Source organism: Vibrio gelatinilyticus (assembly GCF_022836845.1).
Classification (GTDB): Bacteria; Pseudomonadota; Gammaproteobacteria; order Enterobacterales; family Vibrionaceae; genus Vibrio; species Vibrio gelatinilyticus.
The window spans coordinates 115,344-173,014 of the sequence record NZ_JAJNNZ010000005.1 but is presented as its reverse complement, the minus strand read 5'-3'; the positions used below and the strand labels follow the sequence as shown (position 1 = coordinate 173,014).

Here is a 57,671-nt window from a genome sequence, read left to right as displayed (position 1 = left end):
TGAGGATTCACGTCCTTCATTGTTTTCCCGAAGGCGTCATGTCCAGCAATAGGTTGTTCTCCAGAATTAATACGGCGAACCAATTCTTCGCGCATCTCAATCACTTCCGTTTCATTAAAGCCTTTACTCGGATACGGTTTTGCTGACTTTGCATCAAACTTAAGCTGAGATTGACGTTTCTTGGTATCTTCATAATCACCGTTATCACGAGTGCGAGCTAATAGATAAACAAAGTCACCGTTAATATCATCAGAATCTACATACATCGACTCGCCATTCTTCACAACTTGGTGAAATAAGTGATGCTCATCGATGATATGAATTATCTGAAACTCATCACTAGCGGGCACAGTAAATGTAGCGCCTTCAGATACATCTATAATAGCGATGGAATACACCACATCGCGATTCGAACGAATGACTTGTTGATTATCAAATGACACCGGATCGTCATGCATCCAAGTATTAACACCTACTTTGCTTTGAACCCCAGAGAAATACCAGTCAGACTCTGAAATAACATAATTCCTTTCAGTAACTGAAATATCATTTGCCATTGAAGTTAATGAGAATGTAGATACCGCAATCGCTAATAACGTTCTTTTCATGTGAATAACCTTCTACTCGTATATTTAAACGTTCTGTATATGCAAAACAACTTGAGCCATTAACAACCTTAAAATGACAAACGGTATATAAGTTATCAGCTCAATTAGTTGATGCGAGAATTCTATATATTTTCGTTTTGCTAAACGATAACGCGGTCCCTATACTAGTTATAAGCACAACTTATGGATTAAAAGATGGACTACAACTTGCTCCAGGCTTTTATGAAAGTCTATGAATACATGAGCTTTACTAAAGCATCAGAAGAGCTCGATATCAGCCAAGCGGCGGTGTCTCAAAAGATCAAAAAGTTAGAGACACAGCTGGATAAGCAGTTGTTTGTAAAGAAAGGACGAGGCATTAAAGCGACAAGTTATGCTGAACATATGATGTCAAAACTAGAGCCAGCTGCACGTTTGGTTAAAGAGGCATTGGAAAAAGAACAGTTCAAAGTGTATGTCAATGAAACACTAGTCTATGACCTAAATGTCGATGCGCTTTTAGTGGATTCACCAAAAAGCGAGGAGCAAATTATCGAAGATTTGCGCTCCCGAAGAGCTGACATCGCTGTTGACTTCATCACGGCACAAGATGCATCAATGGTCTACGAAGTCATATCTGAAGAGCCCGTTCTCGTCATTGCTTCTGGTGCACATCCAAGGGTAAAAGGGGGGATTTCCCATAAGGACTACTACGAAGAACAACATATCGCATTGCAAACCAAAAGAAACAATTCCGATTTGATCAACCTAATTACAGTAGATCCTAAACCCAGAAACGTCGTTTATCGTAGCAACTCTATCGCTTCCCAAATGGTGTACACCATGAACAGCGATTGCCTTTCTCTAATACCAGAAAGAATGAAAAGCGTCGCAGAAAAAATGGGGTTGCAGGTATTTGAAGCACCATTTCCAATTCAAAAGATACCTTTTAGCATGGTTTACCACCGGAACTTCTTAAAGGATGAATCTCATAAAATGCTTAGAGAAAAAATCAAAGCCCAGCTAGAAAGATAGTCTCAGTTATCAGTTAGTTAAGTTAATTAAAGGGACACACACCTTAAGCGTACTCCATGTTTGAGCCAGCAATCGATCTGACTTACAGTGATTTAATCCACGAAATCTAAAGTTAATGGGTGAAATAACTCCTCGACACTAAGCTTACGGCTTGATAGCCCTTGTTCATAGGAGTATCTGAATAGCGTTTCTAATGTCTTAACGTTGTTTTCGTCTAAACCATAAGTGAAGAAATTATCGCCCATAAATGCACGAGTAGACTCTAGTTCTTGTACATACCAGGGCAGCATATCGGCAGCCCAGCCAAATGTGTTCATTTTTGAGTAAGCTATGTCTTTTGCTTCAATGTACGCATTGTAAACGGCCTCTGCTAACCAAGGATGTTGCTCAATGAGTTCGGTCTTGATCGCTACAGCATGCATTATTGGAAACACGCCGGTTTTTTCATAATAGGCTTGCTCAGCGGCCTTAGAGTTGGCGAATAGTCTCGCCACTTTTTTGTTGCCTTCAACATAAGCTTTGGGCTCGGCTGCATGAAACAGAGCGTCGACTTCGCCTGTTACTAGCAACTCAGATTCGTCTTTGCCGGCTGAACCAATGCGGATTGTCACTCCGTTTGGCGTCGTCGCCTCTTGTGCAGATACCGCGCCTGTAACCCCTTTTGAGGAATCAACATCGGATGCCAACCAATTTACGTTCTGCGGCGTAATTCCATACTCATCTTGGAGCATTCCACGAATCCAAGTTAAAGAAGTTGAAGCATAACCAGGCGTACCGATGGTTTTGCCTTTTAAGTCTTCAGGGTTATTAATACCCGCGTCGGTATTAATAAATATACTTTTGTGTCGAAAAACACGAAGTGGATAGATAGGTAGCAATGTGTAATCTCGAAACTCCTCATTCGCGTAGGCCAACATGTATGGATGAAGGCCAATTTCAGTTATATCTAGAGTTTGATCTCCATTGAACACATCATTGTTCATTTCCCCAATGCCCATCTTTTTAAACTCAAGATCAACACCTTCAATGTCTACTTGGCCAGTGAGAATTGGCTCTAATCGGGGAAACTGATATCCAGAAATCGTTAATTGAAGATTTCCTTCAGCGATCACTTGAGATTGGGTGGTTGGTTTGGTGTCTGCAAAAACAGTTGTTGATGACACGATCAAAGAAAGGACGGTTAGTTTCATTTTCATATTAAAATCGCTCTATGTTAAAACCCTTACTTTTCCTCCTGATAAGTTTGGGTTGCAAATTTAGGGTTTGTATTAATACTTCACACTGAACACGTGGCGTTGTTCTTTGCCCATTAACTTGGCTAATCGAGTATCATTAAAGCGGCCAAATTTCACTGGGTAACCATACGTTCGTGCCAAGCGCGCCATGCTCTTATCAATATGGGCGAAGTACTTCTTCCAGCCAGCACACAAATAGTTATGATTTGATTCACCGTTTGCATTCTTGATGAAACGATTTTTCGGACACTCACCGTAACAAGCAAACACATACTCACAGTTTCGGCATTCAGTGGTTAGTGTCTCTACCTTTGCATAGCCAAATTGTTGTTGCTTCCCACCGTAGGAAACCTCATCGAGATCATCGTTATGAATATTTCCCACTTTGTGCTCGGGGTAAACGTAATGGTCGCAAGAATAAAGGTCACCGTTTGGTTCCATTGCTAAGCCTTTACCACACACAGGGTTTAGAGTACAAAGCTGGCTGCTTTCACCAATCCAAGACGCTAAGTTTGCTTCAAAATACTGAATAAACACCGTGCCGATGTCTCTCTTTTCCCATTCATCGAACACCGCGATTAAGAAGTTCCCCCATGCGATATCTGAGACACTAAAAGATTCGACGATAGAGTCCTTATTACCCGGGATAAGACGTTTATCACCTTGTTTAATTTGGTTTTCCGCTTTCCAAGACTCGGTATTACTTTGCGGTGCATCTGTGCGAAAGGTTTTCTGTTCCACGATAGGGATAAACTGTATTTGTGTGGATTTCACAACATCACGCAAAAAGCGATAGACCTCGAGCGGGTTTTGGCTTGTGAGGTTATTAACGCAGGTTAGTGTTGCAAATGAGACTTTGTGTTTGTGGATCAACTCTACCGCCTTCATCACCTGTCTAAACGTTCCGCGACCGGAACGATTTTTGCGATGCGCATTGTGAAGCATTTCAGGGCCATCAATGCTAAGTCCCACCAGAAAATCATGTTCAGCTAGAAACTCACACCACTCATCATTGAGCAAGATTCCATTGGTTTGAAGATCGTTTTTGATCACTACTTCTTCGGGACAATACTTTTGTTGCAAGTCCACGACAGTTTTGAAATAACTCAACCCCAGCAGTGTCGGTTCACCGCCCTGCCAAGAGAAGATAATCTCTGCTGAGTTATGCGATTTGATATAGCGTTTAATATAGTTTTCAAGCGCATGCTCCTCTATTTTAGGTGTACAGCCTTTTTTGTATTCAAGTAGGTCTTGCTTGCTCAAGTAATAGCAGTAGGTGCAATCAATATTACAAGCAGGGCCAATCGGTTTGGCCATAATATGTGTGCGTTTAATTGGGTTGCCATTAAATGTATTTGGGTCTTGAATCGTTGTCATGGTGTCACCTGAGAAGCGTTGGTTTATCAGTAGATGTCGTCAATAGTTAAGAATTATCTTCTAACCTGGCTGCGGTCTGCGCGATGTCTTCAACTAAAGCTTCGAGCAACTCTGTGGAAGCATGGGGTGTGATGAGCATATTGTTGGTAAATAGATCAGTTATACCTTGAAGGACATAGTTCTCATCAACTTCAATACCAAGTTCAGCAGGAACCTCCAACTCCATTGACAGTCGAGCAGCCAACGTCATGCCTAACGCATAAGCTTGTTGTTGCTCTCGTGTTTGAGGAACAAGTCTTTCCTCTAAAACGGCTATTTCGTTCTCGGTACTTTTGACGATGCGTTCAGCAAGTGGTTCGTCTTTCTGGCAGCCTGCTAATAAAGCTGCAGACAGTGATAATAAAGTAACTTTTAGTTTTAAGTTCATATTAATCTCAAAGTTGTAAATATTATTAGTAGTAATCTTTGTTGGAGTGAACTATAGATTAAATTAGTTGTAGGTAAAATGAATATTTTTCATTTGATATTGTGTGGTGATTATTTTATCGATATATTCTTTATTGCATGGAGGTAAAAATACATAAAATACAATGACTTACAGTGCTTCTCTCGATGGTTGAAATCTCATATAAACAAAGGTGAGGTGATAACATAAGGATTCTTTATTGTTTGCTTCTTATATTTATCACAGTGTTAGAAACTGAGTGTGAATATTTTCATTTGGCTCTGATTGATATGAATTTTAAGTCGGTGTTACAGGATGACATTGTAAGATTGCTGTTCTAAAAGGTTTCCTAGTGAAAAAAACATTATAAACATTGCCGTTGTTAGTGTATTTCCCTTTTGCACGACTGCTCAATAACAAGAGTTGGCTGATATGTCCGACCCCTTAGCTGTCTATAACAGAGTTGGGGCTGGCGTAACCAACAACGGGCTTAACCTAAAGTTTGGCTTAGAATATGAAACACCTGATAACGACAAGCAATCAATGCATGTCATTGAAGTTAAGGGGATAGCGGGTGAATCCTTGGGTTGGAGTGATCACGACAAGCACGATAACTCAATTGATACGTTTCGTTACCGAAACTTCTTATTGGACAAACAAGAAAATCGTGGAACACAAATCGGCATCGATTGGAATTTTGACACTGATATGGGCAGCGCATCTTATAGTTTTTTACAAGGCACTCCGAAAGTAGGTGCGTTCCAGTTCTATCCATTGGCGGGCGCTGGAGTGACTGTCTCAGATGATAAAGAAGATGGTATAAATGTCCCAGGTGGTTTTGCCCTGATCGGGGTTTATGCAAAAGCAACGCTCAGTGATAATGTTTGGATAAACTACAACCCCATGTACAAAATTGGTATTGGTGGGCAAATGAGTGGTTGGGATCAGATTGACCACGAAGTGTCGGTCTCCTACAAAATCGACGAAAGGCAAAACATCTGCTTCTATGCAAACTGGAGTGACGAAACCAGTTTTGAAGATGGCGACTTTAGAGTGGAGTTTAACTACCAATTCTAAACCAACACACAGCGCTGTTTTAAACTGAATGAGCCAAACCTAGAGTGATAGGTTTGGCTTTTTTATATAATATATTTATGTGAAACGGTCTAAAAGTTGTCTACACATAAACCAAAGTGAGGTTTAAAGCAAACGCCGCATTATTTATTTACTCCCTTCAATGACTGATGATACGTCTCGCACGGACAGCAAGCCTTACCTGCATGGTCGGGCAGAGCAGTCAGTATAAAGCTAGTTTTTCATTGCGGGATGGCAAATGTTGAAAACTAGTCAGTCTAAAAAACGAAATAGACAGCTGACAAATAATTCACCTACTTGTTGTGTACGTCTTGAGCCAACTACAAGAAACGCTCACAGAATCGTGCATAACATACGAGGACGATACTGTGTTAAAACTGAATAAATCAGTCGTAGCGGCTTCTATCGCTACAGCGACATTCGGCGCAGCTGCTGTAAACGCAAACGAAATCATTCACGATGCGGAACACTATATTCTGCATGCCCAAAGTGGCGAACGCTGGGCGGTTGAAGATAAAGATCTTGATGCCAAACTGGCTGAGCTGGAAAAGCAATTTGGTACCAAGCCAAACATCATTCACTATATGTGGGATGATACTCCTTTAGGTGATGTCGGCATCCCAGATATTCAAAAAACTCGTGGTTACGAGACTCCTGTATTCAATCAAATGGCTAAAGACGGCGCTAACTTTATGCGCATGTACACAGAGCCATCTTGTACTCCAACTCGTGCAGCTGCATTAACAGGCCGCTACGCTGTACGTAACGGTATGTATACCGTTGGTTTCCCTTACGAGTATGGTGGTTTACCTCGCACAGAAGTTACTATTGCTGAGATTCTAAGTGAAGCGGGTTATAAAACTGCCTTCCATGGTAAAGCTCACCAAGGTGATACCGCTGGCGGCAACATGAACGAACAAGGCTTTGATGAAGCGTTTTGGACACCCTACAACCAAGTACCAAGTTTGTATAACGCTCGTGGTCAGCATGGTGCGCTAGCTAAAGGTGTGCTATTGCCAGAAATGTTCCCTGAAGATCCGTATGATTTAGATCCTGAGTGGCGTCCAAACGGTTTTGTTTACGCACTCGAAGGCAATAAAGGCGGACCTGTAACCGAATGGGGTGAGCCAACAGAAGAGTATTACTACAACATTGATCGTGAAGCGACAGACCGTACTATGGACTTCATGCAGCGTAGTGTTGATGAAGGCAAGCCGTTTTATGTTGCTCATTGGCCAACTATGGCTTCGTTTTTAAACATCCACCCATCCGATGAGTTCAAGACAACCAATGGTTCACATTTAGCTGAAGGCCTAGTACGTATTGATGCAATGTTAGGTGAAATTCAAGATAAAGTGAAAGAACTTGGAATTGAAGAAAATACACTCATTATAGCAATGGCAGACAACGGTCCTATGGTGTCTGGTGGGCCGGTTGGCTTTAACGAGACATTACATACGGGTGGTAAAGGCATGTACACAGAAGGTGCAGTTCGTGTTCCTATGCTAGCAACTTGGCCTGGCATGATTGAAGAAGGAAGTACTGTTGGTGACTTGCTTCATGTGACCGACCTATTTACTACCTTTGCTCGCATGGGTGGCGCATTAGACTACGTGCCAACAGATCGCATTATTGATGGTGTCGACCAAACCTCATTATTCATTAACGGTGACACCTTCAGCCGTCGCGACTATGTATATATCTATACTGGTGATGAACTAGGTGCAATTGTAAAAGGTCGTTACAAATGGCATGTGGCAGGCGCAGCAAAAGGTCTATCCGGAGCAGAATTCTACGACCTATATGCTGATCCACGTGAGCGTGTTGGAATGATGCTACAAATGTTCCCAGCAAAAGGTATGTTTACAACGATGAAAGCACGTCACAACATGATGATTGATGCGTTCCCAAATGTTGAACAAGAACGCGCAATGCCATTCGTGACTGTCGAAGACGCTCGTGAAGATGTTCGCAAAGCAGGTGAGCTACGAGTAGACGAAGAAACATTCCCAATCGACATTCGTGAGCACATGAAAAATGTTAAAGGTTACGAAAACTTTCAGGAAGGTACTTGGAAGCGTGAAAAATAATTAATCACGGCGAACCGGTATTTTGAGCCCTTACGACTTGTTGTAAGGGCTTTATTTTGTCTTATCTGCCCTGGTTTCAAAGGTTCACTTCGTGAGCAGTAGCCAGAAGAAACCTGAACATTATCTGTATGTACATCTATCGTGAACCGGTGATTGCCTTCCGTAGTTCGTCTCGCTTCGCTTTATGGAAAGGATCATTGGCAAAACGACGATGATAAATCATGTTGAACTTTATCTTTTGGAGTTCTAGCGGGATACTGTGGACACGCAACCCTATGGTAGGGGCAAACTCTTCCGCTACTGATCTGGTCGATGAAGCAATGAAGTCCGAACGAGCAGCGAGCGAAAGCATACTTGCGATTGAGCTTGTTTCAATTCTCACCTTTCGCGATTTAACGGGCTTATCGCTAAGATACTCAATGGTATTTAAGTTGTTTCTACGCACCCTTAACGCAATATGTTCTTCTTCATAATACTGATCAAACGAGAGTTGCTCTTTTATTCTGGGGTGGTCGACTCTGGTAAGACACACGGCATCTTCCTCATGAAACTCTTCGACAATCAAGCTATGTTGCTTACTCGACATGACATCGATAACCAAGTCGATCTTTTGAGTATAGAGATCGTCGATGATACTGGCTTCGTCAAGCGGCGTTTCACCTAAGGTAATGTTTTCTATATGCGCGACCTTAAAAAGTACCGCTTCGCTGCAGTAGACATTGAGATGATCTTGCTGACCATTGACGGTTTCAAGCACAGACATAGGAGATTCAATTTTGTTGGCAAGCGCTACAGCGGCACCAGTAGGCACAATTCCTCGTCCCTCTCTGACAAACATAGGCTTGCCGATCGAAGCTTCAAGACGTTTTAATGCTGCACTTACCGCGGGTTGCGATAAATCCAGTTCTTCAGCCGCTATGGTTATTGATTTATGTTTGTATACTGAAAGAAACGTAGTAAATAGATTTAAGTCCATGATTATCCGCTCGCCGAGTCTTTTGGCTACCGTATTCAAAGAATTATGTATAAGCAAGTGATTGTTATTGGGAATGCTTGCTATAGCACGAACTTGATGACCGCAGTACCTTAAGACATGACGATAAAATAAAAGGGTTAGCTTATAGAAAACTAACCCTCGTTTCGAAGTATTGTCGATTATTTGTGCCAAGTGAACTTTTCAAACACTTTATCTACAGGTGTATCCGCTATATGGTTTACGTAGTTGCTGATTACTTTTTGTGACAAACCCAAGATGACTTCAAGTACTTGCTGTGGACCATATCCAGTGTTAGGTAAACATAAAAGGACATACACTTCAAATGCAAAAGGACACACACTTCAAATGCACCCCAATAAGCCGATTTGAGCGCTCTACAGGGTTAACCCCACGACTCAGCAGAACGAAAGTCTTTGAGCTATCAAAGTGAAGTGTGGGGTCTGAGAAAAAATCGGCAGCATAACGCTACCGAAGCTCAGTGAACCCGAAAAGCGTTTTTCTGGGTTGTTCACAATATATAGTATGAAAAGCGTGCGACTGGATGGTTCACAGAGGTTTGGCTAGCAGAGCTGCTCCTCTCACCCCACTTGAGTCACCATATCGAGCCTTGACCAGATAAGGTGTCTTGTCTCTACTTAAAGTGAACGAATCGATTCGTTCGTTTAGAAGTGGATAAATAGCGTCAAAGTTAGATAACCCTCCGCCAAATACAACAACGTCGGGATCGAACGCATTGATAAAAGGGGCAATTGAGCAAGATAATAGGTTGGCAAATCTATCAACAAAAGTCACCGCATTATGTTGATTATTATGATAAGCCTCGATAATTTCCGGAGCAGAGAAGCGCTCCTTGTAATAATACTCATACAAGTCTTCAAACCCGGTACCAGATAGGTAACGATCTAGGCAGCCCACAGCACCACATTCACATTGCAATAAAGGGGCTTCTTTGTCTTTTGACAATACTTCAAAAGCCGAAATATTAAGCGGAGTATGACCAAGCTCTAGTGCCATATTGTTAGCCCCGTGATAACAACTCTCCTTGATCGCAAGCCCTGCTCCAAAGCCAGTCCCCAAAATTAGACCTAAAACATGATCAGAGGATGATAACTCATCATTTTTAGATTCGGAGAGTGCGAAGCAATTAGCGTCATTATCAATGTAGATCGGCCTTTCTATGCGACTTTCAATGAGGTCTCGTATTACTCGACCATCAATTGCCGGAACATTTGGAGCAAAGATCGTTTTATCGCGTTGCGATTCTGAACCTGGAATACCAATACCCACCCGCCCCTTACACTTAAGCGTAACGTCAGCTTTGTTGATAATGTTCACAACGGCATCGATAAAATTGTCAAAGCTATCTTTTGGTGTGGGAATGCGCATACGTAAGCACTCCGTCATGTCGGCATCGTAGGCTCTAAGCTCGATTTTTGTCCCGCCAATATCTAAGCCAAATAAAAACATACTGTTACAACTCCATCTTCTAATGCTAATTCATGTTCTTGTTAAAAATTACTCTTTGTGACGCTCTATTTTTGAGAGATGTCCTTTACCGAACCCCTTTCGACAACGGAGGTAGCGATAGAAACCCTAACACTGTTTGAGTTGGGTCTATTTGATATTTGTAATAAGGTACTGAGAGTGATCGCACAGAGATCATCCAGATCGCTAGATACTGTTGTCAGAGGCGGAGAGTTAAAGCGACTCGCATCTATGTTGTCAAATCCAACAATGGACAAATCGTCGGGTATTAGAACCCCTTTATCGTCGAGAACATCTGTCAGGCTAATTGCTATCATGTCGCACATACATACGACACCAGTACAATCCGAAAGGATTCCTTGGTCTATGAGTCCGGGTAGTAATTCGCCAGCACCAAAGTCAGTAGAAAACTCGCCTAACTCGGGGGAATAAAGTGCCAGATCAACGATAGCATCATTTGTGCTAATATTGTGCTCAGAGCAGGCTTTTATAAAACCGTCCTGACGTAGTAGGGTAGTATGATTAACATTACTCGTTATTAGTTTTATTTTACGGTGGCCATTTCTAATTAATAGTTTGGCTGCATTATATGAGCCCCAGTAATAATCTGGAGCTATACTTGAAATTTGTTGCTTTACATCAATACCATTTATAATAACACAGGGGACCGATTGCTTTCTTATTATGTCTAAAATTTCAATTCTATCTACTCCCAAAACAATAATAGCTTTAGAGTTAGAGACTTTTCTCTTTAGTTGAATTAAATTTTTGCCGACTTTAACCAATCGGATAGTCACTCCCATCTCCCTAGCATGCTCTTCCACTAAAGAGAAGATCCCACCAAAGAAGTTAGCAGATGTGGTGATATTTTTCTCAGCAACAATGGTAATCTCATCGTAGTTTAACGACCATTTCACGTTCGCACTTGGTCGTTTGTAATCTAGGTCGTTTATTGCCTTTTCTACCTTGCCTCTGGTGCCCTCTGCAACGTAAGCACTGTTATTAAGAACCCTTGAAACCGTTGCTTTGGATACTCCACTAACACTTGCTATATCATCTAGGGTTACCCCTTCATTTTTCTTCACAGACTCACCAATGAAATAGTTTCAATCAATCTGAGGTGAATCATAGCGTCAAAATCATCACTTTTCTCCATATCAATACGATTCACTTGCTTCGGTGTGACAAAAAACACATGAAACGTTTCATGAAATTGTGAATGTTGCAGTCGTTGTGTTGGATCACATTTTTCTACAACTTAAATAGATATAAATAGCGTCAAGAAATGACGATAAAGAAGTAAGAGTTATGTCTATAGAAAAATTAAATACCGATATTATTTCAAGTATTGAGCGAAACATGCCTCGTATTGGAATTAGAAACCCAATGGTCGGATATAGCCCCACTGAATATAAATGGCGCTATCCATCTAATATATTTTGGACTGACTCATTCTGGACCGGTGAGTTATGGTTAGCCTATTTACAAACAGGTGAGCAGAAATTCAAAAATCAAGCAAGAATGCGAATGGCCCACCTTGGTAAAATACTAGAGAACCCATTGCTAATGAATCATGATTTAGGCTTCCAATTCTCTTTGAGTGCCGTTGCTGACTACAAATTGACTGGAAATAAAGAAGCTCGCGCTCTTGCTCTTCGTGCTGCGGAAGCTCTACGTAATCGATTCAACTGGAATGGTAATTATCTGGTTGCTTGGACAGCTGGGTGTGAAGGTAAAGAGCACGCAGAAAAGATCCAAGGAAAGATCATTATTGACTGTATGGAGAACCTACCGCTTTTACTTTGGGCTTATCGTGAAACCAATGCTGAGTCGTTTAAAACCGTAGCTTTGGCACAAGCAGAAACCACTCTAAAACACATTGTCAGAGATGATTGGAGTACGTTCCATACATTTGACTTCGACACCACCACCAATGAGCCGGTTCGCGGCTGTACCTACCAGGGTTATGCTGACGATTCTTGTTGGAGTCGAGGTCAGGCATGGGCTATTCATGGCTTCGCTCATTTGGCCGATGTTGAGGATTCCGAGCGTTATGCGGAGGTAAGTTCAAAGCTGCTCGATTACGTCATTGACAACATAACTGACGACTTGGTTCCCATTTGGGACTACCGTTTACCTGCACATGAGCCTCAATACAAGGACTCTTCAGCAGGCTCTGTGACCGCTGCTGGAGCACTCCTTCTGGCATCAGTGTATGAGCGCATGGGTAACGATGGCAAGGCAACAAAGTACCGAGAATTTGGTTTAGCAATGTTAAACGCACTTCGTGAACATTGTGATATCACTCATATAGACGAAGCTCAAGGCTTGCTTAGTAAGGCTGCATCATTTGTGCACTTTGCTCATGAACACGACCTTGACTATCAAGCTAACTCAATGCTGCCTTACGGTGATTATTTTTACTATGAGGCAACACTGCGTGCGCAAGGGCACACAGAGCTATTTTGGTAATAACAATTAGGACAAACCAGACTGTCCAATAACCCCTACACATTGAAAAGGAAACATCATGAAACTAAAAAAACTCGCAGCACTGATGCTAACAGGTGCAGTGGCATTTACGTCTGCAAGCGCGATGGCGAAAACTTACAAACTGGCGACTAACGTTCCGGCAGATGGTCCTCCGGGTCGTCTTCTACAAGAGTTTTCACAACGTGTGGCTGAGGACACAGATGGGCGAGTAAAGATCAAAATCTTTGCCAATGGCACTTTAGGCGGCCAGGCACAGTATTTACAACAAGTTCAAAGTGGTGTTGTTCATATGGGCCTGATTAACTCTGCGATGATGGAAAACGTGCAGCCTGAGTTTGGTGTACTTAACTTACCTTACGTATTCCGTTCGAACGAAGAGTTCCAGTCAGTGATGGCAAGCGACCTTATCAATGAAGAGCTTTTCCAGACGACTCAAGACAAAGGGTTCGAAGTCGTGGGTTTCCTAGATAGTGGTTCTCGTAGCATTTATTCCACTAAGCCAGTGAATTCTATTGACGATCTTAAAGGGCTCAAATTACGTGTTATGTCTAGCCCGACCTACATTGAGATGTTGAAGCTTATGGGCACAGCACCAACTCCGCTCGATTTCTCTGAAATCTACTCTGCACTACAGCAAGGTATGATTGATGGCGCAGAAGGCGGTCTAGCCGGCCTTTACGAGCTTAAATTTGGTCAGTACGCCCAATACGCGATTAAATCAGAACAAACTCGGCTGGTCGACCTCATCATCATGAATAATAAGGCTCTGGCCAAAATGAAACCTGAAGATATTGCTACGATGAACGATATCATGTTGGACCTGTCGGAGAAGTCTTATCAAGTCGTTGCAGATAACGAAAGTTCTGCTTTAGAAAAAGCGCAAGCTGAGCTTGGTGTAAAAGTAATAGAAATTGATAAAGCGCCACTGGTTGCATCTATGGCGCCAATTTATGAAAGAACCATGCAAGATCCTGTAAAAGGGCCAATGTTGAAAAAGGTCTTTGATCTGCAAGGTCGCGAATACTAAGCAATATTAATATAGAGGGGGAGGCAACTTCCTCTCCATCGATTACAACTATAAAAATAAAAGGTAAGTTGTATGTCTGAAACCATCTCCGATCCGACTTTAGTACCCGAGCTTACAAACTGGCAGGAATCGGCTGTTCGTTTATACCAACGTATCGACAAGGTCATGTCTGTCATCCTGATGGGACTTATGGGAGCGATGAGTGTCCTAATAATCTATCAAGTATTTACTCGTTATGTATTGGGTAACGCTAGTGGCACGTCTCAAGAATTGCTTATCTATAGCATGATTTGGATGGCTTTCTTAGGCAGCGCGGTGTGCTTTGGCAAGGGGATGCATTTAAGCTTGCCACTGTTCTACGACAAATGTACAGAGAAAAATCAAAACTACATCACAGCCGTAAACTCGCTTTTGGTCATTATATTAGCCGTGATGATGATTGTCGGTGGTGTAGATGCAGTGGCCAAAAATGCGAGCTTTACAACACCGATGATGCAAGTATCTATGTCTGTGCTGCAATCAATTTTATGGCTCTCTGGCGGTTTTATCATCTTGCAGCAAGTAGGCCGTCTGATAGAGATCGTAGGTTTCAATACACATCTAGCCTTCAGCCTATTGAAAGCCGCAACAACCCTCTTTGTGATCGGGTTCGCCTATTCAACTTTTCAAGCTTCTGAAACCTACGAATATTTGGTTGATGAACATTTAGAAGTGTTCTCAACTATTGTACTGTTTGCAGTCTTTTTCTTATTGTTGGGTCTAAACCTTCCCATTGCTGTAGGTCTAGCCTACTCCGGTCTGATTGCCATGTCCTTGCAAATTGATGCCGACATGCTTGTCATGACCTCAAGTGAAAAGCTATTCAGCGGGTTAGAGAGTTTTGGCTTCTTAGCGCTGCCATTCTTTATTCTTGCAGGCAATTTGATGAACCAAGGTGGAATTGCCCGCCGATTGATTGACCTAGCTTTGCTCTTGGGTCGACGAATTCCTGGTGCATTATGGCAATCGAACGTAGTAGCGAACATGCTGTTTGGCTGCCTATCAGGGTCTGGCATTGCTGCTTCAACTGCAATTGGTGGAGTAATTAGTCCCATGGCAAAAGAGAAGGGCTACGACATGTCTGTCTCTACAGCTATTAACGCAGCATCAGCGCCAACTGGGATGATGATCCCTCCTACCGGTGTGTTCATTATTTATTCAATGATCACTAGCGGTGCAGCTTCAATAGCAGCGCTATTTCTCGCAGGTTATATTCCGGGCCTCATGATGGGTCTATCGGTAATGGTCGCCGCATACTTCTATGCTAAGAGGCTTGGTTACACCAGCGATGCAGAACCACAGCCAAGAAATGTCATTTTGAACACTATTTGGAAAACTGTTCCTAGCCTGACCATGATCGTTGTGATTATTGGTGGAATATTAACAGGAGTGTTTACAGCTATAGAAGCTGGTGGTATCGCTGTACTTTATAGTTTAATTCTATCGATTTGTTATAAGAGTCTCACATGGTCATCGCTGGCTAAAACACTACGTGACTCAGCTTTAACGTCTGCAGTTATCTTGTTCCTGATTTCTTGCTCTGGGTTGATGAGTTGGAGTATGACCTTCGCGAGCATTCCAGATACGATTGGTGAATTACTTATCACCGTGTCTGAGAATAAAATCGTCATTCTTTTGCTGATGAATATTACATTGCTGATTGTGGGTATTTTTATGGATATGGCGCCTGCACTGCTTATATTTACTCCAATTTTCTACCCAGTGGCGATTTCGCTTGGTGTGGACCCTGTGCAGTTTGGCGTGATCATCGTTTATAATTTATGTATGGGCCTTATTACTCCGCCGGTAGGCACGGTACTGTTTGTCTCTTGCAGTGTTACGGGGCAAAAAATAACCAGTATTATCAAGCCGTTATTACCAATATTCTTGCTACAATTTATAGGGTTAATGCTTATCACGTACTTCCCAATATTCACCATGGGGCTACCAACGCTTTTTGGTATCAATTAACCCATCCCTTAACGTTATTGATTTCGTTACTTTCCTTGACAGCCTGACGCGAAGGCGCCGTGCTGTCGAGGTGGGCTCCGGAACTCTAAATGGATAGTTAAGCGGAAATCGACCAAGGTATAGGTTAAATAAAAGGCTCTAAAGAGCCAAATCAGACTTTATTAGTACGTTAGGTGTGTGTCTTTTAGTGGTGATTAAAAAACGTGATTCCAAGCGCAATGTTAACAATGTTATCGAGCTAATCACTGTATTTTCTAAAGTATTGAGTGCATTTGTCGCAACTTAATACATAAGCAAGCATTAGCTGGAAATATACATTGAGGGAACATATGAAGAAAGCAGCAATATTATTAACCGCGCTAACATTAACTGGATGTCTGTCTGAAGATATGCAAGACATCTTAAACGGAGAAACCACAGTATTTACTGTCTCTGGAGCACGGTTCGATGGCACTGGTACAATGACAGCCGGATATTATAGTCTTGAGCATGTTATAGCCAATTCAGACGTCACCCTTCCGAACGATATGCCTCAGGCAGGAAAAGAGGCGTTGACCGCAGCAGGAGTTGAAACCACCTCAGATAAAATGTGTGGCACCTTAGATACCAGCGGCAACGTCTGTTTTAAAGAGAACGACAGCACCAGTTGTCTACCTGATGATATATCAATGCTTGGCTTGGAAATGTACAAAATCAGTCTGACTGATATTGAAGCAGCCTCAGAGGCCGGCTTTTATCCAAAAGTTGCGTCAGACTTAGGTGGCGCTTACATAGACCTAGGCAGTGGTATTGAGACAGTAAACTGTGATGACTTAAACTAGCTGCACAAAGAAACAAGAACAAAGTCAGAAAGTTAAAGCAGAAGTTAAAGGGACACACACCTTATCAAGGTGAAGTTCAAGGCGGTGAGGGGCGTTACCTTTCAAGCGTTTTTAAATGGTCTAGAAGACACTTTAGGGGTATGTCCTTTAACCGCTTTTACCGCTATGTTCATCGCATAAAAAAAGGCAGCACACCAGGCTGCCTTTTTACTTTAACGACTTCGACCTTTTACTTTCTCGCGCATGGATTGCAGCATCACATAGAATACGGGTACCAAGCAGGTGCCCACAATGGTCGCTGCAATCATTCCCCCCATCACGGCATAACCTAACGAAACTCGACTTGCCGCTCCTGCACCTGTCGCGATCACCAATGGAATAACCCCAAGGATGAAAGAGAAGGCTGTCATCAATACGGCCCGAAAGCGCAGTCTCGCCGCTTTAACAGCAGCATCGGTGATGCTCATACCACCTTCTCTTAATTGCTTAGCGAACTCGACAATTAAGATAGCGTTCTTACACGCCAACCCAATAAGTAACACCAGACCAATTTGGGTATACAAGTTAACATCAGAACCCATGAGCCAGATATAGAGAAAGGCACCCAGTATGGCCACTGGTACCGCGAGCATAACGGAGACCGGTACGGTCCAACTTTCATATTGAGCCACCAGAAAAAGGTAGGTGAAGATGAGTGCAAGAGAGAAAATGAACGGTGCTAAGTTACCCGCTTTCAGCTCCTGATACGTTTGCCCTGACCATTCATAGGTATACCCATTTGGGAATGTGGTATCGGCAATACGTTTTACCGCGTCAATGGCTTGCCCGGTACTGTAACCCGGAGCTGGAAAGGCATTGACTTTCACGGCACCGTACAAGTTGAATTGGTTAATGTACTCTGGGCCTAATTTGGGCTCGATCGATACTAAGGTGTTAAGGGGTACCATTGAGTTGTATTTATTGCGAATATAAAAGCGAGCGATATCTCGTTCAGAGTCCCTGAACTCGGTTTCAGCCTGCATGTTGACTCTAAAGACTTTGCCAAAGCGGTTGAAGTCATTGACATACATTGAACCCAGCATAGTTTGCAAAGTGGTAAAGATGCTGTTGAGCTCGACTCCCTGTACTTTGGCTTTGTTGCGATCAACGTCTACAAACAGTTGGGGTACATCAGCCTGGAAGGTACTAAATGCTGTGGTGAGCTCAGGTTCAGAAGTGGCCTGAATCGACACCGCCCTCATTACACCAGCCAGCTCTGCGGGAGTGCGGCCTAACGTGTCCTGGATAAAGAACTCGACACCGGAAACGGTTCCCACTCCAGGAAGTGCTGGTAGAGAAAAGCCAGCCGCTGTCGCTTCGCTGTATCGTGACAGAGCCGCGTTCGCACGGCGAACGATTTGTTCTTCGACCAGTGATGGGTCTTGTCGTTCATCCCAGTGAGATAGGATCACAACCATTAAACCTGCATTGGAGGAAACCGCACTGGAAATAATGGAGTAACCACTGGCCGAAATGACATTGGTCACACCATCCAGTGAATTAAGTTCAGTCACCATGTCCGCAATAACTTCTTTGGTCCGGTTGATAGAAGAACCATTAGGCAGCTGAACATCAACAAAGAAAGCCTTCTTATCCTCAGTCGGAACGAATCCCGATGGCAGGGATGTGGCGAGGAAACCTGTGGCCCCAATCAGGGCGATATAGACGATGCCGACAAGCAAGAGTTTTCGTACCATACCTGAGACAAAGTCGGTGTACTTTTCTGTTGCGTTGTCGAACATAGTATTGAACTTAGCGTGGAATCCTGCGTCGTGGTTCTTCGGCGGTTTAAGCAGTGATGCACACAGCGCGGGACTTAACGTCAGCGCGTTGACAGAGGAGATCAATACTGCAATACAGATGGTAATGGAGAACTGCGCATACATTTGTCCGGTAATGCCGGGCATCACAGCTGTTGGTGCAAACACGGCCAGTAGCACCAGCGTTGTGGCGACAACAGGACCAGTGACTTCTTCCATCGATTTCGTGGTAGCTTCAACCGCATTCAGCCCTTCGTCAGCCATCAGGCGTGTTGTGTTTTCAACCACAACGATGGCGTCATCGACCACGATACCGATAGCTAGGATCAAAGCGAACAAGGAAACGGTATTGATGCTCATCCCCGTCGCGAGCAGAAAGGCGAACGTACCAACCAGAGAAACAGGGATGGCAATGGCGGGCACCAGCGTTTGTCGTACGTCCTGCAGGAAAATGTAGACAACAAAAATAACCAGGCCTACCGCAATGAGCAGTGTTTCTATCATTTCATCTATAGAGGTTTCGACGAATTCAGTGGTGTCGTAGAGAACTTTGTAGTCCATATCTTCGGGGAACTGCTCGCGCAGTCTGGAAAGCTCCTCATGAACCCCTTTGGCGACTTCAAGAGCATTAGCGCCACTAGATTGATAGATGAACAACAGCGCCGAAGGTTTATTGTCCAACATGGCTTCTGCATCATAACTGGCGGCACCTAACTCAATTCGAGAAATATCACTTAAATATACGGCGCTGCCATCTGGATTCGAGCGAATAATGATTTGCTCAAATTCTTCAGGGTGACTCAGTCGTCCTTTGGTTGATAAGGTGTACTGGAACTGTTGATCACGAGGAACCGGTGCGGCACCAATTCGACCAGCAGCGACCTGAATGTTTTGCTCTTGAACCGAAGCAATTGCTTCTTCAACAGTAACACCAAGACTGGCCATTCGATCTGGGTTTAACCAGACACGCATGGAATAATCCATACCCCCAATAATGCTGACTTTAGAAACACCATTTACACGGGCGAGGTTGTCTTTGATGTTAATTCCCATGTAGTTGTTAAGAAAGAGGTTATCGAGAGTATCTGCGGGGGACACAAGATTGAGCATCATCAGGATATTGGGATCTTGTTTCTCGACCTTAACGCCGTTGCGCTGTACTTCCTGAGGAAGCCTAGGCATGGCTTGCTGCACACGGTTCTGTACATTGACTTGTGCCATATCGACATTGGTGCCGACTTCAAAGGTTACATTGAGTGAGTAACTGCCGTCGTTTGCCCCTTTTGACTCCATGTAGATCATATTTTCTACACCGTTAACCTCAGCCTCTACGACTTTAGCAACCGTGTCTGCAACAACTTCAGCGCTAGCTCCTGGGTAGGATGTTGTGACAGAGACCATAGGTGGCGAAATGTTAGGGAATTCCGCAACGGGAAGAACGGGAATCGACAGCATTCCAGAGAGCGTGAGAACAATGGAGATGACGAAGGCAAATTTCGGCCTGTGTATAAAGAATTTACTGATCATCACTGGTCCTCAAGAGTCGTTTTCGTTGAATGGTTGTACGGTGTCCATTTCGTACTCGACTTCTGCACCGACCCGCGCTTTCTGCAGCCCTTCGGTGATGACAAGTTCTCCTATTTCAAGCCCTTGCTCTAATTCCCAATCAATGCCATAACGTTTACCAAGGACGACATTTTTTCGTTTGACCACTTTATTGCCGTCAACCGTGAGCACGTAGCGGCCTTGTTGATCCTCTTGCACCGCGCGTTGTGGGATCAGTATGACTTCTTGAACGCTTGGAGCCTCGATGATAGCGGTTACGTAGAGCCCGGGAACCACAAGGTGCTCGGTATTGTCAAATTTGGCGCGTACGGCCAAGGTACCCGTTGTGGCATCGACCCGGTTATCAATGAAATCAATGCTGCCTATTTCATCGAACACTGAACCATTCGGAAACCTGAGTTTCACAGGAAGATCTTCAATAGTAATATCTTGATCATCCATTTTCGCGGCCTTCTTAGTATTTGTGATGACTTTTTCTGGTAACTGGAAGTTCACCCACATAGGTTCTACCTTAACCAGGTTCACAAGCTCAGTTTGGTCTGGAATGATCAAATCACCTACAAATACTTCGGCACGACCAATTCGACCGGAAAACGGCGCATGGATCTTAGTGTAACCGAGCTCCAGTTTGGCATTATCGAGTTCTGCGTTTGCACTTTGCAACGCTGCGGCGTTCTGGAGTTTGTTCGATAAAAGGTTGTCGTAGTCAGCTTGACTGATGTAATTATCTTCGATGAGCCCTTCACCACGTTTGAAGTTTCGCACTGATGTGTCATAGGCTGCTGTCGATTGAGCAACCAGGGCTTTTGAGGCTTTTAGTGCCGCGTCATACTGTTCAGGATCGATTTCAAACAGCAAGTCACCTTTGCTTACCATACTGCCTTCTTCAAAGTAGGTTTTAAGAAGATTTCCACGCACCTTAGATTTGATCTGAATATCCTGAGTGGCTTCCGTTCTACCTACAAACTCCTCATTGGGAGTAATCGATTTAACGGTCACCTCCAACACTTTAACGCTGGGTATAACTTGAGCAATGGCCTGTGGCTCAGAATCGCAACCTGCAAGTAGTGCTAATGGCATTGCTGCAATAAGAGCTTTACGCAGGCCCTTAATTGCATATGGAATGTAAGACATAGACAATCCTTTATTCTAATAATTTGATAAAGAAGTAATCGTTTGAGTCTAGTACATACTTGGTAGGGTGTGAGGGGCTGTACGGTATAATTAGCTGAACACTCTCAGTAAGTTGACATTAGCTGACTAGCATCACAGAAAACGGCGATAATAGAACAAGATGACAGGCTTAAAAGCGTCATAAACTGATGACGTTAGGCGTGTGACTTTCAATGTCCTATATCACTTGACTCAGAACCGCACTGCTCACTAAATTTCACATCCCAGCTCAGTCGCTTTTTTTAAGATACGGTCATGTGACTAATACTTTAAGAAATGAAATATTCTGCCTGACCATATAAGGGGAGCTCTCTTCCATAAGTCGCGGATGAGTGGGTGCGTAGCCTAATGACGAATGCATTTGGGACAGTGAACGATATACGGAATTAAGCCTCAAACATTGAACTGATCGTGAAATACTATCGATGTGTGTCCTTACATCGCTTGCAGTAAGATCCGAGATGGCAAAAACGTAAATGATCAGACAGTTTACCAAGTTGATCTCGATAGAGTTATGCTGTTGAGTCTAGTGGAAAGTCATCTTTAGGCTCATCCAGCTTTAGATAAGAGCACACTTGATTTCTGCCACTGCTTTTCGCTTTATAAAGCGCCTTATCGGCTCGTTCAACATTCAATGTAAGCGGAAGGGAATAATCAATATCGGTAATACCAACAGAGCAGGTGACTTTTGTGTATTGGCTAAGTTTGGCAGCGGCAATGGTTAAGCGTATTTGCTCCGCCAACATAACAGCCGTATGGCGGCTTTGTTCGTGACACAATATGATGAATTCTTCCCCTCCCCAACGAGCAAAGCACGTCCCATTTGCAAGGTTGTTGCCTACCGTTGCTGAGAGGTTGACCAATATGTTATCGCCTTCGTTATGACCATATACGTCGTTAACTTTCTTAAAGTGGTCTACGTCAAAAAGAATGATAAACATGGCTTTGCTGGTCTGCCTAGATGATTGGAAGTACTCGTGAACGCCTTGTCTATTACTAATACCAGTTAATGGATCTCTTACTGCTAATCTCTGATATTTATCACGTTCTTTATGTGCAACCAAAATACTATTTTGTGCGGATCGGTGTGACTTCACTATTCGCATTAGTATGTCGATCAATATAACAGTAGACCATAGGGTAAATAAACAAGCCTGTATGGTTTCGAGGTTAATCCATTTCCCCTTTATCTTAAGTTGATGAATTTCTATATTGGTGTTTTTTAGACGATGACTGTCACCCGTCGCAACTTGAATATGGGTAATGTTATTTATTTTGGCTGCAATGTCGGCTACGTTAGGGTTATTTAGTAGCCACCATGACGGTACATGCAGTGCTTTTAAATCAATGCTATAAGTGTTTTTGTCACTATTAGAAGGGACAATGGTTTTCAGGTTAGTTCGTGAAATTGACTCACCAGAACTGCTCGTTTCTTGATTGTGTAAGTAGACGAGTACTGAGTCTCGTATGCCAGCGACTTCAGTGTATGAGAGAGTGACCTCCAAATGAGATAGGGAACTTAAATCAACACCTTGGTTTTCATGACTAGTGATTGGAATCATGACACTGCAGAACTGAAATGTATTAGAGCGTACAGTTTTGCAGGTAAAACTAACCGTGCTGGTGTTAGGCACAATTCTACCCAGTGATCGCCCGCCGTTTATGGTGTCATTCACCATCGAGACATTAGAATGATCCAGAGTAAAAGATTGTTCTATGTTCATGCCCCATTTGTGCCAACTTAATATAGATAGGCTAATGATGGCTAATAAAATATAGCGATTGTCTTTATTAAATATCACTATCCATGACATTACGATACACCAAAGGTAAGCGCTTACAATTTCAAGCGAAATAATAGATAACAGGTAAGACAAACAATAGAGTAAATTAGCATATGCTGGTAGAGGTGCGAGTCACAAATTTATAAATAGGCCTGGGATTGATTAGCGATTTGACGGATGAGACAGTGAATAGCTGAGTTTATTAGGTGCAATAAGTGACTTGAAATACAAGGTATACACTAAGAACTCAGAGGTTAAAATCATGGCAAAATTTGACGTTCATGCTGCTAAAATATTCTTGCTTCTATTGAACGCTTAGTGTCGATATCGGGATGTGCGTTTGAGTTTAATTTAAGAAACGCTTACCAAAAAAACTAAAGAAAAACCCCAAGAAGCAGTACAATACTCGTGTTGCTGGAGCGCAGCATGAAAACACCCTCATTCACAGAGAACGTTGAAGTAGCTATCTATGTCTAATGATTTTAGTTTTACCACCGAATACACTCTCGACAAGGCCTTTTTCGCGGAGTGCTATGATCAAACGAGTAGCCCTGTTACATTTCCCAAATCCTACCTAAAGGGGATCCTTTTCCTTCTTTTTGGTCTGGGTTTATTGGAATTCGAGCTGTTACCCAACGGTTATGTGGGTTGGTTTTTTATTGTCTTAAGTATTGTTGAGGCGTTCAGTGTGTACTTTAAGCGCACCTGGTGGCTATGGCGACAAACATTCGGTACGAGCTCTGCTCGCCGGGTAGCTTTACAGATTGATTCACAAGGCATGAGTTATAAAAGTGGTAAAAACACCCGCAACATCGCCTGGAGTGATATTGACCAACTTGAGCAAAGTGGTTCGGGGTTTATCCTCCACCTGGGTAAGCAGCGCCAGTATGTCAGTAAGTCTTGCTTAAATGATGAAGTGATCGCGTTCATTGTAGAACAGCATGCAGCGGAAAAAAACACTAACATCAATACACCGTAGTCGCGTAACAAAATAAAAAGGACACATACTTTGTTGAAGTGTGTGTCCTTGAAGACTCTTACTTATAGCTTGTTATTTACTGCTGTATATTTTTGTGTAGGCGCCTGCTTTACTTACTCTTTTTATTCTTTTTCTTTCCGCTACCCTCAGGCTTTGCCATCGGCTTTGCTAGAGAAAAGTACTCTTCTTTGAAATCTTCATCCACCTTAAAACCTTCGACTTCCTCACGTTCAAGTTTGATTTTGTTCTTTTTCTCGATGACTCGGAAATGATGATAATCTTCGTAGTCGATGAGCGAAAGCGCCAAGCCGACTTCTCCAGCACGGCCACTTCGGCCAATACGGTGCATATAGTCTGCTGGGCTTCTTGGTAAATCAAAATTGATCACGACAGGCAGTTTCTCTATATCTAAACCACGAGCGGCGATATCCGTTGCGATCAAAACGTGTATTTCACCGGCTTTAAACGCATCAAGTACGCGACTACGAGCACCTTGGCCTTTGTCACCGTGAAACACTTCTGCGCTAATGCCGCGCTTTGCCAGTTTTTGAGCTAAGTGATTACAGCTGTTTTTAGCATTGACAAAAATAAGTGATTGGCGCCATTGATGCTGCTTAATCAAATGCGCTAACAAAGCGGTTTTCTCACCTCGGTTGACGGTGAAAACACGTTGAACCAATGTACTTGCATCAGCACTTTGCACCTGTATCTCGATAGGATCGCGGAGGAGTTCTTTCGTTAGCGTTTGAACCTTTTCGGGGAAGGTGGCGGAAAACAGTAACGTTTGTTTCGCTTTGGGTACCAACGCCAATAGTTGTTCCAGTTCGTCAGTAAAGCCCAGACTGAGCATACGATCGGCTTCGTCGAGCACTAAGGTTTTGACCTCATCGAGCTTGATGGCATTGCTTGAAATCAAATCAAGTAGGCGGCCAGGCGTCGCCACCAAAATATCAGTACCGCCACGTAATGCGAGCATTTGAGTGTTGGCGGATACACCACCAAAAACCGCTACGGTTTTTAGCGCACCATTAAAATGGACCGAATAAGATTTGATGCTGTCGGCCACCTGTTTAGCCAGCTCACGAGTCGGCACCAAAACAAGCCCGCTTACGTAGTTCCCTTTGCGGCTATGTCGATTAGCTGGTTTATCAGCGTGCAATTGCTGCAGCATAGGCAGTGCAAAAGTGGCTGTTTTACCAGAGCCTGTATTTGCCCCTGCAATTAAATCACGTCCCGCTAATACACTTGGAATTGCTTGTGCTTGAATAGGCGTTGGCTGTTGGTATTCCAGCTCTGTTAATCGAGCCAATAAAGGTGGAACTAGGCCAAGTTCTGCAAAGTTGGCAGGCAATGTGTTGGAGGTCATTAATAAAAAGGGCTCAAAGCTAAGATAATGGGCGGGCATTTTAATCTATTTGTGACCGTGAGGTTAGTAAAATCGCTAAAATAGAGCAGATTGCGACGTTTTCTTGTTAAATTAGAAGGTATGGTATGCAGTGGCAAAAGGTAGCCTAAGCTTGCTGTGCTAGACTCTCAAATTATCGAACAGCTATGCCGATGAGTGTGTTATTTACGTAACTATCTATTTTGTCGATATATTTGCTTCGATTTTTTCTTCAGCAGTACGACGCTGTGCCAACCAATTTAGCAATGTACCAACTGGCATTGGCTTCGCGTAATGATACCCTTGAGCAAAGGCGATCGAACAGTTTTGGGCCAATAGGTGTTGGTGTTCTGTTTCTACGCCTTCGATTACGATTTCAAAGTTCAATGCCTTAGACATGGCGACAATAGCTTTAATGATAGGGAGATCGCGCCCGAATTTAGTAGATTCTTGAGTAAAACTCTTGTCAATTTTAACTACGTCAAAGCGGAGTTTCTTTAGTGTATTTAACGAGGCATTCCCAGTGCCAAAATCATCGAGTTGTATTTGAAATCCTTTTTTTTGTAATCGTCTCAAACTATAAAGTATTTGGCTCTCATTGTGGATGATTGCAGTTTCTGTAAGCTCTATAGGAAAGTTTCTAGCAGATAATTCAAGCTTGTCTATTTCTTTGCAGAGATAATCGACAAAGTCTGAGCGCTCAAGTTGTATCGCTGATACATTGATAGAGACTTTATAGTTCATATTCTTCGCGATAAGTTGCTGATAAAAGCTGAAAGCTTGCTCAAAAACGAACTTACCCAGTTCGACAATATCGCCGGATTCTTCCAAGATAGGTATAAATGAATCGGGGCTAACAAATTCACCAGATGCCTTTTTCCAGCGTAGTAAAGCTTCGAATCCATGGATATGTCCATTGTCTACGATGATTTGAGGTTGAAACCAGACTTCAAATTCTTTGTCCGCGATGGCTTTCTTTAAAGCATGGACCAATGTGAAGTGATTGTGGCTTAAATCACCTAAGGCCCGATGATAAACAGCAACACCGCCGGTTTTCACAGGGTTATGCTTGGCAAAGTACATCGCTGTATCTGAATGTGATAGTAACTGCTTTATATCGCTGCCGTGTTCGGGATAGTGTGCAATTCCAACCGAGCATGTAACGCGCAGTTGAATATCATCGATATCGATAGGTTGGCCGATATGGTGCCTTATTCGTTTTGCCAGTTCTAATGCTTCCGTTTCATTTTCAGAAAAATGAATGATGGCAAATTCATCACCTCCAAGCCTTACTATTATACTGTCTCCTTTTATGTTTTCTTTCAGAACCTTACTGACATGAATAATGATGTGGTCTCCCGTTGTGTGTCCTAAGTTATCATTGACACCTTTAAGGTTATCCAAGTCCAGAAAAAAGAGATAAAACAGCTTGCCGTTTTCTGACATTGAATTATGCAGTAGTTGCATGAAATGACGCCGATTAGGGAGGCCTGTAAGAGAATCTTGTTGAGACAATATCAGGGCGTTATTTTCTGCCTGCTTACGAAGCTCAACCTCAGCCACCAACTCATCTTTGCTGACAACAGTGTTTTTCAGTCTATTATGGAGAGTTTCAACCTCATCAGTGAGATCTTGCCACTCTTTGATTCTTGGCTTTATTAGATTTTTGTAACGACCAAGATTGATAGAACGTAGCTGTGAATATATAGAATGCAAAGGGTTTACCAGAGAATAATAAAGAAAGGCTAAAAGAGAGATAGTTAAAATGATTGCGGTAATATAAGCGAGATTCTCTGCTTTGTGCAGTAATTCTATATCGGCATGTATTTTTTCTCGAGATTGATCCGTAATGTTAACAATATGGGTCATCAAGTTTTGAGTATAAGTGGTTAAATTTAGTGTAACCCATCCAATATCGCTACGGTTAGACGCTTTTTGAAGCATTTCAAATTGCTGCTGAATACGTTGGATATCAATACTAATCCGTTTGAAATCGTTTTTGTTGTTTTTCGCGAGAGTGTTAGCGAGCCTTTGGTAATTTAGTTTGAGTAAAGATGTGCTACTAGCCCATTTGTCAACCAGAGCCTTGTCGCGTGACTTGTTGAACTCGATTGCGATCAAATTGAGGCGATTGATATTCTGACTTAGTGAAATAGCCAATGAGTCAACTTTCCTTTCTAGGTGGTGAAGTTGTGACTGACGATGCCATGTTGTTACAGCTGCGCTTATCGAAATAAGAACAATAATCCAGAACAGAATAAGAATGTGAGAAATCCTAATCTTCATAAACGATGACCGTGACTCGATGTGGGGAGATGTTTTCAAGCGGGGCAGTTCGGACTAAAGGATAACTGTTGGTGTGGTGTGTCGAGTGTTCATGCAATATCGAAAGTGGAGCGCTTTCGTGCAAGTGTTCTATCCATTCTAATTCCCTGTCAAATAGAGGTATCAGTGTCTGGTGTAAGCTAACTTCTATTATACTCTCTGGGTATTGGCTATTTGCTGTCGCATGCTCTTCGGCAAACATCAATCCTTTTAACAGGCGCTCAGCTAACTTGTCGGATATGCGATTGTGCAGCAATATAAGTTCATACTGTAAGTAAACACCGGGGAATTGAATGATTTCAAGTTCGTTGCTATTCGTTTGTCTTTTTAGTTCGCTAATGAACGGCTCTCTGCTGGTGATAGCATCGCACTCACCTGAAAGCAATTTTTCGTTTAATTCATTTACCTTGTAGTATTTATAACTTGTTCCGGTGACATTATTTCGTTCTACCAACACTTGTCCAAAAAAGTGTAAGGCGGATAATTTCTGAGTACAAAGCGTTCGATTCTCTAGGCATCTCAAATTGTTAGCTGAACTCAATAAACTAGAGTCGTGGGCACCTTTAGGTTCGTGCAAACTGACAATTACATTGATGTTGTCTGATTCATATGCTGTTGCAATGATTTTGTATTCAGGTAATAGCTCATGATTAGCAAGAAAGGCTATATCCGACGCGACAATAACATCTGGGGACACTTTACCTTCAATGCTCGCCTCAATAGCCATTTTCCCACTTGGATATACAATCGGGTCAATATCGAGATTCACGAGCTGAAAAGCCTTGCTTTCAATGGCTGAAGAGATTAAAACGGCACTGGGCTGGTCACCATAGGCTATCGATATCTTTTCGCGCGTCTGAATCTCTTTCGGCTTATCGCTGTAATCAGTGCATCCCAGCAGAGCAATGCATATCAATAAGCTCGAAGTGAGTCTTTTCATGTGGCACCTAGCACGAACATTCGCAATTATATAATACTGCGAGTGTAAAAATTTCTTTAATGGATGAGTTGAGTATAGTGCAGATCTTAAAGAGCCAAAGTATTTTGATACTTTGGCTCTATTTAACAACATAATGGACTGAATCAATATAATAGTATCTGTGCTCAATTCGGCTCTTTGCGAGCGCGGATACTACCCCATCACACACCAAGTCTTTTTATCGCGGAGCGATATTCCGCTTCAATCTGATCAACAATAAATTGCTTAGGCGCTCTGTCAGACACGTAGCGCGCGCGTTGATCAATATGCTTGAGCTCATTTTGTTTCCAATTATCGAGTACAACACGGACTTGTTCTGGAGTGAGAGTTCGATTGACGGCTTCGGCCTGAACGGCACTTAACGCACTTCCGGCATGCGCGCCTACTGACAATGCAGCGGCGGCGATCATGAGTGCGGTTGTTAGTTTTCTCATAACATTACCTATACAACAATAATAGCTATCAAAGAAGGATAGCGAACGTATGTTGCCCCTAAGGACATATCAACATAATTTTAGGCGTTAATTATGACGGTTGCCCATGAAACTGCCATGAAACAACGTAGGCAGGATAAGGGCTGCGGCGTTTTGTTGTGGGTTTAATGTTGGTTATAGGTACAGTGCTTTGATTTAATGAGTGTTTGCGGCAGAATATCGTTTCTGCTCGCCAACACAGTTCTTAGGTTAAACGGTTTTTAGGTTACTTTAACGGATCGTTATCCGGTAGGGCGTGGTGAATCCACAAAGCGAGCCTTTTTTTAATGTTCTGCCCATCGGTTTTGTCTTCTGGAAGCGGAACGATTTGATTCACTTTTACCAAAAACAAGTAAAGTGCGCGTGCTTTTATCGATTGAGAGGCTCCTTTAGTGGTCAGTTCGTACCCCTGCATAGCCGCCATCTTCGTGCCAATTTCTAGCGCTTTTTTGAACAGTTTGTCTTCGTTTTCAATCTTATGTACTTTTGACATTTGAACACCATAGCTTCACTAAATCATAGAGTTAGTATATACAGACCTGACCAAGCTTGCTGTCGGATGGCGGGCAAATTTGATGAATGACGAGATTATTGAACAAAAAAGCCGTCATATCGATGACGGCTTCTCGATTCTAGTTATTGGAGATTGGGTGCCTTATTGGCAGAGTTGGCACCAAATCGTTCGCGCATACGCTGAAGCATTACCCAGACTACAGGTACAGCAAGGCAACCCAATACTGTTGCGGCAAGCATGCCACCAAATGTACTGTAGCCAACCGCACGTCGTGCGCCATCACCAGCCCCTGTCGCGATCACTAGCGGTACCACCCCAAGAATAAACGAAAACGCGGTCATTAGTACGGCTCTGAAACGGAGCTTGGTAGCCGATACTGCCGAATCGATGACGCTTAGGCCTTTTGTTTCACGTAACTCTTTAGCAAACTCAACGATCAATACGGCGTTACGGCTCGCCATTCCCACCATTAAGACTAAGCCCACTTGGGTGTAAATGTTGATGTCACCACCCATAAGCCAGGTGTGAAATAGCGCGCCAAATACGGCAGTGGGTACACATAAAATGATCGCCAGTGGCGTGATCCATGATTCGTATTGAGCGACTAAAAACAGGAAAGTAAACAGCATCGCCATACCAAACATAATTGGTGCAGCATTACCTGCTTTTTGCTCTTGATAAGTCAAACCTGACCAATTGTATTTGTAGCCCGAAGGTAAAGTGTTATCGGCGATTTGCTCCATCGCTGCAACCGCCTGTCCCGAACTATATCCGGGGGCCGTGACACCATTTATCATTAATGAGCTATACAAGTTGAAGCGTTCAATCGCTTCTGCTCCTAGCACGTCTTTCACTTCAATCAGTGAATTCAGTGGCACCATTTTTCCGTCAAGCGAACGTACGTAGAAACTTGAGATATCGCTAGCATCAGAGCGGTTTTGTGCTTCAGATTGTAAGAACACTTTGTAATTACGACCAAATTCGGTGAAGTCATTGACGTATAAACCACCTAAGTAGGTTTGAAGAGTCATGTAGACCGCCTCAAGACTTACGTTGGTTGATTTGATTTTATCTCGTTTCAGCTTCACCTCTACCTGTGGCGTATTGGCTCTGAACATGGTGTAGGCAAAGTCAATCGCCGGGTGTTTCATGGCTTCTGCCATTAGAGTGTCGCCAACCTGAGCCAGCTCTTTTGGTGAGCGCCCTAAGGTATCTTCTAGGCGCATTTCAAAGCCGGAGTTCATACCAAGTGCAGGAATAGGCGGTGAGAAGAAGCTAATAATGTCGGCTTCTTTTATGGTGGACAATTTGTCTTGAACACGTCCCATGATGGCTTTCATGTGTAACGCTGCTTCTTTGCGTTGTGACCAATGTTCAAGGTTAACGATCATCATCGCTGAGTTAGAAGCGGCGGCATTACCGAGAAGGCTGAAACCCGGAGCCGAAACAACACTAGAGACGCCTTGTTCTTGAAGTACCATATCAATGGCATGACGGGTAATTTGCTCGGTACGAGCAAGCGATGCTGCTTGAGGCAGTTCAACATTGATAAAGAAGCTGCCAGAGTCTTCGTCAGGAAGAAATCCACCAGGCATTTGATAGCCCATCATAATGATGGCGATAATCATGACACCAAAGCCAATCACACTGAGTGTCAGGCGCTTAATCATCAACGTTACGGATAACCCTAAGCCATCGGTCGCGCGTTCAAGAACACGATTGAATTGCTGTAGAAACTTTCCAGGCCTTGGGCCTCCGGGGCGCATCAAAATAGCGGCAAGCGCTGGTGTTAAGGTTAACGCGTTTATGGTTGATATGGCGATTGACACCGACAAAGTGATACCAAACTGCTGATACAATTGGCCAGTTAGACCTGGCATCATAGTCACTGGTCCAAACACGGCAAATAGCACGACTGCAGAGGCAAGGATCGGTCCGGTGACTTCTCTCATGGCCTGCACAGTGGCGTCCATGGCACTCAGATTTTTCTCTTCCATCAAGCGTTCAACGTTTTCAACGACGATGATCGCAGCATCGACAACCGCGCCAATGGAAAGCACAAGACCAAGCAAGGTGAGCATGTTCATCGACATCCCCATCGCTTGCATCACAGCAAATGTAGAGATGACAGACACGGGGATAGCAATAACCGGAATAATGGTCGTGCGCCAGTCTTGTAAAAACAGGTAGGTGACCGCAGTAACAAGAACAATCGCAATCACGAGGGTTTCAATTACTTCGGCGATAGAGACTTTAACAAACTCGGTTTGGTTGTATGGGATCTGGTAATCAACCCCTTGTGGGAAGCGTGCTTTGAGCTCTTCCATTTTGGCATAAATGCCTTGTGAAATGTCTAGCGCGTTGGCTCCAGGCGCCTGATAGATAGCAAGCAATGCAGCGTCGGATTGATCGTACATTGCTTTAACGATGTATTGCTGAGAACCAAGCTCTACTCGACCAACATCGGAGATGCGAACCAATTTACCTTGCTTGTCCGCCTTGATGACAATCTCTTCAAAGTCACCTGTACTACGCAAGCGTCCTTCGGTACGAACCACCATTTGAAAGGGTGATTTTTGAGTCGCGTAGGGGGCGGCACCCACGCTACCAGCAGGGCGAATGACGTTCTGTTCACCAATCGCCGCCGCAACGTCTTCTGGTACTATACCCAAACTGGCCATTTTTAACGGATCTAACCAGATACGCATCGCGTATTCCATATCACCGATGTTGCGAACCTTAGACACACCGGTGACGCGCGCCAGTTCGTCTTTGATGTTCATGTTGGCGTAATTGTTAAGGAACAAGCCATCTTTGCTTTGAGCAGGAGAATGTACCATGACCGCCATCATGATGTTTGATGCGGTTTTTTCTACTTTAACGCCCGAGCTTTTGACTTCGTCGGGTAGTTTCGCCATTGCTCGGTTAACCCGGTTTTGAACTAAGATCTGAGCTTTGTCTGCATCGTAGCCAACTTCAAAGGCAACCGTCAGAATATAGTTGCCGTCGCTCGATGATTTTGAGCGCATGTAAATCATGCCTTCGACACCGTTCACTTCTTTTTCAATTTCCGTTGCTACGGTGTCGCGAAGCACCTCGGCATTGGCACCGGTAAACTCGGTAGTGACTTCTATTTCAGGTGGTGCAACGTTAGGATATTGTTCGACTGGTGCATTTAGTAAAGCCACCAGACCGATAATGGTCATGATGATACTAAGTACGATGGCGAACTTTGGACGCCTAATGAAATACTCGACCACGACTATTCCCCTTTGCTTAGTACAGTGGCTGCGACTGTGACGCCGGGTCTGACTTTTTGCAGTCCATCAACCACGATAAAATCGCCTAGACTTACCCCCGATTCAACCAGAAACACCCCATCGAGCTGCTGATACCATTGGATATAATTTTTTTCAATGCGTTGGCTTTTGCTGACGCTATAAACAAAGTGACCACCCTGATCGAATTGCACCGCCTTGCTAGGTACAGACAGCGGTTTTAGAGAGTCATCCACCACTTCTACAGTAACGTATTGTCCGGGTAAAAGTAGGCGTTCTGGGTTAGGGAAATTTAAGCGTACCGGGATGGTCCCCGTTTCGACATCGACACGATTATCGACAAATCCAACTTGGCCCAAGTAGGGGTATTCGGCACCATTGGATAACTTTAAGTGTACCTCGAAGTCTCGAGCATGAGCTTGATTGAGCAACATGGCCTCTTGAAATTCTGCCAATTCGGTGGTTTCGTTGACCGAAATATTAACCCATGTGGTATCGAGTTTGACAACAGTGGTAAGAGGGTCGCCATTCGGTGTCACAATGTCACCAATGCTGTAGTGCGAATTACTGACTCGCCCTTCGATTGGGCTATAGATTTTTGTCCAATCGAGGTCAAGTTGGGCTTTCTCAAATTCAGACAAAGCGATGTCGAAAGCCGCTGTTGAAGTGGTAAATTCCAGTTGGATTTCTTCGTACTCTAGTGGGCTTAATGAGCCTTCAGTATGTAACTTTTTGGCTCGCGTTAATGTACGTTTGGCCTGTGCTTTTTCGGCTGTGCTTCGCGCAAGCTGTGCTTTTGCCGCATTGACTCTTACCTGAAACGGCTTCGGGTCGAGTTCATAGAGAAGTTGCCCTTTTTGCACGTCAGCACCTTCTGCAACGGCTTTATTGATGAGACGTCCAGAGACGAGAGGACGGATTTTTACATCCTCAGGTGCGCGCGTTCGGCCGACAAACTCAGTGGTAGGTAACTGTTTGCTTAAATCGACACTCATAACGTTGACGGCGATAGGCGCAGAACTTTGAGAAGTTGAAGTGGGAGCGTCTGTATCGCAGCCAAAAAGGATTAAAAGAGAAAATGATAGCGCTGCGCATAAAGCGGATTTGGTCATGTAGGCCTCCGAAGTACAAAAAGTTAGCTTGTATCGCCTGGACTATGGCCAGACGATGAGGCTATTAGTCGATGCGTTGCCTTCAAATAACACAGCACTAAGCCCCACTTTTATGGCCAGCATGTTAATCGTGACGACCTAAATTGCGCAGTGAAATATTGCAAATATCAATTTACATCTAAAAGCGTGTTTTAATTAATGTTGCAAGATTGGTTCGCGTGTACAGCACTTGTTAAAGGTTTAGTGGGCGTAAAGTGGTGATTTGCTTACTGTTGGATGTTCAATGAGAGAGCTGGTTATTCGGTCTGTGAATGTTTTGGTGTTTGGTATTTTTTATGCATTGCATATAACCTTCTGATTTATATCATTTTACTTTTTATTTTTATGGTTTTCTTTGTTTGATGGGGCGTCAGTCGTGATGACCATTTTTTGAGTGCGATTTGAGCGCGTCTGTGACTATGAGAAGCGATTGTAAAAACATATGTGTGATCGACCAGCAGTACAGGGTGACATTCAGTACAAGAGAATGTCAGTGACTCTATGGTCTGAGTTTCGTAAAATACAACCTAATCTGTGACGAGTGTGATATGAGTTTAGCCGACATTCAAAAGACCATTGCGAGCTTCTCTACAATGGAAGAAGTACTCGATTATTTCGATGTTGAATTCGACAGTCGATTTGTCGATGAGTTTCGTATGCCCTTGGCAAAACGATTTAATGGCTACTTAATCATGGAAAAGCCCGAAGATTGGTTTGCTGCCAGGCGTGCGCTTCGTAACGCCTATTGTAAGATTCAGCATGGCCGCCTTGACCCTCATACACGTTCAGCGTGCCGTGGTTGTACTTCTTGTATTCGTCGCTAAAGAGCTTACGACAACAGAACTGTTCGACCGCATCTAGAAACCAAATTTACCCGATGGTACTCGCATAGAAGAAACAGAACGATTACCATTACTAGAAAGCCTACTCACCATCAAAGGATCCTATGTCTCTTCCTCCTTGTCCAAATTGTCACTCTGAATTTGTTTATCAAGACCTGGCTCAACTTATATGCCCAGAATGTGCACACGAGTGGAACCCGGCCGAAGCACTAGAAGAAGTGTTTACCGTGAACGATGCAAACGGCACACAACTTAAAGAAGGTGATAAAGTGACGCTGGCTAAAGATCTGAAAGTTAAAGGCAGTTCTCTGGTACTGAAAATTGGTACCAAAGCCGTGATTCGTCACATTGTTGAAGGAAAAGATCATCAGCTCGATTGCAAGCTTGATGGAGCTGGTGAAATGATGGTTACCGCTAAGTTTGTAAAAAAAGCCTAATTATTGTTTGTAAAAAAAGCCTAATTATTTCATTACTTTCCTTTGCACCATTTTAATATCACGACACTAATATGGTGCCCGGTATGTATAAAAATGGTGCAATTGCACCGTCTGTCGTTGCAGATTGATGTCCGTTTTTGCCAATCTTAGGGTGTTCTTGACGCAAATCGCAGTTTTTCCAGCTAGGTACATAAATTGCAGTGTAATCAATAAACTAGAATCATAGGGAATTGATTATGAACTTAACTCACGCAGAGAGACGTTGGCTACCGTGGTTTGGCAAAACAGGCAAATTTGCTATGAAATATGCCTGTTTTGCAAACCGTAAGCGAACACTAGAGCTGGAACAAACATTTGAAAGCATCGCACAGACTCGTGTTAAGTTGCTGACAACGTGGGCTGATAACCAATGGCGCTTTCTTGCTGATGCGGCTTTTTACCTATCCTCAAAGCCTCAAGAAGATTACCCAGAAGCACTAAACTTATTGCTAGAAAGAGGCAAAGACTTTTCTGAACTCTTTATTGTCGATGAGCAAAATCAAATCACTCATTCTACCTATTCCGCCCATATCGGAGCGAATGATTGCTCACAAAAAGCACTGCAACTTGGTCGGTCAAAGCCGTTTTTGCAAGGGCCATATGTTGACCCATTGACATTACAAATTGGCCCTTCCACCTCCAAGTTTCATGATGCTGTGACGTTAATGTTTTTCCAACCACTTGAAGGTCAGCTTGCCGATGGCAAAGTGCTTTGTGGGCGCGTGCCTAACGATGTACTTGGCGATCTTATTCAACGAGAAGCCGGTCATATTTACAGTGAATCTGGTGACAACTATCTATTTATGGTCGAGTCAAAATTCTCCCCTTCGGTTGCGCAAGGCGTGGCGTTATCGCGTTCTCGATTTGAAGATAATACCTTTTCTCATGGTGAGAACTTAAAACAAGGCATATCGACCGATTGGGGCACCGTAAAAATTCAAAATCATACAGAATTTGAGGTGATGTTTAATGATCCCGCCACGAACCAGCTTCACCCCGGGGTTCGTGAAACCATTAAAAATGGCAGCAATCTGTACGTTGAGTATCCTGGGTATTCAGATTATCGTCATATTCCCGTGATCGGCAAAGGGGTAACATTTACGTTGCCTGGTTCGGTTGACCGCTGGGGGATGATGTGCGAGTCAGACTTAGAAGAAGTACACCGACACCGCTCTTTGGTTCGAAGACTGACCAGCCGTTTTTTACTCTCGGCGGTAATGGTGACGGCTTTACCTCTGGTATTGCAGCACTTTTTTGCACTATCAGCCAATCTCAGCGCAGGTATTTCCCTTCTATTTGCGTTACTCATGACATTCCTATTTCGGGAAATCACCGCGAAGCCATTAGCTAGAAATCTTGTACAGATGACAGGAGTTATGAAGGTTCTCGCTGAAGGTGATGGCAACTTAAAACAGCGTTTGGATGAAACCAAATTTAAATCTGATGAAACTGGGGATTTGGGACGTTGGACAAACAGTTTTATTGATAACCTGGAAACCGTGGTCTCTGAGTTGGTATACGCCAGCCGAGAGGTGAACAAGGTGTCTGAATCCATGTTTCGTTGCAGCCAGCGCCTTTCCAGTTCGAGTGAGCAAACCTCTCAATCGATATCTCAATTGGTCGAGCTATCGGCAGAGCAAGGACAAGAAATTCAAACTGCGAATGACAGTGCTCACAACATGCATGAATTAATGAAAAACTCAGTTGAGAAAGCACACAGTGAATATGAGAAAGCACAAAGCAGTGCGAACTCAATCAAAGCAATTGTTCAATCCTCGTCAAGTAGCGTTAATGAAGTCAATAACGAGATGGAAAAAATAGGCGATATCGTTGCGTTAATTACAGATATCACCGCACAAACCAACTTATTGGCGTTGAATGCCGCTATTGAAGCGGCGAGGGCCGGCGAGCATGGTAGGGGGTTCTCAGTGGTAGCAGATGAAGTCAGAGTGCTTGCTGATAGAACGGCGACCGCTGCTAATAATATAGGCACCTTGATGGGGCAACTTCGTAGTCAGTCTGAAAAGGCGGTTGCGACGATGCGCATGGGGATAGAGAATGTGGAACACAACACCAATCTCATTGACTCATCCCATCAAAATGATCAACTCCAGGGTAGTGTTAATTCGTTGTTCGAGACCATTACGGATTTGGCTGATATGAGTAACAGTAATGCGTCAACTGCAGAGCAAGCGGGACGCTCAACCGATGTTTTGCAATATCAGTCAAAGCAATTGGCCAGACGTACAGCGCTAATGCAAAATGCCATTAACAGGCTTGATCAGTTGGTGGGCAGGTTTGAGATATAGCACGTGAAGAAGATGGCTGCCCAAAGAGACGCTAAAAGCGTTTTGTACGTTGTCGAATGCTAGTGGTTTAGAATGACTGGATGGCAGCTCTCTCTTCGTACCTAAAACGCTTTTGCTACGAACCACATCTGGCCATGACAGATGAACGAACCCTAAGCATGCAGGGTAAATCGCTTGTGACTATCAGGGTTGAGCAGGATCAGGAGTATAACGGCTCAACCTATTACCCTTTCAACTCTTACTCTTTTGTATTCTCATCCTGACCTGTATCCATTCGCTCTTGATGCTGTCGTAAATGCTACTCTTTACAGTGTGTTACACTTAGCTTTGTATGATTTTTATTCGGCCATCCAAAATTAGTCACCACAGGCACTGATTATTCCTCTATAATCAGCGACCGTATTTTTGGTCAGGCGCTGTTTTCGGCTTTTATAGACGTTTGCTGAGTAAGACAGCCATCTGCTTTTAGGAACAAAAAATGTCATTTTTATCACAAGGTTTTTCACCTGATATTGTGCGCGCACTTACCGAGTGCGGTTATGAAAAGCTTACACCTGTACAGCAACAAGCTATCCCTCACGCTCGTCGTGGACAAGATATCCTTGCGCACGCCCAAACAGGCACAGGTAAAACGGCCGCATTTTCGTTGCCTATTATTCAGCAGATCATCGATGAACCAAAACCACGCTCTCGCGCAAACGTACGTGCACTAATTTTGGCACCTACCCGTGAGCTTGTTGACCAGATTTCTAAGAATATTGAAAGCTATACCCAGTATATTGATGTCAATGTTGTCGCGGTTTTTGGTGGTGCAAAAATGTCCTCTCAAGAGCGTAAACTCGAAAAGGGAGTTGATGTTCTTGTCGCAACGCCGGGTCGCTTGATTGAACATATGGAATTGGGCAATGTCAGCTTTGCCAATCTCGACTTTTTAGTATTCGATGAAGCCGACCGTATGCTGGATATGGGCTTTATTGGCGCGATTCGCACCATCATGTCGGGCGTAGTGGGTCACCCACAAACGATGCTGTTTTCTGCAACATCGTCACCGCAAATGAATGCGTTGGCGCAAGATCTTTTACGCAAGCCAAAGCGCGTAATCGTTAATGCTGAAAACTCAACCGCAGAAACAGTGGCCCATGTCGTTTACCCTGTCGATGAAGATCGCAAGCGCGAGTTGCTATCGGAGTTGATTGGCCGTAAAAACTGGCAACAAGTGCTGGTGTTTGTAAACTACAAAGAAACGGCTAATGAAGTGGTAAAAGAGTTAAAGCTTGATGGTATCAATGCGGTATTGTGCCATGGTGATAAGGCTCAAAGTGCTCGTCGTCGTGCGCTTGAAGAGTTTAAATCTGGTAAAGCTCGCGTAATGGTCGCGACCGAAGTTGCTGCTCGAGGCTTGGATATCCAGGGCTTACCACATGTGGTGAACTATGACATGCCGTTTTTAGCGGAAGATTACGTTCACCGCATCGGCCGTACAGGGCGTGCTGGTCAGCAGGGTCACGCTGTGTCTTTTGTTAGCCGAGAGGAAGAGCTGACTTTGGTTCAGATAGAAAACCTGATACAGCAGCGAATCAAACGTGTGCAACTGGCCGGGTATGAACCTGCCAATCGTGACGCTTTGCTTGTTAAGATGCAAAGTAAACCAGCTTATAAAGATCGCCAAGGTCGAACCAATAATGCAGACGATCAGGGCAACGCAGAGCGCCGCTTACGCCTGATGCGTGCGATTAAAAATAAGTCGAGTAAAACGACACGCCTTAAAAAATAATGTGCAGCGGTGCCTATGCTACCGTCGCCGATGATAAAAATGCCCAAGCAAAATTGCTTGGGCATTTTTTTGGTCGTTATCCTATGAGGATACAAGCATGCAATGCCCTATTTTTAAAAGGCAAACTTAATCGTAAACTTTTGTGGCGCAAAATGGTAAGTCGATTTTTTTTACCCCTCTATAATGCACGCCATCGAGACATTTGAGCCAGAGATTAATGGTGAAATGTTGATTTGTTATGGACTATATCGCATTGGATGCCTTACTTACGAGGTTACTACATTGAAAAATATCTTTGGCAAAACGGCACTTCTAACAACAACAGCGTCATTGGCGATGTTAGGTTCAGCAGCCCATGCTTTTGAGCTTGGCGCTGATACCAAAAGAGGCGTTACTTTCCAGTTCGATAATTTAATTTTTGGTGTTAAAGATAATTATGTAAATGGTGGTATGGCAATCATTCAGCAGCCAATTTCTCCAGAGAACAATCTTAGTTGGTTTGTTGAAGGTGGTGTGGGTTACAACTGGAATAGTGAAGCCATTGATGTTCATGCCCCAGTGGGTTTGCGTTGGGAACCGGTTAAAAACCTAGACGTGGACTTATTTGCTACGCCTGAAGTAAAATTTAGAGATGGCGCTGACTTAGGGGTTGGGGTTGATCTCGGTGTCTCTTGGACATTCTAGTCCACTGAATCTATTGGCTAATAGGTAACGATACTTGCCTTTTAAGCCGGGTTATACGCGGTAAGGCCACTCCATTTTGGGGTGGCCTTTTCGTTGTTGTTTGAGACGATATTGGCAGTAAAACAAGCCCTAAGTCATCGAAGTGGCGTTAGATACATACCCAAAAATGAAGTATTATTGAAATAAAGCATAATTAGAGGCTATGTATAGTGACAGGAAAACTGGACCTCAATTTACTGACTATTTTTCTGGAAGTGTATCGACTTCGTTCAATTACTCTAGCAGCAGAGAGTCTTAACTTTACTCAGCCAGGCATTAGCGGAGCGCTAAAACGATTGCAGCAGCAACTAGGGTGTGAGCTATTTGTCAGGGAAGGGCGAGGAATCTCACCGACTTATGCCGCAACAGAGTTAGCCAATCAGTTACGGCCAGCATATACACAAGTAAACAATGCATTGGCTAACCTGACGGCGTTTGATGTGATGCAATCACGCACGTTTAATGTGTATATTTGTGAAACAATGATGTTGTTATTGCAGCCATTAGTTGAAACCGACGAGGAGATGGGTAATTGTCGCATTCAATTTACGATCACCCCCAGTGATGAAGAGAAAATGCTCAACGCGATGAGCTTACAGAAAGCCGATTTGGTGATCGATATTGGCACATTAAATAGCCCTTCTTACAAAGTCGAACCTTTGGCGCGCGAAGAGTTGTTGATAATCTGCAGTGAAAATCATCCTCGGATACAAGGGAGCATTACTGCAGAACAGTATTTTCAAGAAAAACACATTACTCTTCGCCTTCGCCGAGCGCAGCAAACCACCATTGACTATTTTACTGATATGCATATGCCAGATCGTCAAATCAGCAGCGTTTGCGACTCGGCAATGACGATAATGGGGTTGGTGGCAAACAGCGATAGTGTTGGGATATCCAGTACGAGTTTAACGTGTAATCATGCCAGAGCGTTTGGCTTGCAAGTATTCGATATACCATTTGAAACAAACCCTGTGACTTACAATATCATGTGGCACAAGCGAAATCAGAGCAATCCAGCGCATCGATGGCTAAGAAGTAAGCTCCAGCAATTGGTGCACAAAACACCGATTGGTATCCTGCCTGTTTAGAAGAATCGTTTTCCTTGAATAGGTTCAGGCAAGCTCTTCCATATGAATTTGAATGGCCAGGTAGGCATCGATAATGTGTTGCACGTTCTCTTTGCCACCAGAGTGGATACGTTGATAGTGATTAAGTACCTTGTCGCGATAGCGTATTAATACTCTTTGTTGCTCCTCATTGTGTTCTTGCCACATCTGGCGACCGACCGGGCCTACTGGATTTGCCTGACATGACGTTCGCGAGATGTAAAGGATTTCATAGTAGCGTTGATTGTCCTCGACAACTTTTTCTTGTATGACACTAAAGTTGAAATCTATAAGTTGTTGGCGTAATGCGTACTGTTGGTAAACTGGACACAGTAAAAAATCAATGTCTAGTTCGGGGTGGTGATTGTGGATATCGCGGACAAATTGCGTCATAAGATCACCGCCAACTCCTGCGATGATGACCAGGTGCTTTCCTTGATACTGTTGCAACGGTAACTGCGCGACATCGAGGCAATGGGTGCTCCAACTTGATGTTGACTCAAGATAGAAATGTCCTAATCGAGTTCTCAGGTTGTCCATTAGTTCGGGCACTATGTCGACAAAATGGACATGAGGTGCGGCCTCACGATCCAGTAAACGAGCGCCGAGGAATCCATGATCGCAGCAACAGTCCCAGATGTGGGAGTAATCGCTTTTCACCATAGAATCAATGTATTGTAGCCGTTTACTTAGTTTCAAAAGAATATCTCGAGAATCGGTGTGTTAATGTGGGCGTCGCATTGTATGCGTTTTTTAGAAAAGAGTGAAGTCAGGTTGAGCTGATGAATTAATAATCAATACCAACTTTGGGCAATAGACAAAAATTTGCAGTAAACGGTAACGTGTATTTCTAGTTGAGAAGCAGATGAGATAAGGGAATATGACACAGGTACCTGTATACATGGTGGTCAATCTAAGCATTACCGATCCACAAGAATATCGTCACTACGAAAAGAATTTCTTTGGCTTGCTGAAGAAACATAAAGGATCGTTTATTACCTATGATGATCAGGCTACTACCCTTGAAGGTGAATCTCCAAGAGAAGGCCGGATGATTTTGTTTAGCTTTCCTTGTGAAGATGCGGCAAAAGGGTGGTGGGCCGACCCTGAATATCAAGCAATTTCAGAATTTCGACGAAACGGCACAAAAATGGAATTTCTCACTATGTTAAAAGGGCAATTACCGAGAAATTGATTGATCGTATCAATGGGTTGATTTGACAGTATTACCCTGCAGTGGCTGGTAAACTTGAACGTCTGAATTCGGTTTTTTGGGCTTTTGTTGGAGAATAAGTAGTCAGCTAACTCACTATTTTCAATATATTAATGATACGGATCACCAATATTTATTGTTAATGGAGATAATTTGATAAGCATGTACTAAATTATAATTTACTCAACTAACAATTATGCAAAGTGTGTATGTTTAGGCCGCGTACGGAAAGTCAATTAACCAAAACATTTGTTTCAACCAAATCGGTCATTACTTTGGTTTCGTTGTTATTTCTACTGACAGCCATCGCAGTGCAGGGTTGCTTATACTATTTTCTCACCTCTTTAGATAAACAAGCCGCGATTGAACTTACTCAAAGAGTTTCGCTTGCTAATCGCATTGAAAGTGATCACAAACAGCAGCTGCTCAGCGAGTATTCGTACTGGGATGATTCCTACGAAAACCTTGTGCTTTTTCAAAGCGAAGAATGGGCAGATTTCAATATTAAAGGCTATGTCATTGCCAACCATGAATTTGATTTTGTTATTGCTATTAAGCAGTCGGATAATTTGGTTTACCTTGAGACAAGTGATAAGGCTAAAGATGTTGTCTACGATGAAGACGTTAAAAGCGAATTGTCTTTTCTGATCGACGAGTCAGACCGCCTTGATACACAAACCCAAACCACCACAGGTTATGTTCGTATTAAGGATAGTGTTTATTTTGTGGTTGGTGGACCTTTTATTGATGAGAGTTCAATAAGCGCTAGAGCAGGAACCTATTTACTCTTTGGTCGACGTTGGGATGACGCCTACCTTGCCAACATTTCTAGCCGTTACCAGATACCTGATTTGAAAATTGGAGACAGTTTAAAAGGGGGGGCTTTTGGTGAGCCAATGCGTTCTCCTTCTGGTCAGCATTTAGGAGTGTTGACTTGGACTGCCCCTCGGCCAAGTCAAGAGGTATTGCCTAGTATTGTCGTGTTAACAACGATATTTTTCTTTGTGGCGATTGCTATCACAAGGCTGGTTCTTAAGAAGGACATGGCAGATCGAAATCTATACGAGCACCAATTGTACTTGGAAGCAACGTACGACTCGCTCACAAATATTTATAATCGCCGCCACTTTTTTGAAGAAGGAAGGCAGCTACTTCACAGTCACCAGCAAAGACACAGGTTTGTGTCAGTCATTGTGTTTGATATTGACCACTTCAAGCAGATCAACGATTCACATGGTCATCGTATTGGTGACAGTGCACTGAGGCATTTTGTCAACATCACCAGTATGGGGATCAGAGAATCCGACATTCTGGGAAGAATCGGCGGGGAAGAGTTTGCTATTTTGCTTCCTGATACGTCCTGCCAAGCTGCGTTCGAAATCGCTGAGCGGATACGATTACTCCTAGTCAAGCAACCGCTGCTTGTTAATCAAGCTACGGTCAGTTTTACGGTAAGTGGTGGTGTTGCAGCCATGGATAGTCATGATTACTTTGAATCTTTAATCGAACATGCCGATCAAGCCCTTTATCGTGCTAAAGCACATGGGCGCAACCAAATTCAAAGTTATCCGCTCTTGAAAGATGAAGCCAGCGCTGTCTAGGCATCATGTTGGATCCTAACTGAGAGTGCGTTTGTACCAATCACTATCCATTATCATGCTTGTTTCCAATTAATTGGAGGGAATGATTAACCACTGTTGAGACATCCAATAATAAGGTGAGCCATTTCGGTGTGGCGCGGTGCAATTAAGTCGATGACGGCCATTTGATTGCGGTGTTGGTGGCATCGCGCTAAATTTTGTCGTCGACAGCCATTCTACCTCTATTGGCTTGCCATTAAAGAAGCACTGTAAATGGGGGTAGTAGGCTTCGTTTGATGGCTGTAAGGTCACGGTGACACTTGGTCGGTTATTTGTTGTGAGTGGATCTGGCAGCTCAGAGTAATCAAACAGCAATGGTGAAGCGGTTATCTTGTTACGCAGAGAGGTGAGGCTGGCATAGTGCCCGGCAGCATTAAAACGCGGCAGCGCCTGAAAATCACTGGTTGAGCCAACAGACCCAGACTGCTGACCAAACGAAACATACCCTTGTTCATTAAGCCATTGTTTTAATGCCTTATTGTATTCTCCATATGGATAAGCAAACAACATCGGGGCTTTTCCTATGCGCCTTTCGATGGTGTTTTGAGCCTGGATAATATTGGTTTTTGCGTCGTCAAACCATTCCGTATTGGTGAACGCTTCGCTTACCAGGTGAGCATGGTCGGTGGTGTGGTTAGCAATTGTGGCGCCGTTCTCTGACATCTCTTTAAGTTGGGACCAACTGCAATAGCCAGGGTAACCTTTGTCGATAGGATCGGTCGTGACAAAAACGGTAAACGGTAATCCACGTTTTTTTAATTCAGGGTAAGCAATGTCGCATACGGATGAAAAGCCATCATCGAATGTAAGTGCGAGGCTTTTTCGCGTAAGAACGTTTCCTTGTTGTATTTGGCGAGTTGCGTGTTCCAAGTCAACAATCTGATAGCCTTGTTCGATGAAGTGATCGAGCTGGTTTTGAAAGTGAACCAATCTTGTTGAGGTTGAATGCGGTGTTTGCTCAGCAACATGATGGTAGAGCAAAATATTCAAAGGTTGAGCATGAGTGCTCGCACTAAACAACAGCAATGAAATGAGTTTTTTGGATAACACGGTATACACCACCTTGAGTCTTTTGCGCTACTTTACTCTTACAATATCAAGTTTCAATGCTAATTTTGAGATTGCGGATAGGTTCCTTGCGGTTCGTGATCTTTTGACAAAAATGCCCGATAGATTTATCTAAAATGTAAGTATGTATAAAGCAAAGTGCAGACGTGCTTGAAATGGCCGTTCATGTTTTCAAATGTGCTTGAGGAAAAGTAGTAAATTATGGCAAATCCAGAACACAAAGAGGCATTAGATAGACTCGATAAAGTCAGTGTTTGCATGTATCGACTGGGGATCAGTGTGTTTTCCCTCGCCTTATTAAGCTATGTCTTTGTGTTGTTAGACAAAGCGATGTTGTTCTCCCTGCCAAATCAGTTTGAGTACTATACATTACTGGCTGTTGGGGTGAGTACGGCGCTCAGTGCTGCCAACGTGCACGTCTATAGCAAGTGGGTACGCGCCGCCATAACGTATACAGGGTGGCTTGGACTGGTTCTATTATTGAGCGACATTGACATGGTTAGAGTCTGGTTGTCTTTGGGATTTGTTTTTGTGACATTTTCAGGCATTGCCCTTAAAGAGTCGTTCTGTTTTAAAGTGGTTGGCCTAAAAATCGTCCCGGTACTATTGGCGATTTCGGTGCCTTTAATCATGCTAGAGTTATGGCTGGCTTGCGCTGCCTTGTTAGGCGTGTCGGGTTTCATTCTTGGCTATTTGTCGATTGTGAAGTGGCGAATGCCTTTGCATTTTGATATCGGAATCAAGGCTAGGTATGAAATATAAAAAGCAGAGCGCGATGCTCTGCTTTTGATTTTCCAACTAAGCGTTATAATTCTTTATGCTGGTTGCTGCTCTGGAGAAACCGTGATGCGGTCTTCCAATTGTTTTGCTTTACCTTTTGCTTTCTCTCTAATCGATTGAATAGTGACAAAAAACACGCTTGCCATAATACAGCCAATGAACGTCGCGGAAACAATACCACCAAATGAAGCCCAACCAATGGCTTGTTGACCACCGCTACCAATTGAATCAGCAAGCATCAATGGAATCAAACCCATACCAAAACTAAAGGCAGTCATAAATACGGCTCTAGCACGCAGGCGAAGCGCTTCTACCGCAGCTTCTTTAATGCTCATTCCTTGTTCCTCACGCAGCACTTTTGCAAATTCAACAATGAGGATAGCGTTACGTACTGTCATGCCAATAAGAAGGATGGCAGCCAGCTGAGTTAAGATGTTGATCGTGCCACCAATGTAAAGCACGGCTTCGACGATGCCAATAAGCGCGGTGGGTACGGTAAGCATGATAGCCAGTGGAATCAACCAGCTTTCATACTGAGCAACCAAAACCAGGAAGGTGACAAGCATGGCCAGGCCTAGCACGATGGATAAGGTATTGCCCGCACTGATCTCTTCTTTGGCCGTACCGGTAAATTCGACCGAATACCCCATTTCTTGCGCGACTCTCTGGATAGTGGCGATAGCCGCACCGGACGATGCTGTTGGAATCACATCAACAAAGACTCCTAATTCACCGTTGTAGCGCTGCAGGAAGTTTGGCACATTCGTGTCTTCAATAGAAAACAGTTTGTCGTAGGTGAGTTTACGACCGTTTCGGTAGTTAACACTAAGCAGTTTTAGAGAGTCGATGTTTTTGCGATAGTCGTTCTCGTTTTGAACCATCACTTTGTAGTTACGGCCTTCCATATTGAAGGTGTTGACGTATTGTCCACCATAGTGAATTTGTAGACCGTCCACGACATCGGCAAAGCTCAAACCGTATTTAACCAGGTCATCACGTTTGATGTTAAGTTTGATACTTGGCTTATCAACATCGTACATCACCATAGACAGACCAATGCTATCGTCTTTCATTAGTCGTTGGTTAAATTCAGCGGCAATTTTGCTTAATTCATTCGGCGTTGCGGTTGGTGCTTTTAGAAATAAGTTAACGCCATTGACCATTCCCAACTCTGGAATAACGGGTGGCTTGAAGGCAAAGGCATCGATCCCTTCAAACTCTGTAAGTAGCTCGTTGATCTTTGCTTCGATTTGGGCATCACTGAGCGCGCGACTGTCCATATCGTCAAGGCCAACCAACATCAAGAAGCTACTCATGTCTGCTGTATTTGTTAAAAGGTTAACGCCAGATGCTTCGACACTGGCCGAGACACCTTCGATAGTATTAATTTTGGCAATAATGTCTTTGGTCGTTTTGTCTGTTGTTGCTAATGCGGTGCCTTGAGGGTAACTACCAACGACGAAGACCGCGCTCGTATCTTCTTCAGGTAGTAGCCCGGTCGCGAGCTCTGCAGAGCGCTCCATAGTGACATACAGGCCACCGATAAGAAGAGCAATCGTCATCAGTGGGGCACGGGTCGCAAGCCAGGTGAGTTTAGTAAATGCGTTAATTTTCTTGGTGATTACCCATTCGGTTGAGCGAGCTAGCACGCCTTTTTCAGGGCGTTTCATAAACAGCGAACACAATGCCGGCGTTAGTGTCAGAGCGACGAAGGTTGACACACCAACGGCTGCGCAAAGTACGATGCCAAATTCACTATAGATGGTTCCGGCCATACCTGAGATGAACAAACTTGGAGTGAACACGGCAAGCAGTACCAGTGCAGACGCGACGATTGGAGAAAGGGTGACTTCAAGGGATTTTGCCACAGCCTGCTTGACTGTGACGGTATCGTCGTGGGCCAACTGATGCTCGGCATTTTCAATCACGATTATGGCTGCATCCACTACGATACCGATCGCCATAACCAAACCAAACATGGTGATGATATTGATATCCAACCCCAGAGCGGCCATAACGGCAAAGGTACCGATTAGCGAGACAGGGATTGCCGTAATGGTGATAAGGGTTAAGCGAATCGACTGCATAAACAACAGCGTCACGAGTGAGACAATCACAATCGCGAGAACTAGGGTCTCAACCACGCTGTAAACTGCACCTTCGATGAAACTGGTTGTGTCATAGACGACGTGAACATCGTAAGGCTGGTCTGCATTCAGGATTTCTTGAATCCCTTTTGATACGTCAAGGGCGTTGGAGTCCGGAGTTTTGTAAATAAAGAGAACGGCGCTGTTTTGTGAGCCAGAGTAGGCATTTGCGCTGTAAATTTCAGAACCAAGTTCGACACGGGCGACGTCTTTTAGTTTAACGGCGCGCCCGCCAAGTTCATGACGAACAATGATGTTTTCAAACTCTTTTGGATTCGATAAACCGCCCTCTACCGTGATCGGATAGGTATTATTTAGGTCAACGACACTGCCAGCTGAGGCAATTTTATTTTGCTCGCTAATCGCATTGGTGACATCGACAGCATTAACGGCGTATTTTGCCGATTTAACTGGGTCTAACCAGACACGAATGGAGTACTTTTTCTCTCCAATGACATCGACTTTTGAAACGCCTTTTACTCGTTGAATTTGTTCTTTGAGATCGCCACCGGCATAAGCATTGATTTCGATCGCGCTGGCGGTATTGTTTGGGTCAGTAAGTGAGATGCCGAGCAAAAGGCCATTGGAGAGCTTTTCGACCTTAACACCATTTCGAGCAACATCTGGCGGTAATTCAGGTAACGCCAAATTGACGCGGTTTTGAACGAGATTCACGGCCTTATCGGCATCGGTATTGGCTTCAAAGACGATCTCTAGAGTATAAGTGCCGTCGGCTCCCGAGGTCGACTTCATATACGCCATACCCGCTACGCCGTTGACTTGTTTTTCAATTTCTGGCGCGACGGATTTTACGATGACATCGGCACTGGCACCGTCCATATAGGTTGTTACTTCCACAGTGACGGGAGCAACGTCTGGATATCGACCAACGGGAGAAGTGATCGCGGTAACCGTACCGATAATCGATATTAACAGCGCAAGGACAATGGCAAATTTGGGTCTTTCTATGAACATTTTAAACATAATGCTGCATCCTTAGAGCGACAATCATCGCTTCTTGTGGCTTTACCCCCATCCTAGGTGGTTCGAAACATCCGAAAAGGAGAGGATTGGTTTGTTCGCATGAGTAAAGGGTAAATAAAAGAAGCGAATGTTTCGAAGTAGGTACTATAGGGATTTCGAATGATTGAATGAAAAGGGTAGCCAATTGGTGCTTTTTTAGTACTGGGGTATGAACGTTGGATAGGGCAGCGAGCAAGTTCTAACTCAGCAAGTTCTAACTCAGCAATGAGCTAGATAAGGTAATACATCGCCAGGCAGGGAAGGTGACGTTGTCACTAGTTGCAAGTGTTACTAAAAGGGATGGGAAGTACAGTATGGTACTGCCACAGAATTACTCTAATGACACGTTTACGTTGTGATCGTTACAGGCTTTCACCTTGCGTGATGCGATAACCCATGTCGTAATGTTTTTGTTTGTGGGTGTTGCCTCTTAGAGCGTCAATCACCAGCTGTGCACTTTTTTCGCCAATTTCGTATCTCGGGGTGTCGATGCTAGTGAGCTTAGGTGAAATTGCTTGGCCAATATCCAGGGCATTGTAGCCGACAATTGCAAGCTTCTGTGGTACAGGGATTTTTCTTTGCTGGGCATTGAGAAGAGTACCAATGGCAATATCGTCATTGGTACAAAATACACCATCTAAATCAGGGTAGCGCTCTAGGGCGGTTTGCATAAGCTCGGTGGCCAACGAGAAACTAGAGTGCGATTCGGTCAGCACGTGTTTGGGCTCAAGACCGGCTTCAAGGATTGCTCGATCGTAGCCTTGTAGACGAAGTTTGGTTCGTGTATCCATTCGAGCGCCAAAATAGGCAATAGAACGCTTTCCTGAGTCCAACATCTTTTTAACCACAGCGTATGAGGCTTCGACGTGATCCAGACCAACCGCCATATCGATAGGCGACTCGGGCAGTTCCATGGTTTCAACAACGGGTACACCTGCGGTTTTTATCATTTGCAAGGTACGTTTGGTGTGATGACTCTCGGTGAGGATCAGGCCGTCAACCTGATAGGCAAGTAAGGAGGCGATCTTTCGCTCTTCTTCTGATTCGTCATAGCCGAAGTGAGCGATCAATGTTTCATAGCCATTCGCTTTAGTTACAGCTTCAATACCCTGCACGAACGAGGCGAAAATTTGGTTGGACAGTGATGGTAACAATATGCCAATCGCTTTGCTTGATGACTTAGACAGCATTGCTGGCGCACGATTTTCGATATAGCCAATTTCTTCAATCACAGCCGCAATTTTCTCGCGGGTCTTTTCTGCGACAGAATCTGGATTTCTTAAATAACGCGACACAGTCATTTTAGTTACGCCAATACGGTTGGCGATATCTTGTAAGGTCGGTCGACTAGAAGCTGATGTTTTAGGCATAAGGGTACAGTTAACGAGATGTTACCTGTAACATTAACATCAATTAATGACTCGATACAATAACCAATACTTGGTAAGCCCCACGTTTTTGTTTAGTATCGAAATGAAAGTAAAAACAAAAGGATATTGGAATGTCACGGATCCGCCGTAAAAATCAAGATCTCATAATAGAAGTGGCTGGCGACCTTTTTGCCCACAAGGGTTTTGCGGCGACAAAGATGGTTGATATTGCCAATGCTGCAGAAGTGGCAAAGGCCAACGTTTTCTATTATTTCAGTTCTAAGGAAAAACTCTATTACGCGGTATTGGAAACGGTGACCCAACCTTTGCTAGAGGCTTCTAAGCCGATAGAAGAGTTAGACAATCCTGTTGAGGCGCTCACACAGTATATCCATGCCAAGCTGCGAATCTCCCAAGAGCATCCAAATGCGTCAAAAGTGTTTGCCAATGAGGTGATGTCTGGAGGGGAGTCGCTCCCGGAGAATATCGCCTTGCTACTGCATCAACAGTCGCAAATGATCATCGACAAATTTCAAAAGTGGATTGATAACGAGTTGATGGACAACGTCCCGCCGCAGCACCTAATGTTTATGATTTGGGCTTCCACTCAAACATACGCCGACTTTGGCTGGCAAATATGTGGTGTGCTTGGAAAAGACGCTTTGTCTGAGGAGGATTTTCACTTGGCCGCGAAGTTTTTAACTAAGCTGGTGATCCAGGGGTGTGGCGTTAAGAAGGCATAACCACCAAAAAAATAGTAGTTCTGAGAGCGAATACGTTTGCGTAAAGAAATCATTATGCAAGCTGAGTTTGGATAGTGTATGTTCTAGCGAAACAACTATCATTACGACTGGAAAGTGGTAATTAAAAAGCGAAGGCGAGAATCAGAATGAACTTTCAAGCACTACCAAAAATTGATCTCCATTGTCATCTGGACGGCAGCGTACGTCCCGAAACTATTATTGAACTGGCGAATGCTCAGGGCATCAAGTTGGCCAGTCAAGATGTTGATGTCATTCGCGATTTAATGATTGCTCCTGAAACGTGTCAAAACCTTATCGAGTATTTGCAGCGCTTTGAATTGCCATTATCTGTTATGCAAACAAAAGACGCGCTTGAGCGAATTGCTTTTGAAGTGTACGAAGACGCTGCGCTTGAGAACGTTAAATACATGGAAGTACGTTACGCACCCTTACTGCACATTGACAAAGGTCTTTCGCTTGACGACATTATCGGTAGTGTTGTCGCCGGGATGAAAAGAGCAGAACAAGTGCACGGGATTAAAGGTAATCTTGTACTTTCTATCATGCGCCATATGCCAACGGATCGCATTAAAGAAGTACTTGATGCTGGTTCCGCGTTTCTTGGTACAGGTGTCGCAGCTTTTGATCTGGCTGGTGGCGAAGAGCTAGGGTTTTGTGAAAAATTCATCCCGTTTGCTGCATATGCCCGTGACAAGGGGTATCACGTGACGATCCATGCAGGAGAGCAAGGTGAAGGGCAAAACGTCTTCGATGCTATCAGCATGCTCAATGCAGAACGTGTTGGCCATGGTATTCATATCGCGACGCATCAGCTCGCTTATGATTTGGTATTAAGGGAGAATGTTGCTCTGGAAACCTGCCCAAGCAGTAACGTTCAAACGAAAGCTGTTCAGAGTTTAGCGACCCACCCAGTCGAGTCATTCCGACAGCAAGGCGTTCCAGTGACGATTAATACGGACAATAGAACGGTTTCAAACACCACAATGACTAAAGAAGTTCAAAAAGTGATAGAGCAGTTCGGCCTGTCTCAGCAAGACTACATGGGTATCTATCGCACTAGTGTTAATGCAGCCTTTGTCGATAGTGCCACGCGAGACTACCTGCTGAGCTTTGCGTAAAGCCTTTTTGTAAATAATAAAGAGCGCCATATGAGCGCTCTTTATCGTTTTAACGATAACTGTTGGATAAAACCATTATAGTCTCGTTAAAAGTCGACTTCATAGTTCAGGCTGAAGGTACGTCCACGGCCTGAGAAGTAATACGCAGAGTGGTTGCGGATCTGACTGAAGTAGTTGATGTATTGTTCGTTCATCAGGTTTTCTATACCTGCATTGACGCGACCATAGCGGCCGATATCGTAGTGAACGGCGATATCGAGCAGTCCGTAACCATCAAATTTTTGTTCGGCTCCAGCACCATTTTTCTCTTTAATACGAGAGAACATGTGATTGTACTGAACGCGGAAACTTAGCGCATCACTTACCGTTTGGTTAATCGCAAGGAACAATCTGTCTGGAGAAAGGTTCTTAAGATCCATATCGCTATCGACAGCGCCGTTCCCTGTGGTGTCTACCTGACCTTCTACATGAGAGTACATTGACTGTAACTGTATACTTTGCGTAAGGCTGTATGAGGCTGTTAACTCATAACCTTTGATATCTGTGCGCTGACGAGTCACATCATATGTGCCACCACTGTTTAGGCTTAGGTTTGCGCCGTCTTTTGCAATGGACGTATAGGTGCTACCACCGACGTACCATTTTTCGTCTTTGTAACTTAAACCCACTTCGTAGTTATCCGTTACCACTGGTTTTACCGCAGGCATCGTATTGAAGTCGATCGGAGCCCCACCGACCGGAGCATCCGATGGCCCCCCAATCCAGTTACCACGCAAAACACGGCCAATGTCTGGTAAACCAAAGCCTTGGCTAAAGCCAACAAAAGAGCTAATAGAAGGGGTGAAGTCATAAACGGCACCCAAGTTGTAGACATCTTGAGTGAAGTTTTGTTCGCCACCGATAATATCGACCTGGCGGTGCCCTGCGTTGCCGTAACCCCACAGTGTCTGTCCGTCTGCTACTTTCACTTTAGTGTTCTCGAGTCTCACACCACCAGATAGGCGAAGAGCATCGGTAATTAGAAAGTCTCCTTGCAGGAAAGGAGATAGACTTTGGTATTGCATCGGAGGCGTTACGCCTCGGCCCGATTGAATTAGCGCTTGCTGAGTGGAGTCTTCGATGCCATCTAGCCCCACAACCCAGCTGTCATCCGATCCAAGGACATCAGTACGAACGTAACTAAGCTTGAAGCCTTTTTTACTTGAATCGATAGCACCTTGATCTTTTTGCTGATCAGGCGTGGCCCACCAATTCGCTTCCCCAAAGACGGCTTGATAGTCTTGCATGAACATCTGGAACGCTAATTCGCCGCCAAGGAAGTCGTAATTGTCGTACTGGAAGTTATACGCTTCAACATAGTTTGAGACAGGTGCCCCCGTTGGAGTGCCAGGCACAACTGTGCCTGGGATCCCATTGACATGATCGCCTTTCACCGCAACATAATTGTTGTTGCCTGTCAGTTTGTAGCGACTTGCACTGAAGCTGACGCGTTGACGCCCTTCATCGAAGTTGTATCCACCTTTCGCGAGGAAATTTGAGGCGTTGGAGTCCTGGGTTTCGCCCTGAATTGGGTTCATGCCGATAGGATTTCCGTTGCCATCGTAATACAGGCCTTGCTGCTCCCACGAACCACCAATGAATAAGTCGTAGTTTTCATCATACTGGCTTAGGTTGTAGTAAACTTTTCCGCCAGTACCGTCTTCTTTGAGATTAGAGGTGACACGTGTGCCGATTGTTTGCTTCCAATGATCGCCGGGTTTAGCACTTTTGGTCACGTAGTTAATGATGCCACCTGTTGCGCCCATGCCTTGAACAGCGCTCGCACCTTGTACCACTTCTATGCGTTCAACCATTGAAGGATCAACGGTGTAGCCGTAGCGGTTTCCGTTACGCAATGGGTTGTTTTGAGGAACACCATCTACCATGATAAGAGCTGTACGACCACGTAGGTTCTCACCTTGATTAGACAGTTTTTGGCGGCTAGGCGTCATGCCTGGTACCAGGTTCGCGATGACGCTGGTCAAATCATCAGAAACGGTGGTTTGTTGTTTGATTTCTTCGTTACTGATGACATTGATGGAGCCTGGGATCTTATCCGTGTCCTGACTGTAGCGCGTTGCTGTCACTACCATCGTTTCATCGGATTTTTTTTCTTGGTTTGCCGGAGCTGCTTGTGTGTCCTGTGCAAGTGCACTGCCAATAGACGACGCAAGGAGAGAGAGGGAGAAAAAGTAGCCTCCCAAAGGTGAAGTCATTCTCAAAATATTTCCTATTATTTACCACTACTGAATGTAACGGCGCAGATAGTAGATCAGTTGAGAATGATTATCAATAATATTCGCATTTAGATATTATATGTTTCAGCGTTGAAGGAATTGCACCGCAAATAAGCCGATACCTTTGCGATGCAATTTGTTTACAAAGCCACAGCCATAGGGGTTTTTGCAACAGGGTCTTGGATGACTTTGGATTTAAAATCAAAGACATTCTCTAGCAGATTTTCTGTAAATACTTCGTTTGGAGAACCCTGAGTAACCAATTGTCCTTTGTTTAAAACCACTAGGTTATCGCAGTAGCGGCAGGCCTGATTGAGGTCGTGCAGTACGACAATGACGGTTTTTCCTTGTTGGTTCAATTCTCTCATCAGATTCATTAACTCAACTTGATGGGCAATATCTAGATAGGTAGTGGGCTCGTCGAGCATTACTATATCGGTATCTTGCGCCATTACCATCGCTATCCACGCTCGCTGCCTTTGTCCACCCGATAGGGACTCTACAGATTGATCAGCAAGAGATTCGACTCCCGTTGCTTGCATCGCGCGCGTGACCATTTGATGATCATGATCAGTCAGCTTTCCCCAGTTAGAGGTGTAAGGTGAACGGCCATATTCAACGAGTTTTCTGACGCTAATCCCCTCTGGTGAGGTGTGAGTTTGCGGCAATAAAGAAAGGCGCTGGGCAAGCTTTTTAGTTGGGATCTCGGAAAGTGGTGTTTCATCCAACAGCACATGCCCTGATTTGGCTTTGTTAATGCGTGCAAGCGCTTTGAGAAGCGTAGATTTTCCACACCCATTAGGGCCGATTAAGGCGGTAATTTTTCCTTTTGGCAACGTAACGGATAGATCTTTAATGATGGTGTTATTGCCATAGGCCACTTGAAGATGTTGAACAGAAATCATGACCAGCCTTTGTAGCGTTGTAATAAGAAAATAAAATAAGGAGCGCCGATAATGGAAGTCAGGACACCCGCAGGAAGCTCGATTGGCGGTTGTATCCCTCGTGCCAAAGTATCAGCAACAAGCACTAAAAGGCCGCCAATTAACCCTGAAGCGATCAGTAGAGCCTGATGGCGGTGGCCAAAAACCAGGCGCGCTAAATGCGGAGCGAGCAGGCCGACAAAGCTGATAGTTCCGCAAATCGCTACGCTAATACTGGCGAGCGCAATAGCACACAACAGAGCAGTAAACTGAACCTTTTGGATCTCGACTCCCAATGAAACCGCGGTATCGTCGCCCAGACCAATCAAGTCCAAGCGCCAAGCAAGCCAAAGTGACAGTGGAATGAGTAGCGCAAGTGCTACCCATATGTAAGGCACTTGCTCCCAGTCTCTGCCCCATAGGCTTCCAGTCAACCACACCATTGCTGTGTTGATTTCTATGGGGTGCACAACCAATAGATAGTCGATACCACTGGCAAGAAAAGCACTGATGGCAATGCCAGTCAGCGCCATCCTTGCGGGAGTCAAGTGGGCTGCGCGAGCCACGGCTAGCAAACTGATCCCGGTTGTGAGTCCTCCAACAACCGCCGCGATAGGCAGTGCCCAAAGAGGGGCACTCGGGTAGATGGTTAATACCAGAGTAGCCATGAAACCCGCGCCTGCGCTTATCCCGATGAGATCCGGAGAAGCAAGAGGGTTTCGAATAACGCCTTGAACCAGGGTGCCTGAAATACCTAATCCAGCTCCAACTCCTAGAGCGAGGAATATGCGTGGTAACCGGTACTGATTGACAATAAAATCATGTTCTCCGCCAAAACGCAGGGCGTTGATGATGTCGCTCAGCCCTAGGCTCGTGGCGCCAATTAATAGGCTGATGACGGAAATAGAGATAACCATTCCACTCAGAATGATCCAGGAAGTTCTCATGGGTTTAGTCGGCTCCGTATAGATAATGCGATGAAAAACGGCGTACCGAGTAGAGCCGTGACAATGCCAACAGGGGTTTCCGTTGGAAAGGCAATGCCTCGTGCCATGGTGTCAGCGAGCATGATCAGAGCAGCGCCAAGCAGGGCGCTGGCGGGAACCAAGGCAAAATAGTTTTGGCCAAAAAACGCACGGGCGATATGAGGGATTATTAGCCCAACGAACCCTATAGGGCCAGTGGTAGCAACGCTAACGCTTGTTAGCAGCACGATTGCGCAGCAAGCAAGTAGTCTAATTCGAGTTGTATTGACACCAAGCCCTGTCGCAACATCCTGACCAAGCGTGAGCAAATTCATTTGATGCGATAATCCCCAGGCAAGGGAAATGGCCACAATGCTCACTGGCAACAGAACATAGAATTGATTCCAATCGAGATTACTTATCGAGCCAATAAGCCAAGATTGTACGCTGTAGGCCATGTCATCAGCCAAAATGACACTGGCGCGTGTTAGGCCAAGTAAGAGAGCATTTACAGCGATCCCCGCTAACACAAGCTTTAGTGGGTGAGGTCGGTTGGAAAAAAAACCGCCAAGATAGATAACAAGCAATCCGCTTAATGCGCTGCCAATTGCGCCTAACGCGACACTGGGCAACGGTAACGAAAGAAAGCCAATACTGCCAAGTACGATGACAAATGCCGCCCCTGAGTTTATGGCCAAAACAGATGGAGCTGCGAGGGGGTTGCGAGTCAAACCCTGCATAAGTGCCCCTGCAATGGCGAGGTTGGCACCAATCAAAGCACCACCAAGTACTCGGGGCATGCGCAGTGTAGCGATGATCTGGTGTTCCATACTATCGGTATTAAATGACAGCCAAAATGACGACAGTACATTGAGGTTCAGATCGAAACTAGACCATGAGATAAGCGCGGTATTGAAAATAATCAATACAAACGAAAGAGTTGCAAGCCATAGCTTGCACGAGATTGTTGAGCTCATTGAAACCTATTTATCCAGCAAAATGGTAGAGAGATTTTGCGCGATACCTTCGGCTGCGAGCATTCCACGATT

45 protein-coding genes and 1 pseudogene (2 of these 46 cut by a window edge) are annotated in these 57,671 nt (G+C 44.1%); 19 read left to right on the top strand and 27 right to left on the bottom strand.

Annotated features, from left to right (window positions below; genetic code table 11):
• Window positions 1-608, bottom strand: the 5' portion of a protein-coding gene (locus LNL84_RS08545) for a DUF1254 domain-containing protein (RefSeq protein WP_244356805.1). It extends 388 nt beyond the left edge of the window; only the first 608 of its 996 coding nucleotides appear in the window; it begins with the start codon at window positions 606-608; the stop codon falls past the left edge of the window.
• A 195-nt stretch (window positions 609-803) separates the two neighbouring features.
• Here LNL84_RS08545 and LNL84_RS08540 point away from each other — a divergent pair, with 195 nt between their 5' ends.
• The gene (locus LNL84_RS08540) at window positions 804-1,622 is read left to right on the top strand and encodes a LysR family transcriptional regulator (RefSeq protein ID WP_244356804.1); all 819 of its coding nucleotides are present in this window, start codon (window positions 804-806) and stop codon (window positions 1,620-1,622) included.
• Between the two features lie 92 nt (window positions 1,623-1,714).
• On the opposite strand, the gene LNL84_RS08535 is transcribed toward LNL84_RS08540, so the two are convergent.
• From LNL84_RS08535 to LNL84_RS08525, 3 genes are all read right to left on the bottom strand, one after another.
• Window positions 1,715-2,818 (bottom strand): ABC transporter substrate-binding protein, encoded by a 1,104-nt coding sequence (locus LNL84_RS08535; RefSeq protein WP_244356803.1) that lies wholly within the window; start codon window positions 2,816-2,818, stop codon window positions 1,715-1,717.
• Window positions 2,819-2,890: 72 nt separating this feature from the next.
• Window positions 2,891-4,234, bottom strand: coding sequence for an anaerobic sulfatase maturase (locus LNL84_RS08530; RefSeq protein ID WP_244356802.1), 1,344 nt, complete (start codon window positions 4,232-4,234; stop codon window positions 2,891-2,893).
• Window positions 4,235-4,280: 46 nt separating this feature from the next.
• On the bottom strand, window positions 4,281-4,661 hold the full coding sequence (locus LNL84_RS08525) for an FKBP-type peptidyl-prolyl cis-trans isomerase N-terminal domain-containing protein (protein WP_244356801.1): 381 nt from the start codon (window positions 4,659-4,661) through the stop codon (window positions 4,281-4,283).
• 450 nt (window positions 4,662-5,111) lie between these two features.
• Between LNL84_RS08525 and LNL84_RS08520 the strand changes: the two genes are divergently transcribed.
• Together LNL84_RS08520 and LNL84_RS08515 are read left to right on the top strand one after the other, a co-directional pair.
• On the top strand, window positions 5,112-5,756 hold the full coding sequence (locus LNL84_RS08520) for a hypothetical protein (RefSeq protein WP_244356800.1): 645 nt from the start codon (window positions 5,112-5,114) through the stop codon (window positions 5,754-5,756).
• A gap of 386 nt (window positions 5,757-6,142) precedes the next feature.
• Window positions 6,143-7,864, top strand: coding sequence for a sulfatase-like hydrolase/transferase (locus LNL84_RS08515; protein ID WP_244356799.1), 1,722 nt, complete (start codon window positions 6,143-6,145; stop codon window positions 7,862-7,864).
• A 136-nt stretch (window positions 7,865-8,000) separates the two neighbouring features.
• Here LNL84_RS08515 and LNL84_RS08510 read toward each other — a convergent pair whose 3' ends face one another.
• The 4 genes and pseudogenes from LNL84_RS08510 to LNL84_RS08495 all read right to left on the bottom strand — a co-directional run bounded on the left by LNL84_RS08510 (window position 8,001) and on the right by LNL84_RS08495 (window position 11,431).
• Entirely contained in the window at window positions 8,001-8,840 is an 840-nt protein-coding gene (locus LNL84_RS08510; protein ID WP_244356798.1) for a LysR family transcriptional regulator, read from the bottom strand.
• A 179-nt stretch (window positions 8,841-9,019) separates the two neighbouring features.
• Window positions 9,020-9,148 (bottom strand): annotated as a pseudogene (locus LNL84_RS08505) (carboxymuconolactone decarboxylase family protein); the annotation flags it as partial.
• Window positions 9,149-9,407: 259 nt separating this feature from the next.
• Window positions 9,408-10,328: an ROK family protein gene (locus LNL84_RS08500; protein WP_244356797.1), complete on the bottom strand. Its 921-nt coding sequence runs from the start codon at window positions 10,326-10,328 to the stop codon at window positions 9,408-9,410.
• A gap of 65 nt (window positions 10,329-10,393) precedes the next feature.
• Window positions 10,394-11,431, bottom strand: coding sequence for a LacI family DNA-binding transcriptional regulator (locus LNL84_RS08495; RefSeq protein ID WP_244356796.1), 1,038 nt, complete (start codon window positions 11,429-11,431; stop codon window positions 10,394-10,396).
• Window positions 11,432-11,654: 223 nt separating this feature from the next.
• On the opposite strand from LNL84_RS08495, the gene LNL84_RS08490 reads away from it, so the two are divergent.
• The 4 genes from LNL84_RS08490 (at window position 11,655) to LNL84_RS08475 (ending at window position 16,697) form a co-directional block, all read left to right on the top strand.
• Window positions 11,655-12,818, top strand: coding sequence for a glycoside hydrolase family 88 protein (locus LNL84_RS08490; protein ID WP_244356795.1), 1,164 nt, complete (start codon window positions 11,655-11,657; stop codon window positions 12,816-12,818).
• Window positions 12,819-12,876: 58 nt separating this feature from the next.
• Complete coding sequence (dctP, locus tag LNL84_RS08485) at window positions 12,877-13,866, top strand: TRAP transporter substrate-binding protein DctP (RefSeq protein ID WP_244356794.1); 990 nt, start codon at window positions 12,877-12,879, stop codon at window positions 13,864-13,866.
• Between the two features lie 72 nt (window positions 13,867-13,938).
• The gene (locus tag LNL84_RS08480; protein WP_244356793.1) at window positions 13,939-15,876 is read left to right on the top strand and encodes a TRAP transporter large permease; all 1,938 of its coding nucleotides are present in this window, start codon (window positions 13,939-13,941) and stop codon (window positions 15,874-15,876) included.
• 329 nt (window positions 15,877-16,205) lie between these two features.
• Window positions 16,206-16,697: a hypothetical protein gene (locus LNL84_RS08475; protein WP_244356792.1), complete on the top strand. Its 492-nt coding sequence runs from the start codon at window positions 16,206-16,208 to the stop codon at window positions 16,695-16,697.
• Between the two features lie 212 nt (window positions 16,698-16,909).
• Here the strand turns inward: LNL84_RS08475 and LNL84_RS08470 are convergent, their stop codons facing one another.
• The 3 genes from LNL84_RS08470 to LNL84_RS08460 form a co-directional block, all read right to left on the bottom strand.
• On the bottom strand, window positions 16,910-20,023 hold the full coding sequence (locus LNL84_RS08470; RefSeq protein WP_244356791.1) for an efflux RND transporter permease subunit: 3,114 nt from the start codon (window positions 20,021-20,023) through the stop codon (window positions 16,910-16,912).
• Window positions 20,024-20,032: 9 nt separating this feature from the next.
• Window positions 20,033-21,196, bottom strand: a complete 1,164-nt coding sequence (locus LNL84_RS08465; protein ID WP_244356790.1) for an efflux RND transporter periplasmic adaptor subunit — start codon at window positions 21,194-21,196, stop codon at window positions 20,033-20,035.
• A 551-nt stretch (window positions 21,197-21,747) separates the two neighbouring features.
• Window positions 21,748-23,049, bottom strand: coding sequence for a GGDEF domain-containing protein (locus LNL84_RS08460; RefSeq protein WP_244356789.1), 1,302 nt, complete (start codon window positions 23,047-23,049; stop codon window positions 21,748-21,750).
• Window positions 23,050-23,488: 439 nt separating this feature from the next.
• Between LNL84_RS08460 and LNL84_RS08455 the strand changes: the two genes are divergently transcribed.
• Window positions 23,489-23,998, top strand: a complete 510-nt coding sequence (locus tag LNL84_RS08455) for a YcxB family protein (protein WP_244356788.1) — start codon at window positions 23,489-23,491, stop codon at window positions 23,996-23,998.
• A gap of 109 nt (window positions 23,999-24,107) precedes the next feature.
• Here LNL84_RS08455 and LNL84_RS08450 read toward each other — a convergent pair whose 3' ends face one another.
• The 7 genes from LNL84_RS08450 to LNL84_RS08420 form a co-directional block, all read right to left on the bottom strand.
• Window positions 24,108-25,364 carry a DEAD/DEAH box helicase gene (locus tag LNL84_RS08450; RefSeq protein ID WP_244356787.1) on the bottom strand — a complete coding sequence of 419 codons (1,257 nt, stop codon included), beginning with the start codon at window positions 25,362-25,364 and terminating at the stop codon, window positions 24,108-24,110.
• A gap of 216 nt (window positions 25,365-25,580) precedes the next feature.
• The gene (locus tag LNL84_RS08445; RefSeq protein ID WP_244356786.1) at window positions 25,581-27,668 is read right to left on the bottom strand and encodes a putative bifunctional diguanylate cyclase/phosphodiesterase; all 2,088 of its coding nucleotides are present in this window, start codon (window positions 27,666-27,668) and stop codon (window positions 25,581-25,583) included.
• On the bottom strand, window positions 27,658-28,647 hold the full coding sequence (locus tag LNL84_RS08440) for a substrate-binding domain-containing protein (RefSeq protein ID WP_244356785.1): 990 nt from the start codon (window positions 28,645-28,647) through the stop codon (window positions 27,658-27,660). Before LNL84_RS08440 ends, LNL84_RS08445 begins: the two co-directional genes overlap by 11 nt.
• Window positions 28,648-28,847: 200 nt before the next feature.
• A complete protein-coding gene (locus LNL84_RS08435) occupies window positions 28,848-29,120 on the bottom strand; it encodes a hypothetical protein (RefSeq protein ID WP_244356784.1) in 273 nt (90 codons plus the stop codon).
• 265 nt (window positions 29,121-29,385) lie between these two features.
• Window positions 29,386-29,652 carry a DUF5062 family protein gene (locus LNL84_RS08430; RefSeq protein WP_244356783.1) on the bottom strand — a complete coding sequence of 89 codons (267 nt, stop codon included), beginning with the start codon at window positions 29,650-29,652 and terminating at the stop codon, window positions 29,386-29,388.
• A 143-nt stretch (window positions 29,653-29,795) separates the two neighbouring features.
• On the bottom strand, window positions 29,796-32,933 hold the full coding sequence (locus LNL84_RS08425; protein WP_244356782.1) for an efflux RND transporter permease subunit: 3,138 nt from the start codon (window positions 32,931-32,933) through the stop codon (window positions 29,796-29,798).
• A gap of 2 nt (window positions 32,934-32,935) precedes the next feature.
• On the bottom strand, window positions 32,936-34,063 hold the full coding sequence (locus LNL84_RS08420; protein WP_244356781.1) for an efflux RND transporter periplasmic adaptor subunit: 1,128 nt from the start codon (window positions 34,061-34,063) through the stop codon (window positions 32,936-32,938).
• Window positions 34,064-34,650: 587 nt separating this feature from the next.
• Here LNL84_RS08420 and LNL84_RS08415 point away from each other — a divergent pair.
• From LNL84_RS08415 to LNL84_RS08390, 6 genes are all read left to right on the top strand, one after another.
• On the top strand, window positions 34,651-34,926 hold the full coding sequence (locus LNL84_RS08415; protein WP_244356780.1) for a nitrogenase-stabilizing/protective protein NifW: 276 nt from the start codon (window positions 34,651-34,653) through the stop codon (window positions 34,924-34,926).
• 122 nt (window positions 34,927-35,048) lie between these two features.
• Window positions 35,049-35,381, top strand: a complete 333-nt coding sequence (locus LNL84_RS08410; RefSeq protein WP_244356779.1) for a zinc ribbon domain-containing protein YjdM — start codon at window positions 35,049-35,051, stop codon at window positions 35,379-35,381.
• 236 nt (window positions 35,382-35,617) lie between these two features.
• Complete coding sequence (locus LNL84_RS08405; protein WP_244356778.1) at window positions 35,618-37,729, top strand: methyl-accepting chemotaxis protein; 2,112 nt, start codon at window positions 35,618-35,620, stop codon at window positions 37,727-37,729.
• A 478-nt stretch (window positions 37,730-38,207) separates the two neighbouring features.
• A complete protein-coding gene (locus LNL84_RS08400; protein ID WP_244356777.1) occupies window positions 38,208-39,503 on the top strand; it encodes a DEAD/DEAH box helicase in 1,296 nt (431 codons plus the stop codon).
• Between the two features lie 282 nt (window positions 39,504-39,785).
• Window positions 39,786-40,187: a hypothetical protein gene (locus LNL84_RS08395; protein WP_244356776.1), complete on the top strand. Its 402-nt coding sequence runs from the start codon at window positions 39,786-39,788 to the stop codon at window positions 40,185-40,187.
• Window positions 40,188-40,396: 209 nt separating this feature from the next.
• Window positions 40,397-41,317, top strand: coding sequence for a LysR family transcriptional regulator (locus tag LNL84_RS08390; protein WP_244356775.1), 921 nt, complete (start codon window positions 40,397-40,399; stop codon window positions 41,315-41,317).
• A gap of 24 nt (window positions 41,318-41,341) precedes the next feature.
• Here the strand turns inward: LNL84_RS08390 and LNL84_RS08385 are convergent, their stop codons facing one another.
• Window positions 41,342-42,034: a tRNA (adenine(22)-N(1))-methyltransferase gene (locus tag LNL84_RS08385; protein ID WP_244356774.1), complete on the bottom strand. Its 693-nt coding sequence runs from the start codon at window positions 42,032-42,034 to the stop codon at window positions 41,342-41,344.
• 181 nt (window positions 42,035-42,215) lie between these two features.
• Between LNL84_RS08385 and LNL84_RS08380 the strand changes: the two genes are divergently transcribed.
• Both LNL84_RS08380 and LNL84_RS08375 read left to right on the top strand, forming a co-directional pair.
• Window positions 42,216-42,530 carry a DUF1330 domain-containing protein gene (locus tag LNL84_RS08380; protein ID WP_244356773.1) on the top strand — a complete coding sequence of 105 codons (315 nt, stop codon included), beginning with the start codon at window positions 42,216-42,218 and terminating at the stop codon, window positions 42,528-42,530.
• A 227-nt stretch (window positions 42,531-42,757) separates the two neighbouring features.
• Window positions 42,758-44,149: a sensor domain-containing diguanylate cyclase gene (locus tag LNL84_RS08375; RefSeq protein ID WP_244356772.1), complete on the top strand. Its 1,392-nt coding sequence runs from the start codon at window positions 42,758-42,760 to the stop codon at window positions 44,147-44,149.
• Between the two features lie 69 nt (window positions 44,150-44,218).
• On the opposite strand, the gene LNL84_RS08370 is transcribed toward LNL84_RS08375, so the two are convergent.
• Window positions 44,219-45,238 carry a polysaccharide deacetylase family protein gene (locus LNL84_RS08370; protein WP_244356771.1) on the bottom strand — a complete coding sequence of 340 codons (1,020 nt, stop codon included), beginning with the start codon at window positions 45,236-45,238 and terminating at the stop codon, window positions 44,219-44,221.
• A gap of 219 nt (window positions 45,239-45,457) precedes the next feature.
• On the opposite strand from LNL84_RS08370, the gene LNL84_RS08365 reads away from it, so the two are divergent.
• Window positions 45,458-46,018 (top strand): DUF2301 domain-containing membrane protein, encoded by a 561-nt coding sequence (locus LNL84_RS08365; RefSeq protein WP_244356770.1) that lies wholly within the window; start codon window positions 45,458-45,460, stop codon window positions 46,016-46,018.
• A gap of 53 nt (window positions 46,019-46,071) precedes the next feature.
• Here LNL84_RS08365 and LNL84_RS08360 read toward each other — a convergent pair whose 3' ends face one another.
• Together LNL84_RS08360 and LNL84_RS08355 are read right to left on the bottom strand one after the other, a co-directional pair.
• Window positions 46,072-49,167 carry an efflux RND transporter permease subunit gene (locus tag LNL84_RS08360; RefSeq protein WP_244356769.1) on the bottom strand — a complete coding sequence of 1,032 codons (3,096 nt, stop codon included), beginning with the start codon at window positions 49,165-49,167 and terminating at the stop codon, window positions 46,072-46,074.
• A gap of 401 nt (window positions 49,168-49,568) precedes the next feature.
• Window positions 49,569-50,576, bottom strand: a complete 1,008-nt coding sequence (locus LNL84_RS08355) for a LacI family DNA-binding transcriptional regulator (protein WP_244356768.1) — start codon at window positions 50,574-50,576, stop codon at window positions 49,569-49,571.
• Window positions 50,577-50,707: 131 nt separating this feature from the next.
• Between LNL84_RS08355 and LNL84_RS08350 the strand changes: the two genes are divergently transcribed.
• Both LNL84_RS08350 and add read left to right on the top strand, forming a co-directional pair.
• On the top strand, window positions 50,708-51,319 hold the full coding sequence (locus LNL84_RS08350; RefSeq protein ID WP_244356767.1) for a TetR/AcrR family transcriptional regulator: 612 nt from the start codon (window positions 50,708-50,710) through the stop codon (window positions 51,317-51,319).
• A 146-nt stretch (window positions 51,320-51,465) separates the two neighbouring features.
• Window positions 51,466-52,458, top strand: a complete 993-nt coding sequence (add, locus tag LNL84_RS08345) for an adenosine deaminase (RefSeq protein ID WP_244356766.1) — start codon at window positions 51,466-51,468, stop codon at window positions 52,456-52,458.
• Between the two features lie 86 nt (window positions 52,459-52,544).
• Here add and LNL84_RS08340 read toward each other — a convergent pair whose 3' ends face one another.
• The 5 genes from LNL84_RS08340 to LNL84_RS08320 all read right to left on the bottom strand — a co-directional run.
• Window positions 52,545-54,713 (bottom strand): TonB-dependent receptor, encoded by a 2,169-nt coding sequence (locus tag LNL84_RS08340; RefSeq protein ID WP_244356939.1) that lies wholly within the window; start codon window positions 54,711-54,713, stop codon window positions 52,545-52,547.
• A 161-nt stretch (window positions 54,714-54,874) separates the two neighbouring features.
• A complete protein-coding gene (fecE, locus tag LNL84_RS08335) occupies window positions 54,875-55,639 on the bottom strand; it encodes a Fe(3+) dicitrate ABC transporter ATP-binding protein FecE (RefSeq protein WP_244356765.1) in 765 nt (254 codons plus the stop codon).
• The gene (locus LNL84_RS08330; protein WP_244356764.1) at window positions 55,636-56,604 is read right to left on the bottom strand and encodes an iron chelate uptake ABC transporter family permease subunit; all 969 of its coding nucleotides are present in this window, start codon (window positions 56,602-56,604) and stop codon (window positions 55,636-55,638) included. The genes fecE and LNL84_RS08330 overlap by 4 nt, the downstream gene beginning before the upstream one ends.
• Window positions 56,601-57,599: a FecCD family ABC transporter permease gene (locus tag LNL84_RS08325; protein WP_244356763.1), complete on the bottom strand. Its 999-nt coding sequence runs from the start codon at window positions 57,597-57,599 to the stop codon at window positions 56,601-56,603. Before LNL84_RS08325 ends, LNL84_RS08330 begins: the two co-directional genes overlap by 4 nt.
• A gap of 6 nt (window positions 57,600-57,605) precedes the next feature.
• Window positions 57,606-57,671, bottom strand: the 3' end of a protein-coding gene (locus tag LNL84_RS08320) for a Fe(3+) dicitrate ABC transporter substrate-binding protein (protein ID WP_425244294.1). The gene runs 858 nt beyond the window's last position; 66 of the gene's 924 nt are visible here — the last part of the coding sequence; the start codon falls outside the window, past its right edge; its stop codon occupies window positions 57,606-57,608.

Excerpts from the sequence above, each read along its gene's own strand:
- LNL84_RS08540 (WP_244356804.1), top strand. The coding sequence starts at position 804 with ATGGACTACAACTTGCTCCAGGCTTTTATGAAAGTCTATGAATACATG.
- LNL84_RS08535 (WP_244356803.1), bottom strand. The coding sequence starts at position 2,818 with ATGAAAATGAAACTAACCGTCCTTTCTTTGATCGTGTCATCAACAACT.
- LNL84_RS08530 (WP_244356802.1), bottom strand. The coding sequence starts at position 4,234 with ATGACAACGATTCAAGACCCAAATACATTTAATGGCAACCCAATTAAA.
- LNL84_RS08525 (WP_244356801.1), bottom strand. The coding sequence starts at position 4,661 with ATGAACTTAAAACTAAAAGTTACTTTATTATCACTGTCTGCAGCTTTA.
- LNL84_RS08520 (WP_244356800.1), top strand. The coding sequence starts at position 5,112 with ATGTCCGACCCCTTAGCTGTCTATAACAGAGTTGGGGCTGGCGTAACC.
- LNL84_RS08510 (WP_244356798.1), bottom strand. The coding sequence starts at position 8,840 with ATGGACTTAAATCTATTTACTACGTTTCTTTCAGTATACAAACATAAA.
- LNL84_RS08500 (WP_244356797.1), bottom strand. The coding sequence starts at position 10,328 with ATGTTTTTATTTGGCTTAGATATTGGCGGGACAAAAATCGAGCTTAGA.
- LNL84_RS08490 (WP_244356795.1), top strand. The coding sequence starts at position 11,655 with ATGTCTATAGAAAAATTAAATACCGATATTATTTCAAGTATTGAGCGA.
- dctP (WP_244356794.1), top strand. The coding sequence starts at position 12,877 with ATGAAACTAAAAAAACTCGCAGCACTGATGCTAACAGGTGCAGTGGCA.
- LNL84_RS08480 (WP_244356793.1), top strand. The coding sequence starts at position 13,939 with ATGTCTGAAACCATCTCCGATCCGACTTTAGTACCCGAGCTTACAAAC.
- LNL84_RS08475 (WP_244356792.1), top strand. The coding sequence starts at position 16,206 with ATGAAGAAAGCAGCAATATTATTAACCGCGCTAACATTAACTGGATGT.
- LNL84_RS08470 (WP_244356791.1), bottom strand. The coding sequence starts at position 20,023 with ATGATCAGTAAATTCTTTATACACAGGCCGAAATTTGCCTTCGTCATC.
- LNL84_RS08465 (WP_244356790.1), bottom strand. The coding sequence starts at position 21,196 with ATGTCTTACATTCCATATGCAATTAAGGGCCTGCGTAAAGCTCTTATT.
- LNL84_RS08460 (WP_244356789.1), bottom strand. The coding sequence starts at position 23,049 with ATGTCATGGATAGTGATATTTAATAAAGACAATCGCTATATTTTATTA.
- LNL84_RS08455 (WP_244356788.1), top strand. The coding sequence starts at position 23,489 with ATGTCTAATGATTTTAGTTTTACCACCGAATACACTCTCGACAAGGCC.
- LNL84_RS08450 (WP_244356787.1), bottom strand. The coding sequence starts at position 25,364 with ATGACCTCCAACACATTGCCTGCCAACTTTGCAGAACTTGGCCTAGTT.
- LNL84_RS08445 (WP_244356786.1), bottom strand. The coding sequence starts at position 27,668 with ATGAAGATTAGGATTTCTCACATTCTTATTCTGTTCTGGATTATTGTT.
- LNL84_RS08440 (WP_244356785.1), bottom strand. The coding sequence starts at position 28,647 with ATGAAAAGACTCACTTCGAGCTTATTGATATGCATTGCTCTGCTGGGA.
- LNL84_RS08435 (WP_244356784.1), bottom strand. The coding sequence starts at position 29,120 with ATGAGAAAACTAACAACCGCACTCATGATCGCCGCCGCTGCATTGTCA.
- LNL84_RS08430 (WP_244356783.1), bottom strand. The coding sequence starts at position 29,652 with ATGTCAAAAGTACATAAGATTGAAAACGAAGACAAACTGTTCAAAAAA.
- LNL84_RS08420 (WP_244356781.1), bottom strand. The coding sequence starts at position 34,063 with ATGACCAAATCCGCTTTATGCGCAGCGCTATCATTTTCTCTTTTAATC.
- LNL84_RS08415 (WP_244356780.1), top strand. The coding sequence starts at position 34,651 with ATGAGTTTAGCCGACATTCAAAAGACCATTGCGAGCTTCTCTACAATG.
- LNL84_RS08410 (WP_244356779.1), top strand. The coding sequence starts at position 35,049 with ATGTCTCTTCCTCCTTGTCCAAATTGTCACTCTGAATTTGTTTATCAA.
- LNL84_RS08405 (WP_244356778.1), top strand. The coding sequence starts at position 35,618 with ATGAACTTAACTCACGCAGAGAGACGTTGGCTACCGTGGTTTGGCAAA.
- LNL84_RS08400 (WP_244356777.1), top strand. The coding sequence starts at position 38,208 with ATGTCATTTTTATCACAAGGTTTTTCACCTGATATTGTGCGCGCACTT.
- LNL84_RS08380 (WP_244356773.1), top strand. The coding sequence starts at position 42,216 with ATGACACAGGTACCTGTATACATGGTGGTCAATCTAAGCATTACCGAT.
- LNL84_RS08375 (WP_244356772.1), top strand. The coding sequence starts at position 42,758 with ATGTTTAGGCCGCGTACGGAAAGTCAATTAACCAAAACATTTGTTTCA.
- LNL84_RS08365 (WP_244356770.1), top strand. The coding sequence starts at position 45,458 with ATGGCAAATCCAGAACACAAAGAGGCATTAGATAGACTCGATAAAGTC.
- LNL84_RS08360 (WP_244356769.1), bottom strand. The coding sequence starts at position 49,167 with ATGTTTAAAATGTTCATAGAAAGACCCAAATTTGCCATTGTCCTTGCG.
- LNL84_RS08355 (WP_244356768.1), bottom strand. The coding sequence starts at position 50,576 with ATGCCTAAAACATCAGCTTCTAGTCGACCGACCTTACAAGATATCGCC.
- LNL84_RS08350 (WP_244356767.1), top strand. The coding sequence starts at position 50,708 with ATGTCACGGATCCGCCGTAAAAATCAAGATCTCATAATAGAAGTGGCT.
- add (WP_244356766.1), top strand. The coding sequence starts at position 51,466 with ATGAACTTTCAAGCACTACCAAAAATTGATCTCCATTGTCATCTGGAC.
- LNL84_RS08340 (WP_244356939.1), bottom strand. The coding sequence starts at position 54,713 with ATGACTTCACCTTTGGGAGGCTACTTTTTCTCCCTCTCTCTCCTTGCG.
- fecE (WP_244356765.1), bottom strand. The coding sequence starts at position 55,639 with ATGATTTCTGTTCAACATCTTCAAGTGGCCTATGGCAATAACACCATC.
- LNL84_RS08330 (WP_244356764.1), bottom strand. The coding sequence starts at position 56,604 with ATGAGAACTTCCTGGATCATTCTGAGTGGAATGGTTATCTCTATTTCC.
- LNL84_RS08325 (WP_244356763.1), bottom strand. The coding sequence starts at position 57,599 with ATGAGCTCAACAATCTCGTGCAAGCTATGGCTTGCAACTCTTTCGTTT.